We start from the raw sequence: 56,282 nt of genomic DNA on the forward strand, positions 1-56,282 counted from the left end.
CCTTCTCAATGCGAAGACGTGTCAGCCCGCAGGACTACTTCTTTGGTTATTGTTGAGCTTTGGTCGCAGCGACAAAAACGTTCCAACCGGCGCAACAGGTACCCTGTAGGCGTTTGGACAAAGGTAAAACCAATTCCACAACGGAAAAAGTCCTAGAACACTACTGTTCTAGGACTTACCGTTTGGTGCGGCTGGCAGGAATCGAACCCACGACCCCTTGGTTCGTAGCCAAGTACTCTATCCAGCTGAGCTACAGCCGCTAAGCTTTGAATTATAGCATGAAATTTCTTGCCACTTCAAAAAATCGTCTTTTTGTTCTGTCTTTGCAGGCAGTCTTTTAAAGACGATGATGAATTGTACCGCAGTCACAACCCAGTTTTCGCATCTATTGCAGGTTTCGGCACAACGAGCAAAAGAAAACGGGCTGCGATGAAAACATCGCAGCCCGTTGCTGTTTGGTAGGGCGTGGCGGACTTGAACCGACGACCAAGGGATTATGAGTCCCCTGCTCTAACCAACTGAGCTAACGCCCCAATGCGCCAGCGCCGGAGTCGGCAAGACACGCAATGATTGTATGTGGTTACTTGCGGTGGCTCAGGGCATTGCTGACTAGACGCGACGTGATGTCGACGATCTGGATCATCTTGTCGTAAGGCATGCGGGTGGGACCGATTACCCCCAAAGTGCCGACGATCTGGCCGTCCACCTCGTAAGGCGCACTGACGACCGACAGATCTTGGAACGGAACCACGTGGCTCTCTCCCCCAATGAAGATACGGACGCCTTCTGCCTTGCTTGAGATATCGAGCAGCTGAAGGATCTGAGTCTTCTGCTCGAACAGATCGAAAGCACGGCGCAGATGGCCCATATCACTGGAGAAATCGCTTACGGCCAAAAGGTTGCGCTCGCCAGAAAAAACAACCTCATCTTGCGACTCAGACATCGCTTCAGTGCCCGCATTCACAGCCGCATGCATAAGACCCGCAATTTCGCCGCGCAGTTCATCGACCTCGCTCTTGAGTCGCTCCCGCACCTGCTCCATGGTTAGGCCCGAATAGTGCGCGTTCAGAAAGTTGGCGGCCTCGACCAACTGCGACTGAGAGTAGTCGGCGCCGGTAAAGATCACACGGTTCTGAACGTCCCCTTCCGGCGACACGATGATGACCAGGAAGCGGCGCTCTGAAAGCCGCAAAAACTCGATATGCCTGAAGACCGATGCACGCCGTGGCGCCATGACCACTCCCACAAACTGGGAAAGATTGGACAGCAGATGAGCAGCATTGGCGATGACCTTCTGCGGCTGTTCAGGCATCAGTTCGGGCGCCAGCAATTGCCCCCGCTGCACCGTCAGCATCGTGTCCACGAACAGTCGATAGCCTTTGGCGGTGGGAATACGCCCTGCCGAAGTGTGGGGACTGGCGATCAGCCCCAGTTCCTCCAGGTCAGCCATGACGTTGCGTATCGTCGCGGGCGACAAATCCAAACCCGAAGCATGCGACAAGGTGCGGGAACCCACCGGCTGACCATCAGCGATGTAGCGCTCCACAAGCGCTTTCAGCAACAACTTGGCGCGGTCATCGAGCATTGACTCATTTTACGGCTGTAACGCCCATCTCCCGCGCCGCTCGAAGCGGTGGATGTGGTCGCGCATGCACGCTACGGTGATGCCCAGCATATCGGCCAGCACGGCCTGCGTGTACCAACCACTGCGCCAAGCTGCAACGGCCTGAGCGGTGTCCTCGTCGGATAGCGCCCTCTTCACTCCCCACGTCCTCCCAGCCGCACGCGCGGCACGCTGGCCAGCAAGGCAGCGCTCTCGAATGATCTCTCGCTCAAACTCAGCAAAGGCGGTCAGCATGTGGACAAACATGCGCCCGTGAGGGCTGTCTGTCTCGATGGACTCGGTCAGGGATCTGAACCCTATGCCTCTGGACTTGAGATCCTCAAACACCCTGCAGAAGTGCGAAACCGATCGCGCCAGGCGGTCAAGCTTGTAGACCACCAATACGTCACCAGGACGGAGCTGCTGCAACAGCCTGCCCAACTCGGGGCGGTCTTTGATAGCCGAACGTCGCTCCTCAACGATCCGCTTGATGCCCGCTCGCTTGAAGGCGGCCAACTGTGCAGCTGTGGTCTGGTCCGTGGTGCTGACGCGGGCGTATCCGTAGACAGTCACCGGTCTATGTAACTGGCTTCAAAGCGCTTGCGCGCAGCCATGTATTCGTTTGCGCAAGGAGCTGTGGCGGAGTCGTGACGGCAGGAATCAGACTGCTGATAGAACCTCTGCCATGCGGCTTCTTTGCGCTCTCTCCGCTCCCTCAATGCGCGAGATGCTTGCTCATCGGCTACGCGTTGCTGTGCTGTTCGTTCGGCCTCTTCGCGCTTGGCCTGTTCAGCCTGCTGCGCTCTCTGCCGCTCCTGCGACCTAATCCTGTCCGTTTCTCGCTGGAGTTCTGCAACCGCCCTCTTTGCGGCTTGCTCGACTCTCCACGCAGTAATGGCCTCATAGGCAAACATAGCAGCCAAACCGCCGATAAAAACGCCCATCGCGATCTTGACCAGGTCAAGCAGGAATGTGCCTTCGTCGTTCTCAAATCCACGCCTTTGCATGCGCTCGTTCCTCCGTCGGATCAGTGTAACGACATGCTGCAGCACCAAGGTTAAACGGCAGAACGCTATCGCGGAATACCGTGTTTATCAGCGACGGATGGAGGCCCTGCCTGCCCGTGGGCCATGCCTCGCGGCAGGCCTGGGTGGTGTGGTTGATGCAACGTTGCGGTGGTGTGTGGGATCAGCCTGTCGGCATGGGTGCAGGGGCGCGCTGGTGACCAGGTGCCACGTGGCATGCGGTACGTCGCGCGGCGAGGGTCCACATGGGGCGTTGCCCCATACCCCTCCGGAATCGTCTTCACCGTGTTGGGGAGGTTCGCTGCACACCTCTGCCAGAGATCTTCGATCTCCTCTGAGGTGCTTCGCTAGGACCGTGGCTACTGCAGCGCAGATCGCACTTGGGAGTTGCGATGAGCCAGCGCCTCCAGATAACCAGGCTGCGCAGACTGCTGGACCTGCGCAGGCATGTTGATCACCACTGGCGGTTGAGCGGGCACAGGGGAGCGCTGCACGGGCTCTTCGCGCCGCGGAGAAGGCTGTGCAGCCTCAGGCCGCTTCCAGTCCATGAAGTAGCCGCGCTGCACGATCTGGATGCAGACGTCGTAGGTGGTCCGCAGCATGGTGGCCTGCTGGCTGTAGCACTCGCAGCGCTTGCCCATCTGGACGCATGCGGCAGGGTACGGCGCCTCAGTGGGTTGCGTGACCTGGTCATAGGCAGGCGCCGTGTTGGGGAAGTCGGGCAACCGCGGCTGGCGCGATTTGATGTACTGGAGGGTGTCCATCGCAGCAGGCACACCAGAGGGCGCGGCACCAAGACCACTGGCGGTGCCAGGCGGGCGGGCCGACGAGCTGGGCGCCGAACCGGGCGCGACAGCTGAGCCGGTCTGCTTCATGCGGTCGCCAAAACTCATGACCGAAGAGATGGCGAACCAGACCGCCCCAATAGCCAAGGCGATGATGAATGGGATGGCCACCAGCTTGAGCGGTATCTGCCGCTTGATATTGTGGACGTCGGCGCTCTTGTACCAGGGCTTAGTGATCCAGTTGCCCGCCTTGTCTTTTTTGCCGAAGGCCTCTTTGGGATAGCGCCAGGGGTACTTCTCAGCCTTCTGCACGACCTTGCCGGGGTCGGTCTGCATGCCTTTGAATTTGTAGGCAAGCGCATTCTCGGTGCCGAAGGCGCGCACAACGTACCAGTGTGTCTCAGTGAGCTTACGCGGCGTGTTGTGGACCAGCGTAGGGTCCTGGGTGATGAAGTAGAAATCGACGCCTCGTTTGCCGTGCTTGGAGAGCTCGAGGATCGGCTCAGGGACTTTGGCACCGCTGGACGCAGCGCCCCAGAAGTCCTGCAACTCGTCCACGACGATGATGGAATCATTGGGGCACTCCATCCACTTATCGGGGTGGTCAATCTCAGTCCAGCCATCAAGGGTGACTTCGGGGATGTTGCAGTAGAAGACCGGACGGTTTTCTTTTTTGGCACGCTCTTGGACCTGAATGAAGGTGAAGAGCGTTTTCCCCTGCCTGGGGAGGCCGGTGACGAAGTTGATGGGCATGGCTTACTTTTGAACCAGGCGGCGCATCTTGGAGCCGCCGAGACTGTTGAGCAGCACCTTCACGCCGATGGCGCTGATGACGATGCTGACGTGCTGATCGAGCCGCAGGAACCCGGCCCATTCGGCGAGCATGGAAGTGCCGACAGTGCCGAACATTGAGAGCGCAGATGTCTTGGCCTGGTCGATCAGCAGACTGATGCCGGTGTACTCAACGAAGCCAAAGCCGAGGGCCAGCAGCACGCGACCGACGAGGGAGCCAGCGACGCGCATCAGGCCGCCAAGCAGCACGGAAATGATCCAGGGCATGGGTTACTCCTTTTTGCCGACCACCCACAAGAGGCAGCTGAGCAGGGTGAGCGCAACGGCGGCAAGCGCCATCACGTTGAGGATGGGACAGACCTTGCTGAATGGGATTGCGAAGGTCTTGCCGACGACATCGAAGGTGATGTCTGCAGGGCATGCACGGGACCAGCCAAAGCCTGATGCGTCAAGCTGGCTCACGGAGACTTGCTCAGCCTTACCCTTCAGTGAATCGGCGCTCTTTTCGTCGGAGCCATCAGCGGCGGCGGCATAGTCGGCATCTGGCTGCTCCGTCTGCAGCAGATCGCAGTTGCGCTTGTGCTGCTCCTTTGCGATGGCGCATTGGATGGCGTCCCCCTTCGCGTCGGCCTTGCAGGTGAAGCCTGCGGAGCAGGAGCCGCCGAAGCTGCTTTTGTCGCCATCGTCTTCGCCGTCACCATCCCCGTCGCCATCGCCACCAGTGCCGGTGCCGTCGCCATTGCCGCTAGGTTTCGTTGACGAGCCAGTAGGGGCGCCACACACCGGGTTCTTTGGGTTCGACCGGCAGAACTGGGCGCGGTCTACGTTGTTAGTGACCGTAGTGGTTGTCGTGCCGCCGCCCGCGGGCGTTTTGTCCTGCGTGACGGTGCAGTTGTCGCGCACGCATGTGACACTGGTGCGCACATCGGTCTGATCACCGTTGCCGGACGTGACACGGTTGAAATCGACGCCGTTTTGCTCACCACTGGCCCGATCTACGCACACGCTGACGCCGTTGACAGAGCCGGCGTATCCATTGCGGCAGGTGCTCGGTGGTTTCTTTTCCTCGGGGACTTTGTCAGCGTCTTCCGGCTTGTTGGGGTCTTTTTCCAAACCGAGGGCGCACGCAAGGCCCACACCGTTGCCTGACGAGCTGTCTGTGTTTGCCCACGACTCACCCTCAGTGACCCAACCGTCTGGCTTTTGAAACGAGCTCTCACCGGTGAAGGAGTGAGCGCAACCCAAGGGCTGACCGGACGTGCCCGTCACGCCGGAGTCACGACAGACCTGGACCTCTTTACCCAAGGGATGTTTGCCGTTGATGCGACCTACACGATCGGTGCCGATGGAGTTGTGCAACAGCGCAGCATCCGCGCACTTTTTGTCATCAGTCGAGCCGTCAGGCACGCAGGCACCGACACCACCGACGGGTTCCTTCGTGCCCTTTTTACACGTGCACTGCCCGCTTGCATCACGCTCGCGACCACCTTCGCACTGGGTAGGCGGCGGGTCACACATGCCATTTGCGGCGAGCGTGTAGCCCTCAGGACACCCCTGCCGAGGCGCTGCGTTGATCCAGCTAAGACTACCGGCATCGTCGGGCCTGTTGCGCTGGCGCAAGCGGATTTGGCACCACCCGTCAGGATTGGCGGCCACTAGGCTGACGTTATAGCCGTCGCGAGTATCAGCGTTGCGACTGGATGCGTAAGCCCCACAAGCCGCGGACACAGTGTCATACGGCCCCTTGTTTTGACCACCTACATCGATGTACCAGACAGTTGTTTGAGGCACCTGGGCGCCGGCCGCATGCGCATTGCCGCAGAGCGACAAAAACAGCAGCAAAACTAAGCGGAGAAGATTAGCCATGCGGCACCTCACGGCCAGAACACGATGGCGCCGCCGAGCACGATGGCGAGAAGAATCCAGAAACCCATACGACCCCCAGGCGAAAAAAAGGGGCACCCCCTCTCATGAGAAGGCGCCCCAGGGATGAGCGCTTAGCGCAGGGCGGACTTGATCCAGCCGAACAGGCGGACGGTGACCACGACGGACAGCACAGCGATACCGATGCTGCTAACGATGGCCACGACAGCAGTGATTGCGGTGACGACATCAGCGACGTCAGGCAGGGTGATGGCAGCATTAGCGCTGCTGGTAGCGGCCAGCGTGGCCACACCGACCACGACAGTGGGGAGCGAGGCGACACGGGCCAGAGCAGGGAAACGGCGCTTCACAGCGTTTTCCAGGGACTGACGAACGTTGGTTTCTTCTTGAGACATGGATTACTCACTTTCTTTGGTTACTTCGAGGGATTTGCGCAATTGCCGCATGCACCATGCAACGGCCATCACGAGCAGCAGGGCCCCCCCTATTTGCCCTGCCGATTCGGGGTCTAGATAAAACGGGCTGTACTGCACCAGCTCGACACGCGTGAGCACCACCAAGGCGTCCGGCGTGTCGCAGGAGACCTCGGTGACAGTCGCGGTGTCTGAGCGCATGCAGTACATCGGTGCCACCTTGTCTATGCGAGGGCGGACGCGTGCTGGTCGCCCAGTCGCTCGCAGGCTCGCCACTGGTCGCCCTGCACGCGTGGCTGATTCGCGTCAGCCATGGCGCACCTCTGACGCAGCACGCGCGCAATCCACGCTCTGGGAATGGAGCGAGGCAAGCCAGGCAGCAGCAGCGGCCCGTGCACGTAGCGAGCCCGGGCGTGAGCGATGCGAGTGCAGCGATCTTCCCAGGCAAGATAGCGGTCGGTGAAAGCGGACCAACAGTCGCACAAGAGCTTCCATGCGATGGCGCCGGCGACACCGCTCCAAAAGCCAAGCTCAACGAAACCGCGAGCGAGATATGCGAGCTGATCGGGGCTCATTCGATAGCGTCCAGCGTGAGGTCCACCGGCGTCACCATGGTGGTCTCGCCGGTGTCTTTGTCGGTGCTGCGGAAGGGCTTGCGCGTGTAGCCGCCCAGCAGGGCCTGCACGGTGATTTCGTCGCCGGACTGGCCCAGCCGCTGCTTGCTGCGCACCTCGACGGTCTGCGGGCGGCTGTATGGGTCGGGCGCAGGCGTCACGATCCGGGTGTAGTGGGTCTTGTCATGGCGGCGGCTGGCGTCGATGCGGCCTTTGACGAAGACTTGCATCGGTACGATGCGGGCTCCCTGTGTTGGGGAGGTGGGGGTAGCGACTGGTGCGTTCATGACGGTCTGATCCTTTCGATTTGGGCCTGCAACTCCGGCCATCCGAGGCCGGCACTCCCGCCGGCTGGGTCTACCCGCTTGGGCATTCCGATAACGCGCACTTCCTCAATCAATTCGGAGGAACTGCAGCCTGTGATTTCGAGCACCTGGTGCATGTATTTGCCGTAACAGCGTTCGAGGTGGTAGAGGCCATGAGCCAAGCTGCCCTTGGTCTCTTCCTGCACCGTGGGGATGACCTCTGCAGCGGCTTCGAGCATGTGAGCGAGGGCCGGATAAGCACCGGTGAAGAACCGGTCGGGCTCGGTAAGAATGTCCAAGGGGATGACACGATCACGATTGCCGAGGCGCACCTCGAAGCGTGTCCAGTCGCTGTCCGGCATGTTCTGTTGCCGGCCCTTTTCATAGACGCAAAGCGTCTTGCCGTTCTTGAGCTTTCCGACGTACATAGTTCGCCCCTTCGTGCCGCTTTCGTGCCAGGCGCCCTGTATATCCAGCTGAGGGTTCCGCCCACGATTGATAAATGCGCCCTGGTCGTAGAGCGTCACGGCGTCGTCTACCGTGTATTCGCCCTCGAGAAAATCGACTGCCAGGTCGACGCGTGAGAGTTCGGCGTTCAGGCCCTGCAGGAGCTCCTGCAGGCTGTGCCAGTCGTTGATGAGGCCGCAGCCTTTGCCGTTGAGCTGCAGCAGCCAGCGGCCCTTCTGGCTGTCGCCGCCGAGGGCGATTGCGCCAATCTCGACTTTGGAGCCGTCGCGCAGGTGAGCTGTCATGCGGTGACGTTCGGTGAAGCCGAACAGGCCGCCGTCGAGCTGCGTAGTGACCATGCCGTCGAGGATGGCGCTGATGAACTGCACCAGGCCGTGAACCGACATAGCGGGATGGTCGAACGTGGCGTTCAACCAATCGATCTTCGCGGCGCGCTGTGTGTGGGGCGTGAGGGAAGAACTTTCCACCCGTGTTACAGCACGGGCGGAAGGCGCTTGCGCGCCGACAGCCGGGGCAGCGCGGACGCGCCATGACACTCCACCCCGTGCAGATGGGGGGGAGTCGTGCAGCGCCTTCATTGCGCGGCCTCCACGGTGGCCGTGAAGGGCGAGTTCCAGTGCACGGTGCGGCCAAGCCTGCGGAGCTCGGCGATGTAGCCCTCGAAGGCTTGCAGGGACGTGAAGCGCTTGATGGTGTGACCTTGGGCGAGCATGCCGGGCGGGCACTGGATCAGGTAGGACTTCGACATGTGGATCAGAGCGGAGCTCATGCGCGGCGAAGCTCCAGGCTGTGGACTTTGAGCAAATCGCGCTGACGGGCGAGGAATGCGAGCTGGGCCTCGCCTGGCTTGCGCTGTAGCTTGTGGCTGTGACAGATGCCGCCGCTCGTGACTTCGAGGTCGTGCAGCGTGCAGGCGGTGCGTGGGGCGATGACAGGGCTGTCGTGGCGCGTCACCTCGAAGTGCGCGCAGTTGCGGCAGCCTGGGCGGTCGCCTGGGGTCTGGTAGCCGACCTGGGCGTGTTTGGCGACGAGTCTCATGCCAAGTAGTCCGCATGGACGTGAGGCCAGAAGACTCGAAAGCCACCAACGTGGCTAATCCACCGGTTGTAGATCCCAGGGCCTGCACCCTTCGCCAGGACAAAGCGGCTGTCGCGCATCTTGTCGCAGCCGGTCTTCTCCGGATGAATGCCCTCCCCCTGCCCAGCGGGTGGAGCCGCCAAGCTCGCCGCTGTGTTGGTGGCAGGGGTCGGGCAATTGGTCGCATCCCCATGATGGGGATGGGCGGATGGGGTGTGAAGAGGGTGCATGGCGGCTCCGGATGACGCAATCACATTGAGTGCAAGCCGGAACATATACTGCAATCAAGTCGAGTGCAACGACTTGATGCAAATGCAACCATCATGAGTGCATTTTTACAACGGAGCTCACATGCAAACGACCATGAATCTGCTGGAAATTGCTTTGAAGCAGCAGCCCGCGCCGTACTGGCACGAAAGGCTAAACCTGTCCAGGAACGCGCTACACAACGCGAGACTGCGGGGGCATATCAGCCCAGCGATCGCAGGGGCGCTGGCAGAAGAGCTCGGCCAAGACGTGAAGGAATGGATCGTCGTGGCCGCGCTTGAATCGGAGCGGGACAGCGCGTGCAAAACCCGAATGCTCAAACGTCTTCCGAAACTGACATCACTTTAATGATGTAATTTCTGAATGAAGTCCACTTTCCGGCGCGTCGCGCTTATCGGCAAATATCAGGCTGCCAACGCGGCCACGGCGTCCGACAGCTCTCGCCAGGCCATCGAGAGTATTTCGCGCTTCCTTGCCGGTATGGATTGCGAAGTCGTACTGGAAGCAGACACCGCCATCAACACCGGCCTGACCGGGCATACCGTGCTGGATGTGGAAGCCATCGGCGCTCAGTGCGACCTTGGACTGGTTGTGGGTGGTGATGGAACGATGCTGGGCGTGGGTCGGCGACTGGCCAGCTACGGCACGCCACTGATCGGCATCAACCAAGGCCGTCTGGGTTTCATTACCGACATTCCCCTCGGAGATTTCGAGGCCACGCTCACGCCCATGCTCGCGGGCGAGTATGAAGAAGACCTTCGCCCCCTGATGCGTGCGCGGGTGATGCGCGGCGCTGAATGCGTGTTTGAGGCGCTGGCGCTCAATGATGTGGTGGTGAACCGCGGGGCGACGTCGGGCATGGTGGAGCTACGCGTCGAGGTGGATGGCCACTTCGTCTCCAACCAGCGCGCCGATGGCCTGATCATTGCCTCGCCCACAGGCTCCACCGCTTATTCGCTGTCGGCGGGTGGCCCGATGCTGCACCCGTCCATCCCCGGCTGGGTGCTGGTGCCCATCGCGCCGCACACGCTTTCCAATCGGCCCATCGTGCTGTCCGATGCGACAGAAGTCGCCGTTGAGGTGGTGGGCGGCCGCGACATCAGCGCCAACTTCGATATGCAGTCGCTCGCGTCAGTGCTGCATGGCGACCGGATTCTTGTGCGCCGATCGGAACACAGCGTGCGCTTCCTGCATCCGCGGGGATGGAACTACTTCGCCACACTGCGCAAAAAGTTGCGCTGGAACGAAGGGGGCTCCTGACCATGGCGCTCAAGCGAATCGAATTGCGCGATTTCGTCATCGTCGAAGCACTTGAGCTGGACTTGCAAACCGGCTTCACCGTGCTGACGGGCGAGACCGGCGCCGGAAAATCCATCCTGATCGACGCGCTGCAGATGCTACTGGGCGGACGTGCCGACACCGGCGTCATCCGAGAAGGAGCACAGCGCACGGACATGGCCGCTGAATTCGATGCCCAGACAGCACTGTCGCCATGGCTGGAAGAAGCCGGCATTCCGCTGGAAGACACCTTGCTGCTGCGCCGCACGATCGATCTGCAGGGCAAGAGCCGTGCATGGATCAATGGCGTGCCGGTGACGGCCACCCAGATGCGCGCGGTGGGGGGTTACTTGCTGGACATTCATGGCCAGCACGCCTGGCAAAGCCTCACCCGGCAAGACGCGGTGCGCGGCCTGCTCGATGCCTATGCAGGCCTGCCGCCAGCGTCGCTGGGTGCACTGTGGACCACGTGGCGTGACGCGCAAAAAGCGCTGGCCCAGGCCCGCGCTGCTCAGGACACGCTGCAGCAGGAGCGCGAGCGCCTGCAGTGGCAGATCGGCGAGGTCGGCAAGCTCGCTCCAGCGGCAGACGAATGGGACGAGCTCAACGCGCAGCACAGCCGACTGTCGAACGCCCAGGCGCTGCTGGACAGCGCCCAGGGCGCGCTTACCGCGCTGGAAGACGACGACAGCGGTGCACTCGCACGCCTCACGCAGGCGCAGCATCTGCTGCAAGACTACGAGCAGGTGGACGACGCCTTCCGGTCGATGCACGAAGTGCTGACTTCATGCCTGGCGCAGGCCAGCGACGTCGCACATTCGTTGCAGAGTTACCTGCGCCACACCGAATTGGATCCGGATCGACTGCAAGAGTTGGACGCGCGCATGTCGCAATGGGTATCGCTGTCGCGCCGCTACAAGCGCACCCCTGCGGACTTGCCTGCACTGCTGCAGGGCTGGACCACCGAGTTGAAGCAACTCGACTCGGCAACTGACCTCGCCACGCTGGAGGCCACTGAAAAGACTGCGGCTGCCGCCTATGGCAAGGCCGCACGCGCGCTGTCGCAGCGCCGTGCCAAGGCCGCCCCGCGCCTGGCCCAGTCCATCACCCAGGCCATGCAGGGCCTGGGCATGACCGGTGGCCGGTTCGAGGTGGCGGTGGACGCGGCGCCCGAGCCCGGCCCCCACGGCATGGATGCGATCAGTTTTCTGGTCAGCAGCCACCCAGGCATGACGCCCAAGCCCATCGGCAAGGTGGCGTCGGGCGGTGAGCTGTCGCGCATTTCGCTGGCCATTTCGGTCACGACGAGCGAATTGGGTGAAGCGCCGACGCTGATCTTCGACGAGGTCGATTCTGGCGTGGGCGGTGCCGTGGCTGAAACCGTCGGTCGCCTGATGCAGCAACTGGGCCACGACCGGCAGGTGCTGGCCGTCACCCACCTGCCGCAGGTCGCTGCATGTGCAGATCATCACCTGGTCGTCGCCAAGCACAAGCGGTCCAGCGGCACGACGAGTTCGGTACAGCCGGCCACGGGCGACGAGCGAGCGAAAGAGGTGGCGCGCATGCTGGGGGGTGAACGCGTGTCGGCCACCACGCTGGCACACGCCCGCGAAATGCTGGACGGCGCACGTCCAACGACGGAGCGCGGCTGACCCATGGCACTCGACATCGTTCTCATCACCGGCATGTCCGGCTCAGGCAAGTCGGTCGCGCTGCATGCTCTGGAAGACGCGGGCTACTACTGCGTGGACAACCTGCCGCCAGAGCTGCTGGCTTCCTTCGTCGCGCTGGAGCACCAGCACCACGGCAACCGACTGGCCATTGCCATGGACGTGCGCAGCGCCACAGCCCTGCCGCTCGTGCCGCAACAACTCGAGCGCCTGCGCGCGCAGGGCGTGCAGGTGCAGTCGCTCTTTCTGGACGCCACCACCGACACGCTGGTGCGCCGTTTTTCAGAAACGCGCCGACGCCATCCACTGTCGAAAGATGAGTTGCGCGAGGGCCAGCGCGCCCTGCTGCAGACCATCGAACTGGAGCGCGAATTGCTGGCTGATTTGCGCGAGCAGTCCCATGTGATCGACACCAGCGCCATCCGCTCTTCGCAGCTGCAAAGCTATGTGAAGAGCCTGATGACGTCTGCGCCCGGCCGGCTGACGTTGGTGTTCCAGTCGTTCGCCTTCAAGCGTGGCGTGCCGGTCGATGCGGACTATGTCTTCGACGTGCGCATGCTACCCAACCCGCACTACGAGCCCGGCCTGCGCGACCTGACGGGCAAGGACCAGTTGGTCATCGACTACCTGGTGCAGCAGCCCGAGGTGGAGCTGATGCGCTCGCACATCGGACAGTTTCTGAGCCACTGGCTGACGGCGCTGGCGCAGAACCACCGCAGCTATGTAACCGTGGCCATCGGCTGCACGGGCGGACAGCATCGCTCGGTGTACCTGGTGGAGGAACTGGCACACCAGTTCAGCCCGACCTGGAACACCTTGCGCCGCCACCGGGAACTGGACGCGCGCTGACGCCAGCACGGCACCATGACTCCTAAAAAAGTAGCGGCTAGCGCTTTTCTTTACTGGGTTTGAAGCACTTTTTATATCGAAGTGCTTATGCAGCGAGCGCTAGCAGCTATCTATTCAATAGCAGCAATGCTGTGTAAAGCGCCTAGACGGGCGGTAGCGCGTCCAGCAATTTGCGTATCGGCGCCGGCAAGCCCACGGCGGTCCACTGCGACGCGGTGAACCAGCCACCCTCATCGGATTCGCGGACCACCCTGGCGTGTTCATCGCCGCAAGCCACCAGCACCGGATGCAGATGCAGGTCGCGATGGGTCAACACATGCAGCGATGCGGGCAAGTCCTGCAGCGCAACGGATGGCGCAGCTGATTCAGCGGCCGCCGCCACGAGCGCCTCACGGCCATCGAAGACCGGCGGGCAGTAAAGCCCCGCCCAGATGCCGGTCTGCGGCCGCCGCCCCAGCCACAGACGACCCGCGGCATCGCGCTGCAGCAGCAGCCACCAGGCCTGTGCGCTGCGGGTGAGCTTGCGGGTGCGCACGGGGTAGTCTTCCGGATTGCCTTCACGCCGAGCCACGCAGCGCGCGTGCAAGGGACACACGATGCACGCCGGCTTGCGGGGCGAACACAGGCTGGCGCCCAGATCCATCAGCCCCTGGGTGTAGCGCGGCATGGTGTGGCCCAAGTCCTGCGTGGGCAGCAGCGCCTCGGCCTCGGCCCACAGCAGACGCTCGTTCTTCGCCACGGCAAGATCCGCATGGAAGCCCAGCACGCGCGTGAGCACGCGGCGCACGTTGGCATCCAGGATGGGCGCGCGCACGCCAAAGCAAAACGATGCGATCGCGCCGGCCGTGGACCTGCCGATGCCGGGCAACGAGGCAAGTTCTTCGACCGTGCGTGGAAATTGCCCGCCGTGCCGCTCCATCACTTGCTTTGCACAGGCATGCAGGTTGCGCGCGCGGCTGTAGTAGCCCAGCCCGCTCCACAGCGCCAACACGTCGTCCTGCGGGGCTTCCGCCAGCGCGCGCACATCAGGAAAGCGCGCAAGAAACCGCGCGTAGTAGTCGAGCACCGTGGCGACCTGCGTCTGCTGCAGCATCACCTCGGAGAGCCAGACGCGATAGGGGTCTTGCGTGTTCTGCCAGGGCAAATGGTTGCGCCCATGCCCCGCCTGCCACCGCACCACCTGTGCGGCGATATCGTCGTCTGGCACCGTCATGCGGACAGGGGCTGCGGCAGGGTGTCGCCCGACTCGGCCATCGGCAGCGCGACCAGTTGCTGCGTCAGGTCGCCCAGGCGGGCTTCCAGCTCGGCCAGCGCCTGCTCGGCCTGCTCGATCTCAGCGATGCGCTCGACCAGTCCACTGGCTGCGTGCTGGATGCGATCCACCGCTTCGATGCGCCGGGCAAAGCTGCGCTTGCGCTCACGCAGTTGCGCGTCGAGCTGGGCCGTGGCCGACTTGCTCCACAGCTCCAGGTCGTTAGCTGCCGATTCGAACACCGTGCGCAGCCGCATACCCAGCGCGCGGATCAGGCGCTGCGCGAACTCCGGCTGCGCCAGGCGCAAGGCGTTGCCCATACCCAGGTACTGCAGGTGTCGCTCTTCGATCTGCGTGATCTCTTGCAGGAAGTTGGCCAGTTGCACGGGCGTTGGCGCCTGCAGAGAAAAACCGAACTCTGCATTCAGCTGGCGGAAGGTGCCGCCCAGCATGGCGTGGATCTCCGTGCCGGCTTTCTGCGCGTTGTCCATCAGCGCACGAATGCGGCTGAAGGTATCGGTGTACACCTTGCGCACGCCCAGCTTGAGTCCGCGCGCCTGCAGGGCTTCGGCCAGTGCTGCCAGTTCGGCTTTCAGCGAGCGCGAGCCCAGTTGCTGGAACACATCGCGCAGCAAGCGCAAATGCACGGTACGTACCGCCTGGATGCGTGCCGCGCTGGCCTCGAACTCGCGCTGTTCCTGCTCGATGCGGCTGCGCATGGAGTCGATCACCGACGCGTTCTTGCCGCGCAGGCTGCGCAGCTCCAGCATCTGGTCGTCCAGGTCACGCTGGCGGATGTTGATGGTGCGCGCCGTTTCGGCCTGCAGATGCGCGACGCCCGACGCCACGGCTGCCCGCAAGATGGCTTGCCGCCGGCCCATGATCCCCTGTGCCAGCGCCTCTTCCAGTTGCGGCAGGCCGCTGGACTCCAGCAGTACGTCGTCGCAGTGGATCTTGGCGACCAGCCCCTTCTGGGCTGACACCGGCAGCACCTGAGCGAGCGGCACGCCCAGCATTTCGGCCGAGTTGCGGCATTGCCGGTCCAGTTGCGCCAGCACTTGGTCGGGCGTGTTCAGCGTGTCCCAGAGCGTGTCGATCTTGTTGAGCACCACCAGCCGCGCTTCCGTCGACTGGCCCGGCGCGGCCAGATGCTCGCGCCAGATTGACAAGTCGGACCGCGTCACTCCGGTGTCGGCGCCCAGAATGAACACCACGGCATGCGCCTGCGGGATCAGGTTGATCGTCAGTTCCGGCTCGGCACCCACGGCATTGAGCCCTGGCGTGTCCAGAATCACCAGCCCCTGCCTGAGCAGTGGATGCGGAATGTTGATGAGCGCATGGCGCCACCGGGGCACCTCGACCCGCCCCTGCGCATCGGGGGCCGGGTTATCGGCGGGGTCGTCGTCACGCCAGAAGCCCAAGGAGCGCGCCTCGTCCAGCGACACGCGCCGCACTTCAGACACCTTCTCGAAAGCACGCGCCAGCTGTTCGGCGTCGTTCACGTCCAAGTCCACCTGCTCCCACTGCTCGGGGCGCAGGCGCCAGTCGGCCAGGCCCTGCGGCTGCATGCGGGTTTCGATGGGCAGCAAGCGCAAACTGGGCGGCGTGGCCGGGTCGTAGCCCAGCTCGGTGGGGCACATGGTGGTGCGCCCAGCGCTTGCCGGCATGATGCGTCGGCCGTACTCCGCAAAGAAGATGGCGTTGATCAGCTCCGACTTGCCACGCGAGAACTCGGCCACGAAAGCGACCATGACCTTATCGGTGCGCACCTGCTCTTCAAGGCGCCGCAGGCGTTCTTGCACTGCGGCGTCCATGAGTTCGTGCGAGCCCATCCACTCGGCCAGGTGCTTGAGTTGCAGCGCGAACGCGCGCCTCCATGCACCATGCTGGTCGAACTGTTCGTTGAATGAGGGTCCCACTGTGCTCCCGGGATAGCGTGCGTCAACCAGCCCGTGCGGGCGATGGATTACACAAAATATAGCATCGCCGCGCCTGCAGCGAGCGCCGCCCAGTAGGCAACCGTGCGGTTGCTCGGGGCTCAGGCACGCTGGCAACGCATGCAAAAGAAGGTACTGCGCTGCCCTTGCCGCAACAGGCGGATGGGGCTGCCGCAGACCCGGCAGGGTTGCTGATCGCGCCCGTAGACATTGGCCTCCAGCTGGAAATGCCCGGCATGGCCATCGGCACTGGAAAAGTCGCGCAAGGTGCTACCGCCCCGCTCCACTGCACGCGCCAGCACTTCGCGAATCGCGTTGTGCAGTCGCCGTGCCCGCACCGGGCCAATGGTGTTGGCACGGGCTGTGGGGCGAATGCCTGCCAGGAACAGCACTTCGGACGCGTAGATATTGCCTACGCCAACCACGATCTTGCCGCTGAGCAGCAGCAGCTTGACCGGCGCGCGGCTGGCCTGCAGTCCTGCAAAGAAAACGTCGAAAGAAAAGAAGTCATCCAGCGGCTCAGGCCCTAGGTTCTGCAGAAGCTTGCGCGCAGCAGGGTCTTGTTCGCTCGCAGCCCACACGACTGCACCGAAGCGGCGCGGGTCATGCAGCCGCAGCACGCCGCGGTCCGTCACCATCTCGAAGTGATCATGAACGCCGGCCAGCGGCAGGTCATCGGCAAAGCGCAGGCTGCCGGACATGCCCAGATGCACGAGCAGCAAGCTGCCGTCATCCAGGTCCACCAACAGGTACTTACCCCGCCTGCGCACGGCTTGCACGCGCCGGCCAGCCAAGGTGGCCGGGTCGCGGCCCAGGGGCCAGCGCAGAGGCTTGCCCATCGTCACAGAACGTATTTCCGCGCCTGCAATGCGCTCGGCAAAACTGCGCCGGGTCACCTCCACTTCGGGCAACTCAGGCATATGGGCACTCGTCAAGAAATAGAGGGGGCATGGATTATTATGGGTCGATGGTGCAAACATTTCGCTTCAGGGCCATCGCGCTGGCCTGCATTCTGGCTGCAGGTGCCAGCACGGTCGGGGCTCAGCCCACTGCAGCGGAGCCGCTGCCCCCTGCGGCCGCCGAGGCCGAGGCGGCCTCTTCATCGGGGGAGGACGCTGCAGCCCTCAATGCAGAGCTTTTCTACGAACTGTTGCTTAGTGAAATTACGGCCAGCAACGGCGACCCGGGCACGGCCTACGCGCTGATGCTCGAAGCCGCCAGGCGCAGCCGGGACGGTCAGTTGTACCGCCGCGCCACCGACATCGCACTGCAGTCGCGCTCGGCCGAATACGCACTGGTGGCAGCCAAGGCCTGGAAAGAGGCCCTGCCCCAGTCTCGCGAGGCCAACCGGTACCTGCTGCAGATACTGATCGCGCTCAATCGCATCGGCGAAACTGCTGACCTGCTGCAGCAAGAACTTGCCACGTCCTCGCCACGCGCCCGCATTTCGACCCTTCAGGCTCTGCCGCAACTCTACGGACGCGCCAGCAACAAGGTGCAAGCCACCGCCGTGGTGGAAACGGCCCTGGCCAACGAACTCACCAACCCGGCCGTGGCACCCACCGCCTGGACCACACTGGGTCGCATGCGGCTGGCGTCGGACGATAAGCCCGGTGCACTTGAAGCCGCGCGCCGCGCCACCACGCTGGAGCCGTCCAACGACGGCGCCGCTCTGCTGGCGTTGCAGTTGCTGGAAGAAGGCGTTGCGGATGCTGAGGCGCTGCTCACGCCCTATCTGGCAGGCAAGCCGCTACCCGAGATCCGCATGACGTATGCACGCGCGTTGCTGGAATCGCAGCGGTTTGCCGACGCACAGGCGCAAGTGCAAGCCGTCACCCAGGAAAAGCCCGAAATGCCCGAGGCCTGGCTGGTGCAGGCCTCGCTGAATCTGCAATCCAACCAACTGCCTGAGGCCGAAGTCGCGCTGCAGAAGTTTTTGGCATTGCTCGAGCCGCTGCCCGCCAGCGAGCCACGCAGCAACGCCAAGACACAGGCGTATTTGATGCTCTCGCAAGTGGCTGAAAAACGCGGCGACGTCGCGCAGGCCGAAGCGTGGCTGACGCGCATAGACAACGCCTCTGCGCTGGTGAGCGCCCAAAGCCGCAGGGCCGGGCTGCTCGCACGGCAAGGCAAGCTGTCGGAGGCGCGCGCCATCCTGCGCGCGCTGCCCGCCAAGAATGCCGACGAAGAACGGCAAAAACTGCTGGCCGAGGTACAACTGCTGCGCGAGGTGAAAGAATTCGAAGCGGCTTATGAAATGCAGACCCAGGCCGTGGCCAAGTACCCGGACGACATCGATCTGGCCTACGACCAAGCCATGTTGGCCGAACGTCTGGGCAAGCTCGACCTCATGGAGCGCCAGCTGCGGCAAGTCATCGCACGCCAGCCCGACTATCACCATGCCTACAACGCGCTGGGCTACTCCTTCGCAGAGCGCGGCGTTCGCCTGCCAGAAGCCAGGGAACTGATCTCCAAGGCCCTTGAACTGGCCCCCGGCGACCCCTTCATCACGGACAGCCTGGGCTGGGTGGAATTCAAGCTGGGCCGCCGTGAAGAAGCCGCTCGGCTGCTGGAGCAGGCCTTCAAAAAGCAGCCGGATGCCGAAATTGCGGCGCACCTGGGCGAAGTGCTCTGGAGCCTGGGACAACGCGACCGGGCCCAAAGCGTCTGGCGCGATGGCCAAAAGATCAACGCCGACAACGACACGCTGAAGGAAACGATCAAGCGACTGGGAACGCGCCCATGAAGGGTGCCCGTCCGGCCTGGCGCTCGCTTCTCGCATCGATCACGCTGTGCATGCTGGCAGCTTGCGCACAACCGCCCGCGCCAGCTCCAAACGCTAACCCTGATATAGGCGCCTGGAGCGGCCGGTTGTCCCTGCAAGTGGACGACCCGTCAGCGCAATCCTTCAGCGCCGGTTTTGAATTGACGGGGCGACCCGAAAAGGGCCAGCTCACCCTGCTCAACCCGCTGGGCAACGTGATGGCGACGATTGAATGGTCGCCCGGCCGGGCCGTACTGATGGACGGCAGCGAACGGCGGGAGTCCGACTCACTCGATGCACTCGTGCAGCAGATGACCGGCAGCGCCTTGCCCGTGTCTGCGCTGTTCAGCTGGCTGCGGGGCGATGCGGTGCAGGTGACTGGGTGGCAAGCCGACCTGGGCGCCATCCAACAAGGACGCCTGATGGCGCAGCGCCTGGCGCCGCCGCCCCAGGCCACGCTGCGTGTTGTGCTGAGCCGCTGATGATGCAGGCGCTGTACGACGTACCGGCCCCGGCCAAGCTCAATCTTTTTCTGCACATCACGGGGCGCCGTGACGACGGCTATCACTTGCTGCAGTCGGTATTCATGCTGATCGACTGGTGCGACACGCTGCACTTCGAATTGCGCGCAGATGGCCTCATCACGCGCGAAGACCTGTCGATGCCCCTGCCGGCTGATGACCTCACGCTGCGCGCGGCTCGCGCCCTGCAAACGGCCACCGGCTGCCCCCTGGGCGCACACATCGGCGTACTCAAAAGCGTGCCGGCGCAGGCCGGCATGGGTGGAGGATCCTCCGATGCCGCCACGGCGCTGCTGGCATTGAACCGGTTGTGGGGCCTGCATCTGCCGCGCGCTCAACTGGCTGCCATCGGCCTGCGGCTGGGCGCGGACATTCCGTTTTTTTTGCGCGGCCGGAACGCTTGGGTCGAAGGAATCGGTGACATAATTCGGCCTCTTGAATTGAAGCAAGAATTACCGCGAAGTCGCTTCGCAGTGATCAAGCCGGAAGCCGGGCTGGATACGGAATCGATTTTTTCGCATCCTTTTTTAAAGCGCGATTCGGCATGTGCTACAATCTCAGGCTTTGCTGCAGCACACTACCAGTTTGGTAAAAACGACCTGCAGCCGGTCGCTCAGGCACTTTGCCCCGAGATAGATCAAGCCCTTCAGTGGCTTGATTCGAAGGGTTTGAAGGCTCGGATGACTGGCTCTGGAAGTGCAGTGTTCGCACCAATGACACATGCGGTCGATTTGCGGGATGCGCCCAGCGCCTGGCAAGTCAAGGCATGTGAAAATCTCGCAGTTCACCCTCTGGAAGGTTGGGCCGCAGATGCAGGTTACGGTTAATTGCCCTCGGCAATCGACCAGTGTAGGGGAGTCGCCAAGTTGGTTAAGGCACCGGATTTTGATTCCGGCATGCGAAGGTTCGAATCCTTCTTCCCCTGCCAAATTCTTTTCGCACACAGGCTTTTTTCTTCAGACTGCTGGGTCGCTCATGCAAGCCAATCATCCCGATTTCATGGTTTTCACGGGCAATGCCAACCCCGGCATGGCAGTTGAAATTGCCCAGCACCTGGGCACCACGCTGGGCGCTGCCGATGTGGGTCGCTTCTCCGACGGTGAAGTCACCGTCGAAATTAAGCAAAACGTTCGTGCCCGCGATGTGTTCGTCGTGCAGTCCACCTGCGCGCCGACCAACGAGAACCTGATGGAACTGCTGATCATGGTCGATGCGCTCAAGCGCGCTTCGGCCGAACGCATCAGCGCTGTGATCCCCTACTTCGGTTATGCCCGCCAGGATCGCCGCCCCCGTTCTTCGCGCGTGCCAATCACCGCAAAGGTCGTTGCCAACATGCTGCAAGCCGTGGGCGTGGCCCGCGTGCTGACCATGGATCTGCATGCCGATCAGATCCAGGGCTTTTTCGACATTCCGGTCGACAACATCTACGCATCGCCCGTGCTGCTGGGCGACCTGCGCCAGAAGAACTACGAAGACCTGATCGTGGTGTCGCCCGACGTGGGTGGCGTGGTGCGTGCACGTGCGCTGGCCAAGCAATTGAACTGCGACCTGGCCATCATCGACAAGCGCCGCCCCAAGGCCAATGTGTCGGAAGTCATGCACGTGATCGGTGAAATCGAAGGCCGCAACTGCGTGATCATGGACGACATGATCGACACCGCCGGCACGCTGGTCAAAGCGGCTGAAGTGCTGAAGGAACGCGGCGCCAAGAAGGTGTACGCCTATTGCACGCACCCGATCTTTTCCGGCCCGGCCATCGAGCGCATCGCCCAGGGCAGCGCACTCGACGAAGTGGTCGTCACCAACACCATTCCCTTGAGCGATTCCGCTCGGGGATGCACCAAGATTCGCCAACTCTCCGTGGCACCGCTGATCGCCGAAACGATCCAGCGCATTGCCAAGGGTGAGTCGGTCATGAGTTTGTTCTCGGACCAGGAAAACCTTTTCTGAGCACCCGCCTTCGGGCGGAAACCGCAACGAGCCTCCTTCGGGAGGCTTGTGCGTTCGAGAACACAAGCAGGCCTGCCGCCCGTTGGCGCAGGTCTTTTTCAACAGGGCCCAGGCTGGTCGCGGCCGGCCCTATCAGGAGCTAACTATGAACTTCGTCGCTTTTGAGCGCGCCAAGCAAGGTACGGGTGCGAGCCGCCGTCTGCGCATTACGGGCAAGACGCCCGGCATCGTCTACGGCGGTGAGGCCGAGCCACAACTGATCGAGATCGATCACAACGCCCTGTGGCACGCCCTGAAGAAGGAAGCGTTCCACTCCAGCGTGCTGGACATGGAAATCGCCGGCGCCACCAGCAAGGTTCTGCTGCGTGACGTGCAATACCACCCCTACAAGCAACTCGTGCTGCACATCGACTTCCAGCGCGTGGATGCCAAGACCAAGCTGCACACCAAGGTGCCACTGCACTACACCGGTGCTGAAGAGTCCGACGCCGTCAAGGTGGATAAGTGCCTGGTGAACCCCGTCGTGAACGAACTCGACGTGTCGTGCATGCCTTCGAACCTGCCTGAATTCATCGCGGTCGACCTGACCACGCTGAAGAAGGGTGCTTCGCTGCACCTCAAGGACATCAAGCTGCCTCGCGGCGTGACCCCGGTGATCCGTGGCGGCAAGAACAACCCTGTTCTGGTCTCCGTGACGAACCCGGTGATCGAAGTGGAAGAGCCAGCCGCTGACGCAGCACCAGCCCCCGAAGCCAAGGGCAAGGGCAAGAAGAAGTAAGCACAAGCTGCCGGGACTTGCCTCCCGCACGCTTGCAGGCCGCCTTCGGGTGGCCCTGCCCCGAACGGCCCACCTCTGCGTGGGCCGTTTCCTTTGGTGCCACGCAGATAATCGCGCGATCATGATCAAACTGTTTGTGGGGCTGGGCAATCCCGGTCCGGAATACGAGGCCACCCGCCACAACGCGGGTTTCTGGTGGATCGACGCCCTGGCGCGCGAGCTCAAGACCACGCTGGTGCCCGAGCGCAGCTACTGGGGCCTGGCGGCGCGCGTCACCGTGCAGGGCCAGAGCGTGTGGCTGCTGGAGCCGCAAACCTTCATGAACGCGTCGGGCAAGTCGGTGGCGTCGCTGGCGCGCTTCTTCAAGATCCAGCCGGACGAGATCCTGGTGGCGCATGACGAACTCGACATCGCCCCCGGCCAGGCCAAGCTCAAGCGCGGCGGCAGCCATGCGGGGCACAACGGCCTGCGCGACATCCACGCGCAGCTGGGCTCGGCCGATTACTGGCGCCTGCGCATCGGCGTGGGCCACCCGGGCGTGAAAGCTGAAGTGATCAACTGGGTGCTCAAGAAGCCCTCGCCCGACCAGCGCACGCTGATCGAGGACAGCATCGTGCATTCGCTCAAGGCCCACACCGCCATGCTGGCGGGCGACATGGACAAGGCGACGCTGCTGGTGCACACCACCAAGCCGCCTCGACCGAAGCCCCCCAGGCCGGTGCCGGCGCCACCCCTACCCGAAGGCGATACCGCCCCTTAATGGTTTGCTATTGTTTTTATAGCTATCGGCGCTTATTGGATAAGCGCTAGAGCCATAAAACACTAAAATTCAGGCCGAGGCCGCTGCCTGCAGCCGCTGAAACTTCTGCCACAGCGTTTCGCGGCTTTCCGTGTGTTGCGGGTTGACCGGAATGCAGGCGACCGGGCAGATCTGCACGCACTGTGGCTCATCGAAATGGCCGACGCATTCCGTGCACTTGGACGGCTCGATTTCGTAGATTTCCTCGCCCATGTAGATGGCGTCGTTGGGGCACTCGGGCTCGCAGACGTCGCAGTTGATGCACTCGGCGGTGATCATCAACGCCATGGCGCACCTCCACGGGCAAGCGTTTGCGCAGAGTGGAGAGGGCAGCGGGCGAAAGGCATGCCGCGATTATCCGCCCGCACCGCATGTCCCTTGCCGCAACGCGACCAAGTGCATGGCCTGAGCCCCATCGTTTTGCCGCTATCCTGCCCCACCATGCCACACCAGACTCTTCCATGGGACCGTTCGTTCTGCGGCGCCTGCTGACGTTGGCCGCCACGCTGGCGGGCGCGTCCATCGTCGTGTTCCTGGTGCTGGAGATCCTGCCCGGCAACGCCGCACAAGTGCTGCTGGGCCCCGATGCTGCGCCGGATGCCGTGGCCGCCCTCGCCACCCAGCTGGGGCTGGACCAGCCCGCGCCGCAGCGCTATTGGCAGTGGGTTGTCGGGCTGCTCTCAGGCGACATGGGCACCAGCTACGCCTACGGCACGCCGGTGGCCGAGTTGGTGCTGCAACGCCTGGCGCTCACCGTGCCGCTGGCCGTCATGGCGATGGCGCTCACCACTGTGCTGGCCGTGGCCGCCGGCATCTACGCCGCGTCGCGCCACCGGCGATGGGGCGACGTGGGCGTGATGGGGCTGGCGCAGCTGGGCATCGCCATCCCCAATTTCTGGTTCGCCATCCTGCTGATCCTGCTGTTTTCCGTGAAGCTGCAGTGGTTCTCTGCCGGCGGCTTTCCGGGCTGGACGCAGGCCAGCGGCGGCGGCGTGCTGCCCGCGCTGCAAGCCTTGCTGCTGCCCGCCATCGCCCTGGCCGTGGTGCAGGCCGCCATCCTGGCGCGCATCACGCGCTCGGCCGTGCTCGACGTGCTGCGCGAAGACTTCGTGCGCACCGCCCGCGCCAAGGGCCTCACGCAGCGCGCGGCGCTGTGGGGGCATGTGCTGCGCAACGCGATGATTCCGGTGGTCACGGTGATGGGGCTGCAGTTCGCCAACCTGCTGGCGGGCACCATCGTGGTGGAAAACGTGTTCTATCTACCGGGGCTGGGCCGGCTCATCTTCCAGTCGATTGCCAACCGCGACCTGATCGTGGTGCGCAACTGCGTGATGCTGCTGGCGGCGATGGTGTTGGTGGTGAACGCGGTGGTGGACATGCTCTATGCCGCCATCGACCCGCGTGTGAAGGCGGGCGCACCATGAAGGCGCTGCGCCATCCCAGCTTCGCACTGGGCGCCGCGCTGACCGCGTTGCTGATCGCAGCGGCCCTGCTGTCGCTGGCCTGGACGCCCGCATCGCCTTACGACATGGATCTGGCCGCCAAGCTGCAGCCGCCCGGCGCGGGCCACTGGCTGGGCACCGATGCGTTCGGGCGTGACGTCGCCTCGCTGCTGCTGGTGGGTGCGCGCTCGTCGCTGCTGGTGGGCGCGGTGGCGGTGGGCATCGGTGCGGGCATCGGTATTGCGCTGGGCCTGCTGGCGGCCGCGCTGCGCGGCTGGGTCGAAGAGCTCGTGATGCGGCTGGCCGACTTCACCTTCGCCTTTCCGGCATTGCTGCTGGCGATCATGCTGGCAGCGGTGTTCGGCGCGGGCATGGTCAATGCCATCGTGGCGATCGGCGTGTTCTACATACCGACCTTCGCGCGGGTCACGCGGGCGTCGGCCAACGCGGTGTGGTCGCGCGACTTCATACTGGCGGCGCGGGCCTGCGGCAAGGGCCGCTGGCGCATCACGCTCGAACATGTGCTGCCCAATATTTTGCCGGTGCTGATCGTGCAGGCGACCACGCATTTCGCGCTGGCGATCCTGGCCGAGGCGGCGCTGTCGTACCTGGGCCTGGGCACGCAGCCGCCGCAGCCCTCGTGGGGCCGCATGCTCAGCGAGGCGCAGACGCTGATGTTCCAGGCGCCGCTGCTGGCCGTCTGGCCGGGCGTGGCGATCGCCCTGGCCGTGCTGGGCCTGAACCTGCTGGGCGACGGGCTGCGCGATGTGCTCGACCCCCGGCTGGCGAGGCAGCGATGACCGCTTTTACCGATACCCCCCTGCTGCAGGTCAGCGACCTCACCGTGCGCCTGCCCACTCCCAGCGGCATGGCCACGGCCGTGCGGCAGGCCTCCTTCACGCTCAAGCGCGGCGAGACGCTGGGCATCGTCGGCGAATCGGGCAGCGGCAAGTCGCTGACTGCGTTGGCGCTGATGGGCCTGCTGCCCGAAGGCGCCACCACAACCGGCAGCGTGCGTTTTGCCGGCCAGGAACTGATGGGTGCGCCCGACGCGCAGCTGTGCCAGCTGCGCGGCAACCGCATCGGCATGGTGTTCCAGGAGCCCATGACCGCGCTGAACCCGGTGCACACCATCGGCCGCCAAGTGGCAGAGCCGCTGCGCCTGCATCGGGGCTTGAGCGCCCGCGCAGCGCGCGCCGAGGCCATTGGCCTGCTGGAGCGCGTGGGCATCGCCCAAGCGGCGCAGCGCATTGACGCCTACCCGCACCAGTTTTCGGGCGGGCAGCGCCAGCGCATCACCATCGCCATGGCGCTGGCCTGCGGACCCGATTTGCTGATTGCCGACGAGCCCACCACGGCGCTGGACGTCACGCTGCAGCAGCAGATCCTCGACCTCATCGCCGACCTGGTGGCCGAGCGCGGCATGGCGCTGATTTTGATCTCGCACGACCTGGGCGTGATCTCGCAGAACGTGGACCGGCTGCTGGTGATGTACGGCGGCAGCATCGTCGAGAGCGGCAGCACCGCGGCCGTGTTCGACCACCGCGCCCATCCGTACACGCGGGGCCTGTTCGCCGCGCGGCCCCAGCTGCTGCCCACCGCCGGGCGCCGCGCGCGGCTGCCAACCATCGCCGGCACCGTGCCCGCCCTGGCCGACCTGCCGCCCGGTTGCCCCTTTGCCGGGCGTTGCGCGTTCACCATCGCCGACTGCCACGCCGGCCTGCCTGCGGCGCTGCGTGTGAGCGCGGGCAGCGCTGAAGGCGTTGACCACCGGGCGCGCTGCATTCGGCTGGGTGACGTGGCGGCATCACAGGAAGGCGCGCATGAAGCCGCATGATGATGCTATTAATTCAATAGCTACTAGCGCTTATCCATCAAGCGCTAAAGGCCAATTTGACTCTGAATCCGCAGATATTCCCCTGCTGCGCGTGACAGACTTGGCGCGCCACTACGCCCTGCCGCGCGAGCGCCTGCTCGGCCCGCGGTCCCAAGTTGCAGCGCTGGCGGGCGTCAGCTTCACGGTCGAGGCCGGCCGCAGCTTGGGCGTGGTGGGCGAATCGGGCTCGGGCAAGTCCACGCTGGCGCGGCTGGTGATGGCGCTGGACGTGCCCAGCGCCGGCACCGTCGAGTGGCAGGGCCGCGACCTGCACCGTCTGCCAGCGGCCGAGCTGCGCGCTGCGCGGGCCGGTTTTCAGATGGTGTTCCAGGATCCGTACGGCTCACTTGACCCGCGCCAGACGGTGGCGCGCATCGTCGCCGAGCCGCTGGATGCCCTGCCCCCGCCCGGCCGCAGCACGCCCATGCCGCGCGCCGAGCAGCGCGAACGCGTGCTGCAGGCGCTGGCCGAAGTGGGCCTGCGCAGCGACGACGCGGCCAAATACCCGCATGAATTTTCAGGCGGCCAGCGCCAGCGCATCGCCATTGCCCGCGCACTGGTCACCCGGCCGCGCCTGATCGTGGCCGACGAGCCGGTCAGCGCGCTCGACGTGTCGGTGCAGGCCCAGGTGCTGAACCTGCTGCAGGACCTGCGCGAGCAGCACGGCATTGCCTACCTGCTCATCAGCCACGACCTGGCGGTGGTCAACCATGTGTGCGACGAGGTGGTGGTGCTGCACCAGGGCCGCATCGTGGAGCGCGGCGCGCCGGCCGAGCTGTTTTCGCAGCCGCGTCACCCCTACACGCAGGCGCTGGTGGCCGCCGTGCCCCGCATCGCGCCGGGGGCCTCGCGAGCCCGGCGCACAAGTGCAGCACCTGGTCAGCACGGCGTGTAGTACAAAACGGGCTCGGCCCCGAAACCCACCACACCCACAAAAAAGAGACATGCCCATGCCCGACCGCCGCTCCGTCCTTGCCACCGGCCTTTTCGCGTCTGCCGCGCTCTGCGCACCGATCGGCTCCGCGCTGGCCCAGAGCGGCAAGGACACTGTGACGCTGGCGATGACGCTCGAGCCGCCAGGGTTGGACCCGACCGCCGGCGCGGCCTCGTCGATCGCCGAGATCGCGCTCTACAACATCTTCGAGCCGCTCACCAAGATCAACGCAGACGGCAGCGTCTCGCCCCTGCTGGCCGAAAGCTGGGAGGTATCGCCCGACCTGAAGACCTACACCTTCCGGCTGCGCAAGGGCGTGAAGTTCCACAACGGCGAGCCATTCAACGCAGCGGCCGTAAAGTTCGCATTCGACCGCGCGGGCAGCGACAAGAGCACCAACAAGGACAAGCGCACTTTCGCCAACCTGAGCACGCAGGTGGTGGACGATCACACCGTGGTCGTCATCAACCAGGACATCGAGCCCGATTTGCTCTTTTTGCTGGGCCAGGCCACGGCCGCCATCGTGGAACCCAAGAGCGCCGCCACCAACGCCACACGGCCCGTGGGAACGGGGCCGTACCAGTTGGGCACCTGGAACCGGGGCGCGTCGATCACCCTGACCGCTTGGCCGAGCCACCGCGCAGCAGCCGGTTTGAAGATCCGCCGCGCCACCTTTCGCTTCATCTCCGACCCGGCCGCGCAGGTGGCCGCGCTGCTGGCGGGCGATGTGGACGCGTTCCCGCGCGTCACGCCGCGCAGCGTGGCGCAGTTCAAGGCCAACCCGCGCTTTCAGGTGGTGGTGAGCGGGTCGCGCGCCAAGACGGTGCTGGCCATCAACAACGCGAAGAAGCCGCTGCAGGACGTGCGCGTGCGCCGCGCCATCGCGGCGGCCATCGACCGCAAGGCAGTGATTGAAGGCGCGGGCGACGGCCTGGGCGTGCCCATCGGCAGCCATTACGTGCCGGGCGCCTTCGGCTACATCGACACCACCGGCATCAACCCATACGACCCCGACAAGGCGCGCCGTCTGCTGGCCGAAGCCGGCGTGAAGACGCCGCTGCAGCTCACCCTGACGCTGCCGCCCACGCCCTACGCCCGCCAGGGTGGTGAGGTGATTGCGGCGCAACTGGCCCAAGTGGGCATCGTGGCCAAGCTGCAGAACGTGGAATGGGCGCAATGGCTCAGCGGCACCTACGGCAGCAAGAACTACGACCTGACGCTCATCTCGCATGTCGAGCCGTTCGATCTAGGCAACTTTGCCAAGCCTGATTACTACTGGGGTTACCAGTCGGTCAAGTTCAACGCGCTCTACGAGCAGATCAAGAACGCATCGCGCCCGGCCGACCGCGCCCGCCTGCTGGCAGACGCCCAGCGCCTGCTGGCCGAAGACAGCGTGCACGCCTTTCTGTACCAGCCGCAGTGGGTGACGGTGGCGCAGAAGAACCTGCGTGGGCTGTGGCGGGACATGCCCATCTTCGTGAACGATCTCTCGTCCCTGTCGTGGGCTTGACGGCATGAACGACACCGCAGCGCCGCTGCACGACTGGCCCGCCCACGCCCTGCTGGCCGCCTACCGCCAGCGCACGCTCTCGCCCGTCGAGGTCACGCAGGCCGTGCTGGCCCACATCGACCGCTGGGAGCCGCACCTGCACGCCACCTACCTGCTGCGGCCCGAGGCGGCACTGGCGCAGGCCCGCGCCAGCGAGGCGCGCTGGCTGCGCGGCGTGCCGCAGGGCCTGCTGGACGGCGTGCCCGCCACGCTCAAGGACAACATCGCCACGCAGGGCGACCCCCTGCCGCTGGGCACGGCCGCCACCTTGCTGACGCCCGCTGCGGACGATGCCCCGCCCGCCGCACGCATGCGCGAAGCCGGCGCGGTGCTGGTCGCCAAGACCACCATGCCCGACTACGGCATGTTGTCGTCCGGCCTGTCGTCGTTCCACCCGCTGGCGCGCAACCCGTGGGATCTGTCGCGCGGGCCGGGCGGCTCCAGCGCGGGCGCTGCGGCTGCGGCGGCGGCGGGCTACGGGCCGCTGCATGTGGGCACGGACATCGGCGGCTCGCTGCGGCTGCCGGCCGGCTGGTGCGGCATCTTCAGCCTCAAGCCCAGCCTGGGCCGCGTGCCCATCGAACCGCCCACCACCGGCCGCGCCGCCGGCCCCATGACCCGCTGCGTGCGCGACGCCGCGCTGATGATGCAGGTGCTGTCGCAGCCCGACGCGCGCGACAGCATGGCGCTGCCGCCGCAGCCCATCGCCTGGGACACCTTCGATGCCGGTCTAAAACGCGTGCGCGGGCTGCGCCTGGGCCTGCTGCTGGATGCCGGCTGCGGCCTGCCGGTGGAGCCCGAAGTGCGCGCCGCCATCGAACAGGCCGCGCGCCTCTTCGAGCGGGCCGGTGCCACCATCGTGCCCATGCGCCCGTTTCTCACGCCGGCCATGCTGGCGGGCATGGACCACTTCTGGCGCATGCGGTCCCTGGCCGACCTGCAGGCGCTGCCGCCCGAGCGCCGCGCGCGTGTGCTGCCCTACATTCAGGCCTGGGCCGACAGCGCCGCCGGCATGACCGGGCCGGAGGTGTTCGACGCGGGCCAGCAGTTTCACGCCACGCGCGTGGCCACGGTGCGCGCCTGCAGCGCGGTCGACTATGTGCTGTCGCCGGTGGCGCCCATGCCGGCCTTCGCGGCCGAAGCGCCCTCGCCCACCGGCGACCCGCTGCGTCCGCTGGAGCACATCGCCTTCACCGTGCCCTACAACATGTCGGAGCAACCCGCCGCGTCGGTGCCCTGCGCGCACACGGCGGCCGGGCTGCCCATCGGGCTGCAGATCGCCGGGCCGCGCTTTGACGACCTGGGCGTGCTGCGGCTGGCGCGGGCCTTCGAGCAGTTGCGCCCCGCCCTGCCCGCCTGGCCGTCGCCACCCGCGCGCTGAGCCACGGCAGGCGCAGCGGGCACAATCGCCCATCCTGGCCACGCCGACCATGGCCTGCACCGCAGCGCCGCTGGCATCCCCTCTTCTGCCTCCTGCCTCTTCTTTTTTCCGCCTCAAGCCCCTCTCGCAATGGACCTTCTTCTCCTCACGCTGCTGCTGTCTGGCGGCGGCTACGTCATCAATGCCCAGCAACAACGCAAGCGCATCGTTTTACTGGGCACGCACCTGGGCCAATACCAGATCGAGAAACTGCTGGAAACCCTGACCCAGGGCTACCTGCGCGCACTGGGCGAGAAAGACGCCGAGCGGCGCGAGCAGATCTGGGCCCTGCTGGTCAGCAGCGAAGCGCAGCTGAGCGAGCAGTTCAACCGCTTCGCCGCCGACTTCTCGCGGGTCGACGCGCCATCGGCACGCGTGAGCCGCCTGCCCATCGGCCTGCCCTTTGCGCTGCAGCTCTTTCCTTCGGCGTCGTTCGACATGCGCAAGGCGCTGGCCGTGCACGCCCAGGGCATCGCGCGCGTGGCCCGCAACGAAGCTGGCCGCTCGCCGCGCGACAAGGCTTTCATGATGACGGCCGAGCTGTTCCTGATGCAGCACACCTGCCACTGGTTCTGCAAGTCGCGCACCGTGGCGTCGGCCCGGGTGATGGCGCGCCACCAGACTCCGCACCCGCAGCTGGTGGCGTCCGTGTCGCCAGAAACACGGGCCGCCTACACGGCGTTGGTCGGCGCCTGATCTGCTGACTGCACAAGGCCGCATTTTGCGGGCATGCGCCGTATGATGATCTACCTGATTTATAAAGAAACCGGCTGCAGCGCCCTATCCATAAGCGCTACTAGCTATTATTTTAATAGCAAATGATCTGCTGCAAGCTGCACGAATCATTTGCGCGTTGTCAGCGCGCCCTGACAAACCAAGAACGGCGACGCCACAGCATGCCCCACCTTTCCCGCCCAACTCCATGGCGACGCCAGAGCTTTCGCAACCAGCTGACGCTCTGGTTCGGCAGCCTGTGCCTGTTGGCCCTGTTGGGCGGCGGCGCCTATGTGGGCCGCATCGCCACGCAGGAAATCGCCAGCTCGGGCGGCGAGGCGCTGTACGTGAGCGCCCGCTCTGCTGCCGACCTGCTGAACACGCACCTGCGCGAGCGGTCGCAAGAGATCGACCTGATGCGCCAGTCACCGATGCTGATGCGTGGGGCGCTCGACTCTGCCGACCTTCGGCGCGTGCTCGACGCCCGCAAAGCCACCCATGGCGAATACGCCTGGATCGGCGTCACCGACGCGGACGGCAACGTGCTTCAGGCCACCGGCGGCCTGCTGGTCGGCGAAAAGGTGAACAAACGGCCCTGGTTCATCTCCGCGCGTTCGGGCCTTTTCATCGGCGACGTGCATGAAGCCGTACTGCTGGCCAAGCGCCTGCCCAACGCCCAGCCCGACCAGCCGCTGCGCTTCATCGACTTCGCGGCGCCCATTCTGGGCGACAACGGCGAGCTGCGAGGCGTGCTGGGCTCGCACGCCCACTGGGCCTGGGTGACGGAAACGGTGGAATCCGTGGTGCTGAACCAGGCCGCTCGCCTACGCACTGAGGTTTTGATCGCCGACCAGGCCGGCAACGTGCTGTACCCGTTCCGCCACGCCGGCCAGCTGCAGCTGCCCAAGCGTCAACAGCCCGGCGCGCATTACGAAACGCTGGCCTGGGCCGACGGTGGCAACTATCTCACCAGCATGGTCACCGTAAGCCTGCCCAACGACGCAGCGCCCGAATGGCGCATTGCCCTGCGCCAGCCCATCGACGTGGCATTGGCCGAAGTCAAAGCGCTGCGCCAGCGCCTGGTGGTGCTGGGCTTGCTGATGGCAGCCTTGTGCGCCTTCATCGCGCACCGGCTGGCGTCGCGGGTGAGCCGCCCTGTGGAGCAGCTCGCGCTCGCCGCCGGCCAGATCGAGCGGCGCGACGGCACCCCTGCGTATCCGCAAAGCGGCCATTCCGCCGAAATCGACCAGCTCAACCAGTCGTTCCAGTCCATGACGCATTCGCTGCTGGAGCGCGAAGGCGAGCTGTCGCGCCTGAACGCCTCGCTGGAAGCCCAGGTGACCGAGCGCACCGAAGCGCTGCACCGGGCCAACGCCGAACTTGGTCGCCTGGTGGTGCGCGATGCGCTGACCGGCCTGTACAACCGGCGCCGGTTCGACGAGAAGCTGCGCGAAGATTTCCAGCTGTTTCAGCGCGGCGGCCGTGCCTTTGCTGTACTGATGATCGACGTGGACCATTTCAAGCGCATCAACGACACGTACGGCCACCCGGCCGGCGATGCGGTGCTGCAGCATCTGGCCGGTGTGATTACCGACAGCGTGCGCACCACGGACTTCGTTGCGCGCTACGGTGGTGAAGAGTTTCTGGTGCTGCTGCCCGAGCCGCAACAGGGCGAAGAAGCGCTGTTGGTGGCCGAGAAGATCCGCCGTGCGGTGGCGGCCGAACCCTTCCCGATGGTGGGCCACCTGACCGTCAGCCTGGGCCTGAGCCGTGCCAACCTGGATGACGCCGCCGGTGCCGAAGTGGTGCAGCGGGCCGATCAAGGGCTGTATCTGGCAAAGCAGCAGGGGCGCAACAGAACCGTTTCCGTTCCTGTGGATAACGGTGCGCCAACAACTGCTAACACCTAGAATGCGGCCATTGCGCACCGCTATCAGTCATTGACGCACCCGCGCCTTCTCCTCATTTGTTTCAGACGTGCCCCTGCGCTCCACCGAAGCCCCTACGCTGAGCGCGCCTGCGCAGCGCACGGCTGATCCCCTTGCGGCTCTGCGGCAGGCCACACAAGAGCGCCACGCCCGGCTGGACGCCCACCTGCCCATCGCCCGGCCTGACGCCCAATTGCGCGACTACGCACAGCACGCTCGCGCCTTGAGCGGCTGGCTCGCAGCCCTGGCACCCGAGTTGCGAGCCTTGCAGACCCAGGCCCCGGGCTTTGCCTTCGACGACCCGGCCCGACTGGCTGCGCTGCAGGCCGACCTGCAGGATGCCGACCTGAACGGCGCCCCCTCAGATGTTGCATCCGTACCTTGCAGCACCGCCACCCTGGACACCCTGCAACAGGCCTTGCAGACAGTGCCCACGCAAGTCACCGCGTTCCGCTGGGGCCTGGCCTACGTGGTCGAAGGCTCGCAACTGGGCGGGCAGGTGCTGCACCGCCGATTGGCGCCGCGCCTGGCGCCCCACCCGCTGCGGTATCTGCAAGGCAGCGGCGGCAACACCACCGGCGCGCGCTGGCGAGAATTCGTCGAGCGGCTGCGCGACCAGGTGCGCTCGCCCGATGCCGTGCAGGCCGCATGCGCCGGCGCGGCGGCCGCGTTCGACGGGCTGGAGCGCGACCTGCGCGCTGCGGGAGCACCCCTGTGACCACGCCCTCGCGCATCCCTCATTTTCAGGGCCTGCTGCTGCCGGCCGCCACGCTGGACAACTGCGAGCGCGAGCCGATCCACATCCCGGGCGCCGTCCAGAACCACGGCGCCTTGCTGGCGCTGGATGCAGATGGCATGGTGCGCTACGCCAGCGCCAACACGGCTGAGCTGCTCGGCCACAGGGTAGAGCCCGGCACGCCATGGAGCGCCGCCAGCCTGGGCGGTGACGAGCGACTTTGGGAGCTGATCTCCGAAGGCGTGGCCGCCCTGAGCAGCCGTGGCGACATCCCCATGCCGGCCGAATGCGTGCTGGCAGGCCGCACGTTCGACGTGGTGCTGCACATGGTGCAGTCGCTGCTGGTGGTGGAATTCGAAAGCCGCCGGCAATCGTCCGATGAGCTGGCAGGCTTTGCGGTGCAGGCCCACCGCGCCATGGAAAAGCTGCGCCGCCCCCGCGCCATCAACGACCTGCTGCAGCGGGCCACCGAAGAGCTGCGCGCCTTGACCGGCTTTGACCGCGTTATGGCCTACCGCTTTCGCCACGACAGCAGTGGCGACGTGGTGGCCGAGTCGTGCGTCGACACGCTGGACCCCTACCTCGGCCGCCGCTACCCGGCCAGCGACATTCCGGCCCAGGCGCGCCGCCTGTACGTGGCCAGCACGCTGCGCATGATCGCCGACGTCAACTCGCCCACCGTGCCGCTGCTGCAAATGACGCCGGAGCCGCTGGACCTGACCGCCAGCGTGCTGCGCAGCGTGTCGCCGATCCACATCGAATACCTGACGAACATGGGCGTGGGCGCATCGATGAGCGTGTCCATCGTCATCAACGACCAGCTGTGGGGCCTGCTGGCGTGCCACCACATGGGGCCGCGCCAGGTGCCCTACAGCGTGCGCATGGCCTGCGACGTGATCGCCCAGATTCTGGCCGCCAACATCCAGACGGCGCTGACCCGCGCGCAAGCAGAACGCCACCAGGACGTGGCCGCCCTGCGCACGGATGTAATGGAAAACGTGCTGCATTCCGAAGACGAGTTCGCCACGCTCTGCCAATTCGCCGCTCCGCTGGCCCGGGCGTTGCGCGCCGAAGGCGCCGTGGTGGCCGAACGCAGCAAGCTGTGCCAGGAAGGAGCCATCTCCAACGAGGTGGCGCGCATTCTGGTGCAGTGGCTCAACTCGACCCAGCCGGAACAGGGTAATGACATCTACCAGACCCATGCGCTGCCGCTGGAGTCGCCTGCCATCGCTGCGGCTGCGGCGCCCTGGTGCGGCGTGCTGGGTTTGCCGCTTGATCGCAGCACGGGCAGCTGGCTGATCTTCCTGCGCAAGGAGCAGGTCGAGACCATTCATTGGGGCGGCAAACCCGACAAGGAAATGCGCTCCGGCCCGCTGGGCCCCCGGCTCACGCCACGCGGATCGTTCGATCTGTGGAAGGAAACGGTGCGATCCACGGCCGTTCCCTGGAGCGCCGAAGACCTGAAGATCGCCCAGCAGATGCTCGACGAACTGGTGCGCGCCCAAAATGGCCGCAACGCCGAATTGAACCGGGCGCGCAACCAGCTGATGGCCGTGCTGGGGCACGACCTGCGCGACCCATTGCACTCCATCAGCATGGCGGCTCGCGTGCTGGAAAAGACCGACACGGCTGACAGCCGCACCGGCAAGCTGGGCCAGCGCATCCAGTCGTCCAGCAGCCGCATGCAGCGGCTGGTCAGCCAGGTGATGGACATGTCGCGCCTGCAGAACAAGCTGGGGTTGGACATGCACCCCGAGCCGCTGGACCTGGTGCCGCTGGTGACCGACATGCTGGATGAAGCGCGCACCGCACATCCCCAGTTGCAGCTGAATCTGGATGCCCCCGATTCGCTGATGGCCTATGCCGACCCAGACCGCGTGGCGCAGGTGATCGCCAACCTGGTCAGCAATGCCCGGCACCATGGTGAGTTGGGCGAGACGATCGAGGTACGCGCCTTCGCCCATGAAGAAGGGCCCATGCTGCAAGTCAGCAATGTGGCACCAGAGATACCCGCCGAGATTGCCGAAGCGCTGTTCAAGCCCTTCAAGCCCACGTCGGTCAACAACCCGCGCAACCAGGGCGGCATGGGTTTGGGTCTCTACATCGCGCACCAGATCGTGATGGAGCACGGCGGCGACCTGCGTTACCGCTTTGACGCACCGCGCGTGGTGTTTACCATGTTGCTGCGGACGCCCGCCTGAATGCGCCTGTTGAAATCTGCAAAGGCTACCCAGGCGCGAGTACAGATAGCGGCGGTGTCCTACCGGGACGAAACTGTCCCGCTGCCCTAATTTCGACACAATAAGCACCGTTGTAGAAACCGCAGCGGCTTGCAATATCAACGCTGCCCCTACTGCATTCGACGCGCGTTGCCCCGCCAAATAGTTGGCATCGGCAGGTGATCCAAGGCCACGCCGCGACCGTAATCCTGCAGACGTATCCGCTCGACACTGGCTTATGCACCCCGAGATCCTCATCATCGACGACAACCTGGATGCCACCGAACTGCTGCGCGAGCTGCTCGAGATGCAGGACTACCCGGTGCGCACCGCACTCAGCGGCCACGCCGCGCTCGCAGCCATGCGGGAACGGCCGGCGCAGCTGCTGCTGGTGGATCAAAATCTTCCCGACATACAGGGCTCGGTCCTTACACCTCAGTTGAGAGAGATAGCTACGCAGGCCGGTGTGCCGTGTATCGCCATTTCCATCACCGGCATGGCTTCAGGCACGGGGTCGGCCACGGCCGTCTTCGATCATGTGCTGGGCAAGCCGTTGGACTTCGACGCGTTCGATGCGCTGATAGCGCGCTGCGTTAGCCAGCTGCAGTTGAAATCAACGCAATGACGGTGCCCTCATCCATTGAATTGCGCACACCGCCACCGATTGCCATGAACACCCTTGACCAACCGAACGCGCGCCTGTGGATGGCGGCCGGCGTGCAACACGCGGTGTTGATGCGCGCCTTGCCGGCCATGCGCCATGACCTTGCCAGCCCGCTGTCGGTGATGCGCATGGGCATGACCGTGCTCAAGCGCCGGCTGTCCCCTGGCAACGACACGCCTGCAGAGCAGGCCGTGGAGCGGGTCGAACAGCTGGAAGGCCAGCTCACCATACTGGGTGAACACGTGCGCCGCCTGCGCAACTGGGACGTGCAGATCTCCGATCGCCAACCGGCACGCGCCACCTTGCTGGAGGCCATCGAACTGGCCCGCCCGCTGCTGGCGCTGCGCGGCGTCTTCATCCAGCCCCTGGCAGATGCCCAGCCTGGCGACAGCGAACTGCCCGTGCCTCACCACACGCTGCTCTACATCACGCTGGCTGCGATCTACCATCTCGCGGAGTCCGCAGAAGAGGCGCCCGCAGAGATCCACGTGTCCCCCACGCCGGGCGGCATTCGCATTGCGGCCCAAGGCAGCGTGTCGCCCGATGCACTGCCGCCGCTGGTGCCCGCCGGTGCGCAAAACACCCTGCCCATCGACGCCGCCGCGCTGCAGTGCCTGGCCGATTGCCTCAACATGCCGGTCGAGGCGGTACAGGGGCAGGTCGACATCACGCTGCCCACGGCCTGAGCAGTCAGCCAATTGTTTGAGGGGTGTCAGCCCTTCAACGCATGGGCAGTACAAACACTCTGGGCTTGGGCTGACAGCCTGGCCCATCGAAGGGGCCGCTGTCCTGTGCCCAGCCTGATCCGGGCGAAGTCTGTGCACACACCCGCCGCCCATCGATCTTGCTGCGCCACCAGTGCCAGGGCGCAGGTGCCGACCATGCGGGGGCAATGCACAGCACGGCAAACGCCAACGCCAATACCGCGGCCACCGCAGACATGGCGGCAAATCGAAGCGGTTCAGTGCTGACAGACCTGGATGGCATGGTGATGCTCCTTGCCTTGGGAGCTTGAGCTGATGAGGGCGCTCTCAACTGAGCTTGTGCCGCGTCTGCAGCAGCCCCAGGCCCAGCCCCATGAAGGTGCCGCCCACGATGCGGTTGAACAGCTTCGCCCGCGCCACCAGATGGCCCTTGACCAGCGAAATCAGCGTCACGTAGAAGGCATGGGATACCAACGCGCACACGGCGAACGTGGTGGTCAGCAGCAGATATTGCGCGAACAACGACGCGCCGGTCACGATGAACTGGGGGAACAGTGCCGAAAAGAACAGGATGGACTTCGGGTTCGTCAACGACACGCCCAACCCCTGCACCACTAGTTGCCAGTTCATGCGCTCCCGCCGCTGCGTGGGTGCCAGGCCGGCATCGCGGCCTATCAGCGCGTCCCTGCTGCGCCAGCGCTTCACACCCAGCCAGATGAGATACAGGGCGCCGGCCACTTTCATGACCAGAAAAGCATTGGCGGACATGCTCAGGATGGTTCCCATGCCGATCATCGCCAAGCCCGACACCACGAAGATGCCCATCGTGCTGCCGAGCGAGCTGAAGGCCGTCCGCTTCGCTCCGACGTCCACCGAGTTCGATACCGCCAGCAGCACAGCCGGGCCAGGGGTGAAGCAGATCAGCAACGAAACACCGCAAAAGAGGAGCCAGTGGGCAAGGTTCATGGTGAGAGCCTTTCGGTATTCAAGCAGCACATATTTTCGCTGGCTTCATTCAGGCCATGCTCGCGTCGTGTGTTGGCCACGGCGCGGTAACGATCCACCCCTCCAGCGCGTCCATTTCCGGCGGCAGGCCGTATAGCGCGTCGCCCTCGGCGTGGCGCAGGCTGGCCCAGGCGGCCTGGGCAAGGCACAGCACGGCGTCCAGGCTGTCGCCGCTGGCGTCGCTGGCCAGCGCATCGCGCTGTGCATGCGTCAACTTCAGGCGCAGGCCAAGCCGTGTGCTGCCCAGCTCCAGCGCCTCGATGAGGTCGCGGCGAGCAATCAGGCGCTCGGGGGTCTGGCGCTGGCGGTCGTCGCTTTTATAGCTGCGCCGTCCGATGATTTCGCGCGCCAGCAGTCCGGGGTAGGCTTCCAGCGCCACACGGGCCGGGTCGCCCGCATGCAGGCCAGGCAGGTGCACGCCGGCGTCCAGCAACAGCGGCACGCCCGCGTGCAGCATGTAGGCGACGGGAGGATTCACCCATTTCATCGACGGGCTGGAGCCGGCCGGGCCGTCGGTGGCGCGGTGGGCAAACTTTCCTCCCACGGGGCGGGCTTGGCAGAACGCGGCAAAGGTGTCCCTGATCTGCGGGCGGGTCAGCGTGCGGTAGTGCTGCATGCTGGCATGCCAGCTCAGCGGCCAGCCCAGCTGTGTGAGCAGTGTGCGCGGCAGTCCGAAGGGCAGGTCGAAACCGCCCACCCACGTGCGGGGCTCGGCCAACCAGTCGCCAAAGGCAGCCAGGGTGTGAAAGCGCTGCAGGCCCGCCAGCACCACGCGGCCACGCTCAAGGTGACCCAGGGCCAGCACAATGGGTTTGGTGCGGCTTGGGCTGCTGGAAAAGTCGCAGCCGATCAGCAGCGCGCCCGGGCTGGCATCAGACTTTGCAGCCATGCCTTAACCCAGCGCCAGAGCGGTGACGCCCGCCGCGATCAGCACCGCGCCGGCGATGCGCGCCGCGCGGTCGCCTTCGCCCAGCAGGTGCCCACCGATCAGCGCGGCGAACAGCATGGAGACCTCGCGCGCCGGGGCCACGTGCGACAGCGGTGCCTCGCGCATGGCGTAGAGCACCAGCACGTAGGCCACAGGGCTGACGGCCGCCACCAGCAGGGCGAAGCGCCACTGCACGCTCCACAGCCGTGCGGCGGTGGGCACGTCGCGCAGCACGGCGGGTGCCAGCACGGCCACGCGCACGAAGTTGCCCATGTAGTCGACGAGGATGGGCGACATCAGCAGCATCTTCACGGCGTAGCCGTCCACCACGGTGTAGCTGGCGATGAAGACGCCGGTCAGCACGCCGTAGAAGATGCCGGTGTGCACACGTTGCCGGGCGGCCGGGTCGTGCGCCGCACGCAGCAGCGCGGGCCCGCCGGCGATGAGGAACACTCCGCCCACCACGCCGGCAATGCCGAACACGCCCAGCGCAGACAATTGCTCGCCCAGCAGCGTGACCGCGACCAGCGACGACAGCAGCGGACCGGAGCCGCGCGCCAGCGGATACACCACCGTCAAGTCCGCCTTGCGATAGCCGCGCAGCAAGATGACGTAGTAGCCCACATGCAGCAGCCCGCTGGCGACGACGAAACCCCATTCGACACGGCCCCAGTGGGGCACCACGTCGCGGCCGATCCACCAGCCGAGCGGTGCCCAGATGAACATCATCAGCGCCGAGGTGAAGAAGGCGAAACGCGAGTCGCCGCCGGCTTTCTTGGCCGCGATGTTCCAGCCGGCATGGATCAGCCCGGCAAGGATGATGAGTGCGAAAGCGTTGAGCGACACCGGCTAGTGGTTCACGACACCACGCGTGTGCGCCATGCAACCGGCTGGACCGGGCCCTCGGCGGCCGCTTGGCTCAGCGATGCGTCACTCACGCCCTGCCGATGATCGAGGCCGTGGCGATCAGCTCTTCCAGCAGAGCGTAGGACACCCGGCCCGACACCGCGTACGGGTCCAGCTCGGGCTTTTCGGAATACTTCAGCACGATGGAATGATTGATGCGCGAGAGGTTGACCTGCCCCATCGTCCAGCCGCCAAAGCGGCGCTCGTCGATTTCCTCGAAGTGCAGCAGCTCGACGTCCTTGTGGCGCGGGTCGCGCTGGATGTGCCCGTACAGCTCGCTGACGGCCGAGCGGCTGCCTTCGATGGCCTGCAGGAATACGCCGCCGCCAAAGCACAGCACGCCAGTGATGCCGCTGGGCGGGTTGTGCGTGCGCGATGTCGCAAGAATGGCCTCGATGGCGGCGGGCGAATTGTCAACCGCGCGGCTGGCATAGAGCAGGCGAACCAACATGGATCAGTTCCTTCCAGGGATCAGTGACAGGAATTCACGGCGCAGCGCCGGATCCTTGAGAAAAACGCCGCGCATGACGGAGTTGAGCATCTTGCTGTCCATCTCGCGCACACCACGCCACGACATGCAGAAATGGCTGGCCTCCATCACGATGGCCAGACCGTCGGGCTGGGTTTTTTCCATGATGAGATCGGCCAGTTGCACCACGGCTTCTTCCTGGATCTGCGGGCGGCCCATCACCCAGTCAACCAGCCGCGCGTATTTCGACAGGCCGATGACGTTGGTGTGCTCGTTGGGCAGCACGCCGATCCAGATCTTGCCAATGACCGGGCAGAAATGGTGGCTGCAGGCGCTGCGCACGGTGATCGGGCCGACGATCATCAGCTCGTTCAGGTGCTCGGCGTTCGGAAACTCGGTGATCGGCGGCTGCGCGACGTAGCGGCCCTTGAACACCTCGTTCAGATACATCTTGGCGACGCGGCGGGCGGTGTTGTTGGTGTTGTGGTCGCCCACGGTGTCGATGACCATGCTGTCGAGCACGCCCTGCATCTTGGCTTCGACCTCGTCGAGCAGCAGCTCCAGCTCGCCCGGCTCGATGAACGGGGCGATGTTGTCGTTGGCGTGGAACCGCTTGCGGGCCGCCACCAGCCGTTCGCGGATCTTGACGGAAACCGGCGTGCCCTCTTCGGACGGCGCGGCGGCATCTGCGGCGATGAGTTCTTTGAGCATGGCGGGGATAGTACCAGCGAAGCCGCCGCGCTGGATTACAAGGGTTTTTGGCCTCTAGCGCTTATGTATAAAGCGCTTACAGCTATTATTTTAATAGCAAACAGCCCCTAAGCCTCAGTAACGATTACCGGTGACCCACAACGCCGCCCGCATCAGGCCGAAGGCCACGCGGTCGAGCAGGCGCTGGCGCAGCGGGCGCTCGGCATAGCAGGCCGGATCCAGCCGCTCACCGGCATGTGCCATGGCGTGCACCAGCCGGCCGCGCAGGTCTTGCGCAAACGCAGCGTCTTCGACCACGACATTGGCCTCGCGCGCCAGCAGCATCGAGAGCGGGTCGAGGTTGGAAGAACCCACCGTGGCCCAGGGCCGGTCGCCCAGCGCGTCCACCACCGCCACCTTGGCGTGCAAAAAGCTGGGCGAGTATTCGTGGATCTCCACGCCTGCCTCCAACAGAACGCCATACACCGGCCGCGCGGCGTGGTACTGCATGAAGTATTCGTAGCGCCCCTGCAGCAGCAGTTGCACACGCACGCCGCGCCGGGCCGCCAGCAACAGCGCGCGGCGCAGTTTGCGGCCTGGCATGAAGTAGGCGTTGGCGATGATGATCTCTTGCCGCGCCGTGCCGATGGCTCGCAGGTAGGCCTGCTCGATGCGGGTGCGGTGGCGCAGGTTGTCGCGCAGCAGCAGCATGGCGCGCATGCCCTGCGGCTGGCGCGCTTCGTGTTCGGCCGCCAGCCGCGCTGCGCTGGCGGCGCGCAGGTCGGCCAGCGCCTGGCTCAGGCGGCTCTTTCGGGCATCGCGCGCTGCGCGCATGCGCCACCACAGCTGCTCCATGGTGTCGCTGGCCTCGGCCACCAGGCTGCCCACCACCCGCACGGCGAAGTCGAACCGGGGCGCCTCCAGCGCGCCGTGGTTGGGGTCGTGAAAATCGTCCAGCACATTGATGCCGCCGCAATACAGCACACAGCCGTCGATCACGCACAGCTTGCGGTGCAGCCGCCGCCACAGCTTCGGGAAAAGCATGCCAAAGCGCCCGGGTGGCGAATACACCTGCCAATGCACGCCGGCGGCGGCCATCCGCTCGGGCCAGGGCGACGGCAACCCGCCCATGCAGCCCACGCCGTCCACCGCCACGTGCACCCGCACGCCGCGCTCTGCGGCGCGGATGAAGGCCTCGGCGATATCGGCACCGGCACCGGTGCAGTCGAAGATGTAGGTCTCGAACTGGATGTCGGACATCGCAGCATCCATGTCGCGGATCAGCGAGGCGAACAGCTCCTCGGCGCCCTGCAGCAGGTCGATGCGGTGATCGTTGCAGGTGGCTCTGGCGTTGGCGCCTTGCTGGCGCCGGCGAAACGGCCCGCGGCGTGGCGGAGCGGAGTCGGCAGTGGCACCGGTCACAGCCGAAACTCCGCAATCAACGGGAGGTGGTCCGACATGCGCCACCAGGCCCGGCCACGCGGCACGTGCAGGCCCACGGGCGTGAGGCCGCGCACGTAGACGTGGTCCAGCTGCACCATCGGCAGGCGCGCCGGGTAGGTGAACGCGCGGGGCGCATCTTCGTATTCGTGCAGGCCGAAGCCGGCCAACATGCGCTTGATCTGCAGGCCCCAGTCGTTGAAGTCGCCCGCCACCAGCAGCGGCACGCCGGCTGGTATCTCGCGCTCGATGAAGCGCTGCAGCTGCGCCGCCTGCCGCACCCGACTGCCGGGAATGAGCCCCAGGTGCACCACGATGGCGTGCACGCGGCGCCCGTCCACATCGACCTCGACATGCAGCAGCCCGCGCTGCTCGAAGCGGTGGTCGGAGATGTCTTCATGCTGGTGGCCGATCACCGGCCAGCGCGAGAGCAACGCGTTGCCGTGCTCGCCGTGCCGGGTGACGGCATTGGTGCGGTAGACGGCTTCATAGCCCTCTGGCGCCAGGTAGTCGGCCTGCGCCTGTTCGGGCCAGCGCAGAAAGTCGCGCGGGCCCCGATGGTGCAGCTTGCGCACTTCTTGCAGGCAGATGATGTCGGCGTCGAGCTGTTCGACCGCCAGGCCCAGGTTGTGGATCTCTAGCCGCCGCGCCGGGCCGACGCCTTGCACCCCCTTGTGGATGTTGTAAGTGGCGACGCGCAACAGGGCAGAAGATTCCATGCCGGGCATTGTGTCGCAGCGGCTGTGACAGTTCCCGTACCAGGGATTGTCGGATGCACGCCGCACAAAGGTATCCACCTGTATCAGAAAACGCCGGCTTTCCCTACACTGTTCGCATCGTCCCTGCGGCTCGCCACGCCCGTGCCGCCATCCCATGAATTCCCCAAAATCTGCTGCTGCCGACATCCCGGAAACCCGGGCCCTGGTGATCGACGGCAATGCCACGTCGCGCAGCATTCTCGTGTCGCAGCTGCGTGAATACGGCGTGGTGCGGGTGCAGCAGTGCAGCCGCGTGCAGGACGCGCGATCACGGCTCGAACACACCGTGTTCGACTACGTGCTGTGCGAGCAGTACTTTGGCGAAGGCCAGTCGGGCCAGACCCTGCTGGACGATCTGCGCCGCGCGCAACTGCTGCCTTTTTCCACCGTGTTCTTCATGGTGACGGCCGAGGCGTCCTACGCCGCCGTGGCCGAGGCCGCCGAATCGGCGCTGGACGGCTATTTGCTCAAGCCGTTCACGCCCAGTGCCATGTTCGAGCGCCTGTCGAGCGCGCGGCTGCGCAAGACGCATCTGCAGCCGATCTTCGAGGCCATTGCGCGCGAAGACTTCGAAGGCGCCGCCGCGCTGTGCGTGGATCGGTTCGAGCAGCGCAAGCCGTACTGGCTGTATGCGGCGCGCATCGGCTCGGAGCTGCTGCTGCGCCTGGGCCGCCACGAGGCCGCCCGCTCCTTGTTCGAAGCAGTCATCGAGACGCGCGCCCTGCCCTGGGCCCGGCTGGGCGTGGCGCGCGCGCAGATCGAGTCAGGCCAGGCGCCCCGCGCCATCACCACCTTGCAGGGGTTGCTGGGCGAGGACGCCTCATTTGCCGACGCCTACGACGTGCTGGGCCGCGCGCAGGTGGAAACCGGCCAGTTTGCCGAGGCACTGACGACCTATCGCCTGGCCAGCAGCATCACGCCGGACTCGGTCGCCCGGCTGCAGAAGCTGGGCATGATGGCCCATTACATGGGTGACCGCGAGACGGCGGCCAAGGCGCTTTCGCGTGCGGCGGTGCTAGGCATCGACTCCAAGCTGTTCGACTACCAGTCGCTGGTGCTGCTGGCCTTCCAGTACTTTGCCGACAACGACCGCAAAGGGCTGGAGCGGTGCATGGCCGACTTCGTGCGCATCATCGAGCGGCACCCGGACAACCCGCGCATCCAGCGCTTTCAGGCCGTGGTGCGCGCGCTGCAGCAGATCCAGCAGCGCCAGGTGGTGCAGGCGGTGGCCGGCATTCGCGCGCTGGGGCAGGACATTCTCGAGAGCCAGTTCGACTTTGAAGCCGCGTGCAACATGGCGGCGCTGCTGTCGGTGCTGGCCGCTACCTCCATCGCACTGCCTGAAGGCCCCGGCTGGGTGCTGGCCATCGGCTTGCGCTACACCAACACCCGGGGGCTGACCGAGCTGCTGGCCAACTCTTGCCAGACGCATGCGGAGCACGCGCAAACGCTGCGCGACTGCCTGCTGCAAGTCAACAAATCGGCGGAAGCTGCCGTGGCGCAAAGCCTGGCGGGCGACCCCGCCGCAGCGGTGGCATTGCTGCTGTCACGGGTCGAAGCGACGCTCAACACCAAGCTGCTGGACATCGCCCAACAGCTGTTGAGCCGCCATGCCGCGCGTATTGAAGATGTTGTCAGCCAGCAGGCGGCCATCGACCGGCTGCGAGCGCGCTGCGGTGCAGGCGCCGCGCGGGCTGTGCTGGGCCACGACAGCGAGCGCAAGCCGGGTGAACTGGTGCTGCGCACCCAGGCCGGTGCCGAGGCAGCGCCCCTTCGGCCTCCCGCGGTCGACCCTGCGCCCGGTGCAGCAAGGTCTGTCGACCCGCTTTCCACGCTGGCGGCGCTGCAGCTAAGACCCGCTGGGTGACAACACAGAGACGAAAGAAACGAACGCTACGCCCCGCCCGCCGGGTCAATTGCTATGAAATTAATAGCAATTAACGCTTGTAAATAGGGCGCCAGAGGCAAAAAACACCTGAAATCACCGAGCCAAGACGCCGGTCCCGGGTGAGCCCGCCGCCAAAACCATGCGCGGAAGCATCAGGCAGGCCTCGGCATTCGACGGTGAAAAGCACTCTCCTGCCGCATCGCGCCACGGCAGCCAGCGCCACTGCACGTGCTCGCGCGGGTTCAGTCGAATGGGCATGCCGGGCGGCACGCACAGGCCGAACAGCCGCTCACGATTGCGTACCACCGCCGGTGCATACCGATGGCGCCACTGTGGCCAGATGTCATAGACGTTCTCCAGCGCCCAGTCGGTCAGCACGCAACTGGGGGATCGGGCGTCGATACCGGTTTCTTCCAGCACCTCGCGCAGGGCGGCAGCCTCGAAGGGCTCTTCGGGCCAGTCCTTGCTGCCGGTGACCGATTGCCAGTGGTCGTCGTCCCCTGCGCGGCGGATGAGCAGCACATCCAGCACCGGCGTGTAGATCACTACCAGCACGGATTCAGGGATCTTGAACGGGACCGCTGGCGCGGTGCGCATTGGCGCTGGCGCGTCGGTCATCCGGGCAGTCTCAAGCTGCGGCCTGCAGCAGCATCGCGTCCACGTCCTGCGGCGGCACATCGCCCAGCGCACCGTGGGCACATTGGCGCAGCCACTGCGGCGAGATGCGGCACAGCATGGTGTGCCCCCCCGCTGCCCGCTGCAGGCACCTGCACCACCGCGTCGATGAGCGGCGTGCCCGCCCCGCCACCCCGGGTCATGGGCTGCAGGGTGCGGCGGTCCAGCTCCAGCATGGCGCCCAGCGCATCCACCCGCAGCGCGAATTCGCGCATGGTGCCGTCTTCCAGCGCTGCGCGTACCACCACCATCTGCCGGTTCGGATCGGCGTCGCGCGACACCGGCCCCGAGGCTCCGGCCACCACACAGCGCAAGTCCACCACCGGGTAAACACGCTCACCAATCTGCACCAGCCCCATGAACGGCGCCCGCGCACCGCCCGCATGCAGCACGGGCGTGTCGGGAGCAGCAGCGACCACCTGTGCGGCCTCCAGTCCCAGCCAGTGCGTTCCCGTCAGCAACGTGGCCAGCTGAAGGCGATGCTGGGCCTCGACACGTGCGGCCCCGGCGCCAGCCGCCAGGTTGGGCGCCGGGGCAACGGCCGCGTGGTGTTCGCACAGATGGCGCAGCGCCACGCAAGTCAAGCCGTGGTCGTAGCCACCTTCTGCGCGAAATTCCCGGTATCCATGGCCGCGGGCCAGCCCCAGTCCGTACAGCCGGCCGCCCAGCGGCGCGGTGCGGCTTTGTGCACGGCAGGCCGCGATGGCCTCGGCATTGATCAAGTCGGCTGCACCGCCTGCGACGCACACCGCGCGGCCCTGGGCATCGATGAAGGCCAACGCGTCCCGCGTGTCGGCACCCACGGCGCAATCGGCCAGAATGGACTGCAATTGTTCCGCCGCATCCCACACGATGGCGACGCCGCCCAGTACTGGTAAGGAGGCCGAACCCGAAGTCGCGCCCTGAAAATCGGCCCGCACGGCGGCGGCGTAGACGAAGGTGGGGCCACTGTCGTAGAACCGGCTCGCCTCATAGGCGCTCGCTGCGTAGTCCTGGCTGCCGGGCAGGCGCAGGCAGCGCCCCACCCAATCTTCTTGCAACAGCGTGCCCACGTGATGCGCCTGGGATGGCCGCGACACCGCCATCACGCGCCCTTCGCGGTTGAACAGCACCAGGCACGCGTAGACGGTGTAGAGCGCGTTGATGTCGGCCAGAACTTTGGTGGCACGTTCGCAGCGAGGCTGGCCCGCGGCGAGCGTTTGAGCGAACTGGGGCGTGAGCGCCCACCAGCGGCAATCGTTGGCGCGTTCATAGAGGTTGCGATCCAGGATCTGCATCGCCAGCGCCGAGCGGCCCTGCGCGTCACGCAGCAGCGACTGCACCACGACGCTGTACAAGTCCTGCAGCGCGCCGGAAAAGGCCTGCGCGGTCTTGCGCGCCGTGGCGCCGATCTCCGAGAGCAGCGTCTTGGCGAACATCAGCTCGCGTGGTGCGACATCAGTGCCTTCGCCGATCTGGTTGAGTTCGAGCAAGCCGTTCCAGACCGAACGCTCCAGCGCCGACTGAATGGTGGCCGAGCGGCGCGGGATTTCGCGCAGCTCTTGCGACAGCAGATCGGCTTGGCCATCCACCATGGATAACAGCGCCCCACGTTCCGACGCGTTGGCCTCTTCGAAAGCCAGGTCCAGCGGCAGCAAGGCGACGCCCCGCCAGCCGGGCCCTTGGTAGCCCTGAAACCCTTGCGTGTCCCGCACGGCCATCAGGTAGCGCCGGCTGGCGTGGCGTACGGCATGCATACCGGGCGCATCGGCTTGGGGTAATTGCCAGCCAACCGGCAACTGCAGCGGGTCGCTGGACACCAGCACCCGACCTTGCACATCGGCCAGTGCCAGCACGGCATCCGATCCCTGGCCCTGCACATCGCTGGCCTGCAACGAATCGAAGATGGCGGGCATCTCATCGGACAGTCTGAACTCCAGGCACACCATGCCGCAGGTCTTACCCTGCGCCTCTACCCGCCGCGCATACATCAGGGTAGCGTTAGCGCTGCCGCTGAAGCCGTGCACGGCGTAGTGCTCCGCATAGGGAGCATGGCTGTCCAACACAGAGCGCACGAAAGCCGCGTCGCCCTGGAGTTGTGCCGTACCGCCCGAGGCGTCCGTGGCGTTCAGCTGCGCGCACAGACGGCCTTGGGTATCGAAGATGAAGACATTGCCATAGACCGTGTACTTGCTGGCGTATTCACGCAACCGTTGCTCGATCAGTGGTCGGCTTTCAGGCAGGGCGTCTTCAAGGTACTGCGCCACACCCACGTCGGTGGCAAAGAAACCGATGTCCGCCGTGCGCTCGAAAAGGTTACGCACCAGCACGTCGATGCTGACCTGCGCGCGAGAGACCAGGTCATCCAGGCGGTTTCGGAGCGCCTCGCTGGCCAAGCCGCGCATGAGATCGGCGGACAGCGCTGAAAAATCCTTGCGCGCCTGCGCCAGATCGCCTCCCGAAGACGCTTTGGAGGACAGCAGCGACAGTGAGGAGAGCAGCGAAAGATGATCCCAGGCGTTTTCTACGAGCCGCAGTTCCTGTCGCTGGTGCTGCACGGCGGGCATATACCGCACCCATTGATCTGCCGACTTGAGAAGGTTTGACACGAACGAGTCCTTTGCCTGCAGCTCCAAGGAGCGAACAAAAACTTACACAAGAGCAGATTCTGCATGCCGGAACGTGAGGAACACAAGCCGCGCGCGGCAAAGCGCTGCTGCCACGCTTAACCGGCGGGCGTGTTGTTGCCGTTGCGCGTCGGTACCTTGGGCGGCAGTTCCTTGGCCTGGAGCGCGCGCACCTGCACCACCAGTTGGTTGTGCGCATCCAGAAAGGCGGCAGCAATGACCTTGCCTTCGTTAGTATTGCTCCAGCCGGTGCCGGCCGCCCCGCCCAGCTTGCCGAAAACCAGACCCCCGACGCCCAGGTCGGTCGAGCGGGCTGCGCCGGTGGCGGCAGCGACCTGCTCGGTGGTTTCGTTGTCGGACAGGAGCAAGGCGGTCTGCGCTTCCTTGAACTTCACCTGCTCCACCAAGCCGACCAGGCCCGCGATGTCCCGCAGCACCGGAATCATGGCAATGATGCCCGCCAGGCCCCGGCCTGCATCCTGCTCGCTGAACGTCAAGCTGGGGGTGAGCGTGAACTGCGCTTCGTAGCCGCGCCCCTTCTTCACCGTCGAATCCTGTCGCAGCACGCCTGCGTTCTTCAGGTCCTGTTCCTGCACCGTTCCGCGCAGGCCGGCCGCGCGGTCCACCACGCGAAAGCAGCCGCTTTGCTGTGCAAGCAGCTTGACCAGCGGCACAGGCGAGGCCGGCAACTGATAGCCCGAGCCCATGATGTAGCCGTTGGGGTTTTCGGCCAGTGCCAGCGTTGCCACCGGTGCATCGCAACGCACCAGTTCACGCGAAGCGTTCTGCGCGCCTTGCGGGCCAGCAGAGCCGGAAACGACCGAGCCGCCCTGGCCCAGTTCGGTCTTCTTCTCGCCACAGCCAGCCAGCACGGCCACTGCGGCCACCATCGCCAGGGCCTGCCAAGTCATTTCACGGGTTTTCATAGATGCACATCTTCAAAAGAAAAAGCGGCAGGAACATGACGCTCCTGCCGCTTTCGAATCTATCGCTTCAACCGTCCTGGTAACGCCAGAATCAAGCAGCCTTGGGAGCGTCCAGATTGCGCAAACGAATGTGGAGTTCGCGCAGTTGCTTCTCATCCACCGGGCTTGGAGCCTGCGTCAGCAGGCACTGGGCGCGCTGGGTCTTGGGGAAGGCGATCACGTCGCGGATCGACTCTGCCCGGGTCATCAGCGTGACGATGCGGTCGAGGCCGAAGGCCAGGCCACCGTGCGGCGGCGCACCGTACTGCAGCGCGTCGAGCAGGAAGCCAAATTTTTGCTGCGCTTCCTCGGGCGAGATCTTCAGGGCGTCGAACACCTTTTGCTGCACGTCGGCGCGGTGGATACGAACGGAGCCACCACCCATTTCCCAGCCGTTGAGCACCATGTCATAGCCCTTGGAGATGCACTTCTCGGGCGCGGTGACCATGTAGTCTTCGTGGCCGTCCTTCGGCGCCGTGAAGGGGTGGTGCACGGCGACCCAGCGGTCGTTTTCCTCGTCGTGCTCAAACATCGGGAAGTCCACCACCCACAGTGGTGCCCAGCGGTCTTCGAAGAGGCCGCTCTTCTTACCGAATTCACTGTGGCCGATCTTGATACGCAGCGCGCCGATGGCGTCGTTGACGACCTTTTCCTTGTCAGCACCGAAGAACAGCAGGTCGCCGTCTTGCGCGCCGGTGCGCTTGAGGATCTCGGCGATGGCTGCATCGTGGATGTTCTTGACGATGGGCGACTGCAAGCCGTCACGGCCCTTGGCGAGTTCGTTGACCTTGATGTAGGCCAGGCCCTTGGCGCCGTAGATCTTCACGAATTCGGTGTAGCCGTCGATCTCGCCGCGCGAGAGGCCACCGGTTTCGCGCGCTCCACCGGGCACGCGCAGGGCCACCACCCGGCCGCCCTTCATGTTGGCGGCGCCCGAGAACACCTTGAAGTCCACGTCCGTCATCACGTCGGTCAGCTCAGTGAACTCGAGCTTCACGCGCAGGTCGGGCTTGTCGGAGCCGAAGCGGTACGCCGCGTCCTGATAAGTCATGACCGGGAACTCGCCCAGGTCCACGCCCAGCGTGTTCTGGAACACAGTCTTGATCATGCCCTGGAACATGTCGCGGATGTCCTGCTCTTCCATGAACGATGTTTCGATATCGATCTGGGTGAATTCAGGCTGGCGGTCGGCGCGCAGGTCTTCGTCGCGGAAGCACTTGGTGATCTGGTAGTAGCGGTCGAATCCGGCCACCATCAGCAACTGCTTGAAGAGTTGGGGCGACTGCGGCAGTGCGAAAAAGTGGCCGTCGTGGACGCGGCTTGGCACTAGATAGTCGCGGGCGCCTTCGGGCGTGCTCTTGGTGAGCATTGGCGTTTCGATGTCGACGAAACCGTTGGCGTCGAGGAACTTGCGCACTTCCATCGACACGCGGTAGCGCAGCATCAGGTTGTTCTGCATGTACGGGCGACGCAGGTCCAGCACGCGATGCGTGAGGCGCGTGGTTTCCGACAGGTTCTCCTCGTCGATCTGGAAGGGCGGCGTGACGGACGGGTTGAGCACGTTCAGTTCGTGGCACAGCACCTCGATCTTGCCGCTCTTGAGGTTGTCGTTGGTCGTGCCATCAGGCCGGGCGCGCACTATGCCCTTGACCTGCACGCAGAACTCGTTGCGCACGCCTTCGGCGGTCTTGAACATGTCGGCGCGGTCGGGGTCGCACACCACTTGCACGTAGCCTTCGCGGTCGCGCAGGTCAATGAAGATCACGCCGCCATGGTCACGGCGACGGTTCACCCAGCCAGCGAGGGTGACGGTTTGGCCCAGGAGGGCGTCGGTGACAAGACCGCAATAGTGGGAACGCATGGCCATGGGGTTTCAGTCTTCCTGCGCCGTGATCGACGCGACAAGGGTTTTTCCACGTGCCCCCGGTCAGGGCTCGCGACAAAAGAAGGGTTACTTGACTTCGGGGACGACCGGGTCTGGTGGAGGCACCACACCCATCGACACGATGTATTTGAGGGCGGCATCCACGCTCATCTCCAACTCGATGCAATCGCTTTTGCGAAGAATGACGAAATAGCCGCCGGTCGGATTGGGTGTGGTCGGCACGTACACACTCACGAACTCATCGCGCAGGTACGCGGCCACCTCGCCATTGGGAGTGCCGGTCACGAAAGCCACAGTCCAGACGCCTTCACGCGGCCACTGCACCAGCACGGCGGTGCGAAACGCGTTGCCACTTTCAGAGAACAGCGTGTCCGACACCTGCTTCACGCTGGAATAGATGGACCGCACCACCGGAATGCGGCTGACCAAGGCGTCACCCCATTCCACCAGCTTGCGCCCCGCGAAGTTGCTGGCCAGCGCGCCCACCACCAGCAGAATCGCCAGCGTCAACAGCACGCCGAAGCCGGGAATGTGAAAGCCCAGCAGGCGATCAGGCTGCCAGGAGATCGGCAGTATCTGCAGGGTCTGGTCGAGCGTGCTGACGATCCAGTTCAGCACCCAGGCGGTGATGACGCCAGGCACGATGACCAGAAGGCCGGTTAACAACCATTTGCGCAGAGCAGACATTCGGACGGGAAGCAGTTAAGTGAGGTTTCAGGCCGCTGCGCCGGTAGCGGGTGCAGGAGCGGGGGCGGCGGCTGGAGCCGCAGCAGCAGGCGCGGCGTCGCCCGTCTTGGCTTCGGACCCAGCGCCGCCCTCGCCCGCTGGTGCTGCAGCCTTGGCAGGCGCAGCGCCGCTGTTCTTGAAATCGGTGGCGTACCAGCCCGAGCCCTTTAACTGAAAGCCCGCCGCCGTCAGCTGTTTGGAAAACGTCTCGGCACCGCATGCCGGGCACACTGTCAGCGGTGCATCGGAGATTTTTTGCAGAGCGTCCTTGGCATGGCCACAGGAGCCGCATTTGTAGGCATAAATAGGCATCGGATGCTTAGGTGCGAAGGAGAACGCAAAACCGGCGATTATAGGTGGCGCCGCTACAAAGCCTTTCCCAGGTGTTGATCGCCTAGGGAGCAGAGGTTCCTTAGCGATCAGGACGAGCCAGTGGGCACCAACCGGTGCGCGATGCGGGTGTCAGCCAACCATTGCGGCAGTAGCGAGCCCGCCACCATGCCGAAGGCGGCTGCCAATACTCCGCCAAGCTGCGCAGGAAACACCGCGCCCCACGCCATGGTCAACCCGCTGATCCAGACGCCGATACCCAGCGCGACGGCACACACGGCCCCCTGTGTGCTGGCTCGCTTCCAGTACAGCCCCGCCACCAACGGCACGAAAGCGCCCACTAACGGCACCTGGTAAGCCCCAGACACCAGTTCGTAGATAGGCGTGCCCTGCATGCGGATCGAATATGCCAGCACGGCCAGACTGAACACCAGCACGCTGATACGCATGGTCAGCAAATTCTCGCGGTCGCTGCCGGACTTGCGAAACTGGCGCCAGATGTTTTCTGTGAAGGTCACGCTGGGCGCCAGCAAGGTGGCCGATGCGCACGACTTGATCGCCGAGAGCAACGCACCGAAGAACAGCACCTGCATGACGAAAGGCATTTTCTCCATCACCAGCGTAGGCAGCACCTTCTGCGGATCATCGGCCAGCAGTTCCTGCGCGCGCTCGGGCATGATCAACAGGGCGCTGACCACCAGGAACATGGGTACGAAAGCAAACAGAATGTAGGCACTGCCACCGATAACCGTGCCGCGCGTGGCAGCCTGCACCGAGTTGGCGGACATCACGCGCTGGAACACGTCCTGCTGCGGAATCGAGCCCAACATGATGGTGATGGCAGCTGCGAAGAAGAACACGATGTCGTGCATCGTGGGCTCTGGCCAGAACTTGAACAGATCCTTGCTGACGGCCAGATCGATCACCTTGCCCGCACCGCCCGCCATGTCGCCCGCGAAAAACGCCAGTGCCAGCAACCCGACGACCAGAATGATCATCTGCAGAAAGTCGGTAACCGCCACCGACCACATGCCGCCGAACAGGGTGTAGGCCAGGATCGACACGACCCCAATGGTCATACCCACCGGAATGCTCAAAGCGCCACCGGACAGCAGGTTGAACACCAGACCCAGCGCCGTTACCTGCGCCGACACCCAGCCCAGGTAACTCAGCATGATGATGAGCGAACAAGCCACTTCGATGACGCGTCCATAGCGCTCACGGTAGTAGTCGCTGATGGTCAGCAGCGTCATGCGGTAGAGCTTGCCCGCGAAGAACAGCCCCACCAAGATAAGACACATGCCCGCACCGAACGGGTCTTCGACCACGTTGTGCAGACCGCCCTCGATGAACTTGGCGGGAACACCCAGGACGATCTCGGAGCCGAACCACGTGGCAAAGGTCGTGGTGATGATCATGAACATCGGCAGATTGCGCCCGGCAATGGCGAAGTCTGTGGTGTTCTTGACCCTTTTAGCAGCAACCAGCCCGATGGCGATGGTGATCAACAGATAGGCAATAACCAGGGTCAACAGCACGGCATGGTCCTTGATGTCGCGAAGTGGTGGAGTCGAAAGACGGAAACAGGGAAGTGATCAGCGCCCTTAGAACAGGCGCACGCGTACCAGCAACTGCATCGCCAGCAGACCCAATGCAAAACCCAGGCCACCGTAGATGATCCCCTGCAGCAGACGGTTAGTCTGTTTCTGGGCGGCCAGCAGCTCCTTGAGCTCTCGCTGGGTTTCGTGGGGCTTGTGCCTCAGGTAAGCATGCAGCAGACGGGGCAACTCGGGCAGCATCTTGGCGAAATGGGGCGCCTCGGCCTTTAGTTCATGCCACAGCCGTTGTGGGCCCATCTGATCGAGCATCCATTTCTCCAGGAATGGCTTGGCGGTGCTCCACAAATCAAGCTCCGGATCGAGTTGGCGGCCCAGTCCTTCGATGTTGAGCAGCGTCTTTTGCAGCAACACGAGTTGCGGCTGAATCTCGACATGGAACCTGCGCGAGGTCTGGAACAGGCGCATCAGCACCATGCCCAGCGAGATTTCCTTCAGCGGCCGGTCAAAGTACGGCTCACATACCGCGCGAATGGCGCCTTCCAGATCATTGACGCGCGTGTTCGCCGGAACCCAGCCGCTTTCGATGTGCAGTTCGGCGACCCGCTTGTAGTCGCGCCGAAAGAAGGCTGTGAAGTTCTGCGCCAGATATTCCTTGTCAAACTCGGTCAGCGTGCCAACGATGCCGAAATCCAGCGAGATGTAGCGTCCGAACGTTCCAGGCTCCAGGCTTACCTGAATGTTGCCAGGGTGCATGTCCGCATGAAAAAAGCCGTCGCGGAAAACCTGCGTGAAGAAGATCGTCACGCCGTCCCGCGCGAGCTTGGGGACATCCACGCCCGCCGCCCGAAGGCGCTCGATCTGGTTGATGGGCACGCCCTTCATGCGCTGCATCACCAGCACGTCGGAATGGCAGAAATCCCAGAAGATCTCCGGGATCTCGACCAATTCCAGGCCCTGCATATTGCGGCGCAACTGTGCGGCATTGGACGCCTCGCGCACCAGATCCAGCTCGTCGTGCAGGTAGTTGTCGAATTCGGCCACGACCTGCCGGGGCTTCAGCCGTTTGCCATCGGCAGACAAACCTTCGACCCAGCCTGCCATCATGCGCATGAGGGCCAAGTCGTTCTCGATGACAGGCAGCATGCCGGGGCGCAGCACCTTGACGGCCACTTCGCGCTCATAGCCCTGGCGGTCGCGGATGATCGCAAAGTGCACCTGCGCAATGGACGCACTGGCGATGGGCACATGATCGAACGACACGAACACCTCGTCCACGCGTCTGCGGAAAGCCCGTTCGATGGTGGCGATGGCGATCTTCGAGTCGAAGGGCGGAACGCGGTCCTGCAGCAGCGCCAGTTCGTCGGCGATGTCAGGCGGCATGAGATCACGGCGCGTGGACAGCACCTGGCCGAACTTCACGAAGATCGGCCCCAGGCGCTCCAGTGCTTCTCTCAGCCGTTGGCCACGGGGAGCCTCCAGGTTGCGCCCCACCGAAATGACGCGCGCCAGCAGGCGCAGCCAAGGCTTCTGGAAACTGGTGAGCACCAGCTCGTCCAGGCCATAACGCAGCATCACCCAGACGATGGTGACGCCACGAAAGTACCGGCTCATGGCTTTTCGCTGTCGCTGCCAGCCGATGCACCAGCGAAGGGTGCAGCCCCTGCGCCGCCAGCGCCAGCCGCCATGCGCGAGCCCACGAAGTTGCGCAACGCGTTTGCCACACGCCGAGCGACCGAACCGACCGCGTGAGCCGGCGCATCGCCGATCACGCGCGACAGGTCTTCCTCGACGTCCCAACGCACATGATCGACCAGCCAGTTGATCTCGGCCGCCAACTGGACGTCGCCTTCAATACGGATGGTGGGCTTGTCGCCGCGCAGTGCGGTTTGCGCCAGCGACAGAGGAGATGTGTCCGTAATTTCCAGTCGCAGATCAGGGGTGGATTCTGGCGCTGCCAGGTCGAGCAGCCCGGCGGGGGTGATGAGCAACGCCACAGAATACCCACGCCATTGCACCCGTGCCACCCTGCCCTTCTGCCTGCCGAGCCGCTCCATGGCCTGGGGCTCCTGCATCAGCACATGGTTGAGAAACAGCACTGCACGGTGCTGTACTTCATGGATCAGCCACTGGGGCGGCTGCGGACCACTGGCGAGGCGCTCGAAAAGGCCGTCCAGAAACGAAAAAGGGGACTGTGTTGCCATAGCCCCCGATTATTCCCTGAACTGGCTGCGGCGC

55 protein-coding genes and 3 tRNA genes are annotated in these 56,282 nt (G+C 64.8%); 24 read left to right on the top strand and 34 right to left on the bottom strand.

All coding sequences use genetic code 11. The features are described 5' to 3' along the window. Positions 1 to 183: 183 nt before the first annotated feature. From RQI28_RS14955 to RQI28_RS15020, 14 genes are all read right to left on the bottom strand, one after another. A tRNA-Arg gene (locus RQI28_RS14955) sits at positions 184 to 260 on the bottom strand. Positions 261 to 456: 196 nt separating this feature from the next. Next, positions 457 to 533 (bottom strand) — tRNA-Ile (locus RQI28_RS14960). Positions 534 to 580: 47 nt separating this feature from the next. Next, entirely contained in the window at positions 581 to 1,585 is a 1,005-nt protein-coding gene (hrcA, locus tag RQI28_RS14965; protein ID WP_311223462.1) for a heat-inducible transcriptional repressor HrcA, read from the bottom strand. Between the two features lie 9 nt (positions 1,586 to 1,594). After that, positions 1,595 to 2,176, bottom strand: coding sequence for a recombinase family protein (locus tag RQI28_RS14970; RefSeq protein ID WP_311223463.1), 582 nt, complete (start codon positions 2,174 to 2,176; stop codon positions 1,595 to 1,597). Then, positions 2,173 to 2,610 carry a hypothetical protein gene (locus RQI28_RS14975; RefSeq protein WP_311223464.1) on the bottom strand — a complete coding sequence of 146 codons (438 nt, stop codon included), beginning with the start codon at positions 2,608 to 2,610 and terminating at the stop codon, positions 2,173 to 2,175. The genes RQI28_RS14970 and RQI28_RS14975 overlap by 4 nt, the downstream gene beginning before the upstream one ends. A gap of 377 nt (positions 2,611 to 2,987) precedes the next feature. Beyond that, a complete protein-coding gene (locus tag RQI28_RS14980) occupies positions 2,988 to 4,166 on the bottom strand; it encodes a zonular occludens toxin domain-containing protein (protein ID WP_311223465.1) in 1,179 nt (392 codons plus the stop codon). Between the two features lie 3 nt (positions 4,167 to 4,169). Next, entirely contained in the window at positions 4,170 to 4,472 is a 303-nt protein-coding gene (locus RQI28_RS14985) for a DUF2523 domain-containing protein (protein ID WP_311223466.1), read from the bottom strand. Positions 4,473 to 4,475: 3 nt separating this feature from the next. Beyond that, positions 4,476 to 6,071, bottom strand: a complete 1,596-nt coding sequence (locus tag RQI28_RS14990; RefSeq protein ID WP_311223467.1) for a hypothetical protein — start codon at positions 6,069 to 6,071, stop codon at positions 4,476 to 4,478. 131 nt (positions 6,072 to 6,202) lie between these two features. Beyond that, complete coding sequence (locus RQI28_RS14995) at positions 6,203 to 6,484, bottom strand: major capsid protein (protein ID WP_311223468.1); 282 nt, start codon at positions 6,482 to 6,484, stop codon at positions 6,203 to 6,205. A 3-nt stretch (positions 6,485 to 6,487) separates the two neighbouring features. Beyond that, the gene (locus RQI28_RS15000) at positions 6,488 to 6,703 is read right to left on the bottom strand and encodes a hypothetical protein (RefSeq protein WP_311223469.1); all 216 of its coding nucleotides are present in this window, start codon (positions 6,701 to 6,703) and stop codon (positions 6,488 to 6,490) included. A gap of 370 nt (positions 6,704 to 7,073) precedes the next feature. After that, complete coding sequence (locus RQI28_RS15005) at positions 7,074 to 7,403, bottom strand: single-stranded DNA-binding protein (protein WP_311223470.1); 330 nt, start codon at positions 7,401 to 7,403, stop codon at positions 7,074 to 7,076. Then, positions 7,400 to 8,302 (bottom strand): replication initiation factor domain-containing protein, encoded by a 903-nt coding sequence (locus RQI28_RS15010; RefSeq protein WP_311223471.1) that lies wholly within the window; start codon positions 8,300 to 8,302, stop codon positions 7,400 to 7,402. Before RQI28_RS15010 ends, RQI28_RS15005 begins: the two co-directional genes overlap by 4 nt. A 161-nt stretch (positions 8,303 to 8,463) precedes the next feature. Beyond that, positions 8,464 to 8,658 carry a hypothetical protein gene (locus RQI28_RS15015; RefSeq protein WP_311223472.1) on the bottom strand — a complete coding sequence of 65 codons (195 nt, stop codon included), beginning with the start codon at positions 8,656 to 8,658 and terminating at the stop codon, positions 8,464 to 8,466. Next, positions 8,655 to 8,927 (bottom strand): hypothetical protein, encoded by a 273-nt coding sequence (locus RQI28_RS15020; protein ID WP_311223473.1) that lies wholly within the window; start codon positions 8,925 to 8,927, stop codon positions 8,655 to 8,657. Before RQI28_RS15020 ends, RQI28_RS15015 begins: the two co-directional genes overlap by 4 nt. Positions 8,928 to 9,317: 390 nt before the next feature. On the opposite strand from RQI28_RS15020, the gene RQI28_RS15025 reads away from it, so the two are divergent. The 4 genes from RQI28_RS15025 to rapZ are packed head-to-tail and all read left to right on the top strand — an operon-like array spanning position 9,318 to position 13,030. Then, positions 9,318 to 9,581, top strand: coding sequence for a hypothetical protein (locus RQI28_RS15025; RefSeq protein ID WP_311223474.1), 264 nt, complete (start codon positions 9,318 to 9,320; stop codon positions 9,579 to 9,581). Between the two features lie 15 nt (positions 9,582 to 9,596). Continuing rightward, a complete protein-coding gene (locus tag RQI28_RS15030) occupies positions 9,597 to 10,493 on the top strand; it encodes an NAD kinase (RefSeq protein ID WP_311223475.1) in 897 nt (298 codons plus the stop codon). Positions 10,494 to 10,495: 2 nt separating this feature from the next. Further along, a complete protein-coding gene (recN, locus tag RQI28_RS15035) occupies positions 10,496 to 12,163 on the top strand; it encodes a DNA repair protein RecN (protein ID WP_311223476.1) in 1,668 nt (555 codons plus the stop codon). Positions 12,164 to 12,166: 3 nt separating this feature from the next. Then, the gene (gene rapZ, locus RQI28_RS15040) at positions 12,167 to 13,030 is read left to right on the top strand and encodes an RNase adapter RapZ (RefSeq protein WP_311223477.1); all 864 of its coding nucleotides are present in this window, start codon (positions 12,167 to 12,169) and stop codon (positions 13,028 to 13,030) included. Between the two features lie 142 nt (positions 13,031 to 13,172). Here rapZ and mutY read toward each other — a convergent pair whose 3' ends face one another. From mutY to mutM, 3 genes are all read right to left on the bottom strand, one after another. Next, the gene (gene mutY / locus RQI28_RS15045; RefSeq protein ID WP_311223478.1) at positions 13,173 to 14,243 is read right to left on the bottom strand and encodes an A/G-specific adenine glycosylase; all 1,071 of its coding nucleotides are present in this window, start codon (positions 14,241 to 14,243) and stop codon (positions 13,173 to 13,175) included. Next, positions 14,240 to 16,201, bottom strand: coding sequence for a dynamin family protein (locus RQI28_RS15050; RefSeq protein WP_311223479.1), 1,962 nt, complete (start codon positions 16,199 to 16,201; stop codon positions 14,240 to 14,242). Before RQI28_RS15050 ends, mutY begins: the two co-directional genes overlap by 4 nt. A gap of 119 nt (positions 16,202 to 16,320) precedes the next feature. Further along, on the bottom strand, positions 16,321 to 17,139 hold the full coding sequence (gene mutM / locus RQI28_RS15055; protein WP_311223480.1) for a bifunctional DNA-formamidopyrimidine glycosylase/DNA-(apurinic or apyrimidinic site) lyase: 819 nt from the start codon (positions 17,137 to 17,139) through the stop codon (positions 16,321 to 16,323). A gap of 29 nt (positions 17,140 to 17,168) precedes the next feature. Between mutM and RQI28_RS15060 the strand changes: the two genes are divergently transcribed. The 7 genes from RQI28_RS15060 (at position 17,169) to pth (ending at position 22,992) form a co-directional block, all read left to right on the top strand. Beyond that, positions 17,169 to 18,965, top strand: coding sequence for a tetratricopeptide repeat protein (locus tag RQI28_RS15060; RefSeq protein WP_311223481.1), 1,797 nt, complete (start codon positions 17,169 to 17,171; stop codon positions 18,963 to 18,965). 125 nt (positions 18,966 to 19,090) lie between these two features. Next, positions 19,091 to 19,465: a lipoprotein insertase outer membrane protein LolB gene (locus RQI28_RS15065; protein ID WP_311223482.1), complete on the top strand. Its 375-nt coding sequence runs from the start codon at positions 19,091 to 19,093 to the stop codon at positions 19,463 to 19,465. A gap of 2 nt (positions 19,466 to 19,467) precedes the next feature. Beyond that, positions 19,468 to 20,331, top strand: coding sequence for a 4-(cytidine 5'-diphospho)-2-C-methyl-D-erythritol kinase (gene ispE / locus RQI28_RS15070; RefSeq protein WP_311223610.1), 864 nt, complete (start codon positions 19,468 to 19,470; stop codon positions 20,329 to 20,331). Positions 20,332 to 20,355: 24 nt separating this feature from the next. Beyond that, positions 20,356 to 20,432: transfer RNA gene (locus RQI28_RS15075), tRNA-Gln, on the top strand. Between the two features lie 47 nt (positions 20,433 to 20,479). Continuing rightward, positions 20,480 to 21,454, top strand: coding sequence for a ribose-phosphate pyrophosphokinase (locus RQI28_RS15080; protein ID WP_311223483.1), 975 nt, complete (start codon positions 20,480 to 20,482; stop codon positions 21,452 to 21,454). Positions 21,455 to 21,599: 145 nt separating this feature from the next. Then, positions 21,600 to 22,232 carry a 50S ribosomal protein L25/general stress protein Ctc gene (locus tag RQI28_RS15085; protein WP_311223484.1) on the top strand — a complete coding sequence of 211 codons (633 nt, stop codon included), beginning with the start codon at positions 21,600 to 21,602 and terminating at the stop codon, positions 22,230 to 22,232. A 121-nt stretch (positions 22,233 to 22,353) separates the two neighbouring features. Beyond that, entirely contained in the window at positions 22,354 to 22,992 is a 639-nt protein-coding gene (gene pth / locus RQI28_RS15090; protein WP_311223485.1) for an aminoacyl-tRNA hydrolase, read from the top strand. 69 nt (positions 22,993 to 23,061) lie between these two features. Here pth and RQI28_RS15095 read toward each other — a convergent pair whose 3' ends face one another. Next, positions 23,062 to 23,319, bottom strand: a complete 258-nt coding sequence (locus tag RQI28_RS15095) for a YfhL family 4Fe-4S dicluster ferredoxin (protein ID WP_311223486.1) — start codon at positions 23,317 to 23,319, stop codon at positions 23,062 to 23,064. A gap of 173 nt (positions 23,320 to 23,492) precedes the next feature. Between RQI28_RS15095 and RQI28_RS15100 the strand changes: the two genes are divergently transcribed. The 12 genes from RQI28_RS15100 to RQI28_RS15155 all read left to right on the top strand — a co-directional run bounded on the left by RQI28_RS15100 (position 23,493) and on the right by RQI28_RS15155 (position 37,199). Beyond that, positions 23,493 to 24,455 carry an ABC transporter permease gene (locus RQI28_RS15100; RefSeq protein ID WP_311223487.1) on the top strand — a complete coding sequence of 321 codons (963 nt, stop codon included), beginning with the start codon at positions 23,493 to 23,495 and terminating at the stop codon, positions 24,453 to 24,455. Continuing rightward, positions 24,452 to 25,273, top strand: a complete 822-nt coding sequence (locus RQI28_RS15105; RefSeq protein WP_311223488.1) for an ABC transporter permease — start codon at positions 24,452 to 24,454, stop codon at positions 25,271 to 25,273. Before RQI28_RS15100 ends, RQI28_RS15105 begins: the two co-directional genes overlap by 4 nt. Further along, a complete protein-coding gene (locus RQI28_RS15110; RefSeq protein ID WP_311223489.1) occupies positions 25,270 to 26,310 on the top strand; it encodes an ABC transporter ATP-binding protein in 1,041 nt (346 codons plus the stop codon). Before RQI28_RS15105 ends, RQI28_RS15110 begins: the two co-directional genes overlap by 4 nt. Next, the gene (locus RQI28_RS15115) at positions 26,297 to 27,244 is read left to right on the top strand and encodes an ATP-binding cassette domain-containing protein (protein ID WP_311223490.1); all 948 of its coding nucleotides are present in this window, start codon (positions 26,297 to 26,299) and stop codon (positions 27,242 to 27,244) included. The genes RQI28_RS15110 and RQI28_RS15115 overlap by 14 nt, the downstream gene beginning before the upstream one ends. 55 nt (positions 27,245 to 27,299) lie before the next feature. Then, positions 27,300 to 28,793, top strand: coding sequence for an ABC transporter substrate-binding protein (locus RQI28_RS15120; RefSeq protein WP_311223491.1), 1,494 nt, complete (start codon positions 27,300 to 27,302; stop codon positions 28,791 to 28,793). Positions 28,794 to 28,797: 4 nt separating this feature from the next. Beyond that, positions 28,798 to 30,213, top strand: coding sequence for an amidase (locus RQI28_RS15125; protein ID WP_311223492.1), 1,416 nt, complete (start codon positions 28,798 to 28,800; stop codon positions 30,211 to 30,213). Positions 30,214 to 30,342: 129 nt separating this feature from the next. Beyond that, positions 30,343 to 30,948: a hypothetical protein gene (locus RQI28_RS15130; protein WP_311223493.1), complete on the top strand. Its 606-nt coding sequence runs from the start codon at positions 30,343 to 30,345 to the stop codon at positions 30,946 to 30,948. 200 nt (positions 30,949 to 31,148) lie between these two features. Further along, complete coding sequence (locus RQI28_RS15135) at positions 31,149 to 32,876, top strand: diguanylate cyclase (protein ID WP_311223494.1); 1,728 nt, start codon at positions 31,149 to 31,151, stop codon at positions 32,874 to 32,876. A 67-nt stretch (positions 32,877 to 32,943) separates the two neighbouring features. Then, positions 32,944 to 33,612, top strand: a complete 669-nt coding sequence (locus tag RQI28_RS15140; protein WP_311223495.1) for a biliverdin-producing heme oxygenase — start codon at positions 32,944 to 32,946, stop codon at positions 33,610 to 33,612. After that, a complete protein-coding gene (locus RQI28_RS15145; protein WP_311223496.1) occupies positions 33,609 to 35,831 on the top strand; it encodes an ATP-binding protein in 2,223 nt (740 codons plus the stop codon). The genes RQI28_RS15140 and RQI28_RS15145 overlap by 4 nt, the downstream gene beginning before the upstream one ends. Before the next feature lie 256 nt (positions 35,832 to 36,087). Next, the gene (locus RQI28_RS15150; RefSeq protein WP_311223497.1) at positions 36,088 to 36,474 is read left to right on the top strand and encodes a response regulator; all 387 of its coding nucleotides are present in this window, start codon (positions 36,088 to 36,090) and stop codon (positions 36,472 to 36,474) included. Positions 36,475 to 36,518: 44 nt separating this feature from the next. Further along, positions 36,519 to 37,199, top strand: coding sequence for a hypothetical protein (locus tag RQI28_RS15155; RefSeq protein WP_311223498.1), 681 nt, complete (start codon positions 36,519 to 36,521; stop codon positions 37,197 to 37,199). A gap of 345 nt (positions 37,200 to 37,544) precedes the next feature. Here the strand turns inward: RQI28_RS15155 and RQI28_RS15160 are convergent, their stop codons facing one another. From RQI28_RS15160 to RQI28_RS15190, 7 genes are all read right to left on the bottom strand, one after another. Beyond that, on the bottom strand, positions 37,545 to 38,183 hold the full coding sequence (locus RQI28_RS15160) for a LysE family translocator (RefSeq protein ID WP_311223499.1): 639 nt from the start codon (positions 38,181 to 38,183) through the stop codon (positions 37,545 to 37,547). A 49-nt stretch (positions 38,184 to 38,232) separates the two neighbouring features. After that, entirely contained in the window at positions 38,233 to 39,111 is an 879-nt protein-coding gene (locus tag RQI28_RS15165) for a DUF429 domain-containing protein (RefSeq protein WP_311223500.1), read from the bottom strand. Positions 39,112 to 39,114: 3 nt separating this feature from the next. Continuing rightward, positions 39,115 to 39,996, bottom strand: a complete 882-nt coding sequence (locus RQI28_RS15170) for an EamA family transporter (protein WP_311223501.1) — start codon at positions 39,994 to 39,996, stop codon at positions 39,115 to 39,117. 88 nt (positions 39,997 to 40,084) lie between these two features. Beyond that, the gene (locus RQI28_RS15175) at positions 40,085 to 40,507 is read right to left on the bottom strand and encodes a BLUF domain-containing protein (protein ID WP_311223502.1); all 423 of its coding nucleotides are present in this window, start codon (positions 40,505 to 40,507) and stop codon (positions 40,085 to 40,087) included. Positions 40,508 to 40,510: 3 nt separating this feature from the next. Beyond that, on the bottom strand, positions 40,511 to 41,236 hold the full coding sequence (gene folE, locus RQI28_RS15180) for a GTP cyclohydrolase I (RefSeq protein WP_311223503.1): 726 nt from the start codon (positions 41,234 to 41,236) through the stop codon (positions 40,511 to 40,513). Positions 41,237 to 41,350: 114 nt separating this feature from the next. Further along, positions 41,351 to 42,538, bottom strand: coding sequence for a cardiolipin synthase ClsB (clsB, locus tag RQI28_RS15185; protein ID WP_311223611.1), 1,188 nt, complete (start codon positions 42,536 to 42,538; stop codon positions 41,351 to 41,353). 95 nt (positions 42,539 to 42,633) lie between these two features. Continuing rightward, on the bottom strand, positions 42,634 to 43,374 hold the full coding sequence (locus RQI28_RS15190) for an endonuclease/exonuclease/phosphatase family protein (RefSeq protein ID WP_311223504.1): 741 nt from the start codon (positions 43,372 to 43,374) through the stop codon (positions 42,634 to 42,636). A gap of 154 nt (positions 43,375 to 43,528) precedes the next feature. Between RQI28_RS15190 and RQI28_RS15195 the strand changes: the two genes are divergently transcribed. Then, the gene (locus RQI28_RS15195; RefSeq protein ID WP_311223505.1) at positions 43,529 to 45,280 is read left to right on the top strand and encodes a response regulator; all 1,752 of its coding nucleotides are present in this window, start codon (positions 43,529 to 43,531) and stop codon (positions 45,278 to 45,280) included. 114 nt (positions 45,281 to 45,394) lie between these two features. Here the strand turns inward: RQI28_RS15195 and nudB are convergent, their stop codons facing one another. The 9 genes from nudB to RQI28_RS15240 all read right to left on the bottom strand — a co-directional run bounded on the left by nudB (position 45,395) and on the right by RQI28_RS15240 (position 56,248). Then, positions 45,395 to 45,919: a dihydroneopterin triphosphate diphosphatase gene (nudB, locus tag RQI28_RS15200; protein WP_311223506.1), complete on the bottom strand. Its 525-nt coding sequence runs from the start codon at positions 45,917 to 45,919 to the stop codon at positions 45,395 to 45,397. After that, positions 45,916 to 48,564, bottom strand: coding sequence for a chemotaxis protein CheW (locus tag RQI28_RS15205; protein WP_311223507.1), 2,649 nt, complete (start codon positions 48,562 to 48,564; stop codon positions 45,916 to 45,918). Before RQI28_RS15205 ends, nudB begins: the two co-directional genes overlap by 4 nt. A gap of 116 nt (positions 48,565 to 48,680) precedes the next feature. Further along, positions 48,681 to 49,508, bottom strand: a complete 828-nt coding sequence (locus tag RQI28_RS15210) for a CsgG/HfaB family protein (protein WP_404976916.1) — start codon at positions 49,506 to 49,508, stop codon at positions 48,681 to 48,683. A gap of 91 nt (positions 49,509 to 49,599) precedes the next feature. Next, the gene (aspS, locus tag RQI28_RS15215) at positions 49,600 to 51,414 is read right to left on the bottom strand and encodes an aspartate--tRNA ligase (RefSeq protein ID WP_311223508.1); all 1,815 of its coding nucleotides are present in this window, start codon (positions 51,412 to 51,414) and stop codon (positions 49,600 to 49,602) included. An 84-nt stretch (positions 51,415 to 51,498) separates the two neighbouring features. Further along, positions 51,499 to 52,119 carry a DUF502 domain-containing protein gene (locus RQI28_RS15220; protein WP_311223509.1) on the bottom strand — a complete coding sequence of 207 codons (621 nt, stop codon included), beginning with the start codon at positions 52,117 to 52,119 and terminating at the stop codon, positions 51,499 to 51,501. Between the two features lie 27 nt (positions 52,120 to 52,146). Continuing rightward, complete coding sequence (locus tag RQI28_RS15225) at positions 52,147 to 52,470, bottom strand: FmdB family zinc ribbon protein (protein WP_311223510.1); 324 nt, start codon at positions 52,468 to 52,470, stop codon at positions 52,147 to 52,149. 107 nt (positions 52,471 to 52,577) lie between these two features. After that, positions 52,578 to 54,026, bottom strand: coding sequence for a sodium:solute symporter family protein (locus RQI28_RS15230; RefSeq protein ID WP_311223511.1), 1,449 nt, complete (start codon positions 54,024 to 54,026; stop codon positions 52,578 to 52,580). Positions 54,027 to 54,092: 66 nt separating this feature from the next. Next, positions 54,093 to 55,658 carry a ubiquinone biosynthesis regulatory protein kinase UbiB gene (gene ubiB, locus RQI28_RS15235; RefSeq protein ID WP_311223512.1) on the bottom strand — a complete coding sequence of 522 codons (1,566 nt, stop codon included), beginning with the start codon at positions 55,656 to 55,658 and terminating at the stop codon, positions 54,093 to 54,095. Further along, positions 55,655 to 56,248 carry a hypothetical protein gene (locus tag RQI28_RS15240; protein WP_311223513.1) on the bottom strand — a complete coding sequence of 198 codons (594 nt, stop codon included), beginning with the start codon at positions 56,246 to 56,248 and terminating at the stop codon, positions 55,655 to 55,657. The genes ubiB and RQI28_RS15240 overlap by 4 nt, the downstream gene beginning before the upstream one ends. Positions 56,249 to 56,282: the final 34 nt, after the last annotated feature.

It is taken from the genome of Acidovorax sp. WCS2018Noco2-16, from assembly GCF_031843945.1.
Taxonomy (GTDB): Bacteria; Pseudomonadota; Gammaproteobacteria; order Burkholderiales; family Burkholderiaceae_C; genus Paracidovorax.

Excerpts from the sequence above, each read along its gene's own strand:
- hrcA (WP_311223462.1), bottom strand. The coding sequence starts at position 1,585 with ATGCTCGATGACCGCGCCAAGTTGTTGCTGAAAGCGCTTGTGGAGCGC.
- RQI28_RS14975 (WP_311223464.1), bottom strand. The coding sequence starts at position 2,610 with ATGCAAAGGCGTGGATTTGAGAACGACGAAGGCACATTCCTGCTTGAC.
- RQI28_RS14980 (WP_311223465.1), bottom strand. The coding sequence starts at position 4,166 with ATGCCCATCAACTTCGTCACCGGCCTCCCCAGGCAGGGGAAAACGCTC.
- RQI28_RS14985 (WP_311223466.1), bottom strand. The coding sequence starts at position 4,472 with ATGCCCTGGATCATTTCCGTGCTGCTTGGCGGCCTGATGCGCGTCGCT.
- RQI28_RS14990 (WP_311223467.1), bottom strand. The coding sequence starts at position 6,071 with ATGGCTAATCTTCTCCGCTTAGTTTTGCTGCTGTTTTTGTCGCTCTGC.
- RQI28_RS14995 (WP_311223468.1), bottom strand. The coding sequence starts at position 6,484 with ATGTCTCAAGAAGAAACCAACGTTCGTCAGTCCCTGGAAAACGCTGTG.
- RQI28_RS15000 (WP_311223469.1), bottom strand. The coding sequence starts at position 6,703 with ATGCGCTCAGACACCGCGACTGTCACCGAGGTCTCCTGCGACACGCCG.
- RQI28_RS15005 (WP_311223470.1), bottom strand. The coding sequence starts at position 7,403 with ATGAACGCACCAGTCGCTACCCCCACCTCCCCAACACAGGGAGCCCGC.
- RQI28_RS15015 (WP_311223472.1), bottom strand. The coding sequence starts at position 8,658 with ATGAGCTCCGCTCTGATCCACATGTCGAAGTCCTACCTGATCCAGTGC.
- RQI28_RS15020 (WP_311223473.1), bottom strand. The coding sequence starts at position 8,927 with ATGAGACTCGTCGCCAAACACGCCCAGGTCGGCTACCAGACCCCAGGC.
- RQI28_RS15025 (WP_311223474.1), top strand. The coding sequence starts at position 9,318 with ATGCAAACGACCATGAATCTGCTGGAAATTGCTTTGAAGCAGCAGCCC.
- RQI28_RS15030 (WP_311223475.1), top strand. The coding sequence starts at position 9,597 with ATGAAGTCCACTTTCCGGCGCGTCGCGCTTATCGGCAAATATCAGGCT.
- recN (WP_311223476.1), top strand. The coding sequence starts at position 10,496 with ATGGCGCTCAAGCGAATCGAATTGCGCGATTTCGTCATCGTCGAAGCA.
- rapZ (WP_311223477.1), top strand. The coding sequence starts at position 12,167 with ATGGCACTCGACATCGTTCTCATCACCGGCATGTCCGGCTCAGGCAAG.
- mutY (WP_311223478.1), bottom strand. The coding sequence starts at position 14,243 with ATGACGGTGCCAGACGACGATATCGCCGCACAGGTGGTGCGGTGGCAG.
- mutM (WP_311223480.1), bottom strand. The coding sequence starts at position 17,139 with ATGCCTGAGTTGCCCGAAGTGGAGGTGACCCGGCGCAGTTTTGCCGAG.
- RQI28_RS15060 (WP_311223481.1), top strand. The coding sequence starts at position 17,169 with ATGGATTATTATGGGTCGATGGTGCAAACATTTCGCTTCAGGGCCATC.
- ispE (WP_311223610.1), top strand. The coding sequence starts at position 19,468 with ATGCAGGCGCTGTACGACGTACCGGCCCCGGCCAAGCTCAATCTTTTT.
- RQI28_RS15080 (WP_311223483.1), top strand. The coding sequence starts at position 20,480 with ATGCAAGCCAATCATCCCGATTTCATGGTTTTCACGGGCAATGCCAAC.
- RQI28_RS15085 (WP_311223484.1), top strand. The coding sequence starts at position 21,600 with ATGAACTTCGTCGCTTTTGAGCGCGCCAAGCAAGGTACGGGTGCGAGC.
- pth (WP_311223485.1), top strand. The coding sequence starts at position 22,354 with ATGATCAAACTGTTTGTGGGGCTGGGCAATCCCGGTCCGGAATACGAG.
- RQI28_RS15095 (WP_311223486.1), bottom strand. The coding sequence starts at position 23,319 with ATGGCGTTGATGATCACCGCCGAGTGCATCAACTGCGACGTCTGCGAG.
- RQI28_RS15100 (WP_311223487.1), top strand. The coding sequence starts at position 23,493 with ATGGGACCGTTCGTTCTGCGGCGCCTGCTGACGTTGGCCGCCACGCTG.
- RQI28_RS15105 (WP_311223488.1), top strand. The coding sequence starts at position 24,452 with ATGAAGGCGCTGCGCCATCCCAGCTTCGCACTGGGCGCCGCGCTGACC.
- RQI28_RS15110 (WP_311223489.1), top strand. The coding sequence starts at position 25,270 with ATGACCGCTTTTACCGATACCCCCCTGCTGCAGGTCAGCGACCTCACC.
- RQI28_RS15115 (WP_311223490.1), top strand. The coding sequence starts at position 26,297 with ATGAAGCCGCATGATGATGCTATTAATTCAATAGCTACTAGCGCTTAT.
- RQI28_RS15120 (WP_311223491.1), top strand. The coding sequence starts at position 27,300 with ATGCCCGACCGCCGCTCCGTCCTTGCCACCGGCCTTTTCGCGTCTGCC.
- RQI28_RS15125 (WP_311223492.1), top strand. The coding sequence starts at position 28,798 with ATGAACGACACCGCAGCGCCGCTGCACGACTGGCCCGCCCACGCCCTG.
- RQI28_RS15130 (WP_311223493.1), top strand. The coding sequence starts at position 30,343 with ATGGACCTTCTTCTCCTCACGCTGCTGCTGTCTGGCGGCGGCTACGTC.
- RQI28_RS15135 (WP_311223494.1), top strand. The coding sequence starts at position 31,149 with ATGCCCCACCTTTCCCGCCCAACTCCATGGCGACGCCAGAGCTTTCGC.
- RQI28_RS15150 (WP_311223497.1), top strand. The coding sequence starts at position 36,088 with ATGCACCCCGAGATCCTCATCATCGACGACAACCTGGATGCCACCGAA.
- RQI28_RS15155 (WP_311223498.1), top strand. The coding sequence starts at position 36,519 with ATGAACACCCTTGACCAACCGAACGCGCGCCTGTGGATGGCGGCCGGC.
- RQI28_RS15160 (WP_311223499.1), bottom strand. The coding sequence starts at position 38,183 with ATGAACCTTGCCCACTGGCTCCTCTTTTGCGGTGTTTCGTTGCTGATC.
- RQI28_RS15165 (WP_311223500.1), bottom strand. The coding sequence starts at position 39,111 with ATGGCTGCAAAGTCTGATGCCAGCCCGGGCGCGCTGCTGATCGGCTGC.
- RQI28_RS15175 (WP_311223502.1), bottom strand. The coding sequence starts at position 40,507 with ATGTTGGTTCGCCTGCTCTATGCCAGCCGCGCGGTTGACAATTCGCCC.
- folE (WP_311223503.1), bottom strand. The coding sequence starts at position 41,236 with ATGCTCAAAGAACTCATCGCCGCAGATGCCGCCGCGCCGTCCGAAGAG.
- RQI28_RS15190 (WP_311223504.1), bottom strand. The coding sequence starts at position 43,374 with ATGGAATCTTCTGCCCTGTTGCGCGTCGCCACTTACAACATCCACAAG.
- RQI28_RS15195 (WP_311223505.1), top strand. The coding sequence starts at position 43,529 with ATGAATTCCCCAAAATCTGCTGCTGCCGACATCCCGGAAACCCGGGCC.
- nudB (WP_311223506.1), bottom strand. The coding sequence starts at position 45,919 with ATGACCGACGCGCCAGCGCCAATGCGCACCGCGCCAGCGGTCCCGTTC.
- RQI28_RS15210 (WP_404976916.1), bottom strand. The coding sequence starts at position 49,508 with ATGAAAACCCGTGAAATGACTTGGCAGGCCCTGGCGATGGTGGCCGCA.
- aspS (WP_311223508.1), bottom strand. The coding sequence starts at position 51,414 with ATGGCCATGCGTTCCCACTATTGCGGTCTTGTCACCGACGCCCTCCTG.
- RQI28_RS15220 (WP_311223509.1), bottom strand. The coding sequence starts at position 52,119 with ATGTCTGCTCTGCGCAAATGGTTGTTAACCGGCCTTCTGGTCATCGTG.
- RQI28_RS15225 (WP_311223510.1), bottom strand. The coding sequence starts at position 52,470 with ATGCCTATTTATGCCTACAAATGCGGCTCCTGTGGCCATGCCAAGGAC.
- ubiB (WP_311223512.1), bottom strand. The coding sequence starts at position 55,658 with ATGAGCCGGTACTTTCGTGGCGTCACCATCGTCTGGGTGATGCTGCGT.
- RQI28_RS15240 (WP_311223513.1), bottom strand. The coding sequence starts at position 56,248 with ATGGCAACACAGTCCCCTTTTTCGTTTCTGGACGGCCTTTTCGAGCGC.